At 51.6% G+C, this 40,962-nt stretch carries 44 protein-coding genes, 2 pseudogenes and 1 other annotated feature; of the genes and pseudogenes, 33 read left to right on the plus strand and 13 right to left on the minus strand.

The window, feature by feature from the left end; genetic code table 11:
• Window positions 1–188 precede the first annotated feature (188 nt).
• From OGY09_RS24955 to OGY09_RS25060, 22 genes are all read left to right on the plus strand, one after another.
• Window positions 189–1,451: an IS1380-like element ISEcp1 family transposase gene (locus OGY09_RS24955; protein ID WP_000608644.1), complete on the plus strand. Its 1,263-nt coding sequence runs from the start codon at window positions 189–191 to the stop codon at window positions 1,449–1,451.
• 659 nt (window positions 1,452–2,110) lie between these two features.
• On the plus strand, window positions 2,111–2,392 hold the full coding sequence (gene pduA, locus OGY09_RS24960) for a propanediol utilization microcompartment protein PduA (RefSeq protein ID WP_003030255.1): 282 nt from the start codon (window positions 2,111–2,113) through the stop codon (window positions 2,390–2,392).
• The gene (gene pduB, locus OGY09_RS24965; protein WP_003834129.1) at window positions 2,392–3,204 is read left to right on the plus strand and encodes a propanediol utilization microcompartment protein PduB; all 813 of its coding nucleotides are present in this window, start codon (window positions 2,392–2,394) and stop codon (window positions 3,202–3,204) included. Before pduA ends, pduB begins: the two co-directional genes overlap by 1 nt.
• Window positions 3,205–3,222: 18 nt before the next feature.
• Window positions 3,223–4,887, plus strand: coding sequence for a propanediol dehydratase large subunit PduC (gene pduC, locus OGY09_RS24970; RefSeq protein WP_003030249.1), 1,665 nt, complete (start codon window positions 3,223–3,225; stop codon window positions 4,885–4,887).
• A 10-nt stretch (window positions 4,888–4,897) separates the two neighbouring features.
• Entirely contained in the window at window positions 4,898–5,572 is a 675-nt protein-coding gene (gene pduD / locus OGY09_RS24975; protein ID WP_003834131.1) for a propanediol dehydratase medium subunit PduD, read from the plus strand.
• Between the two features lie 14 nt (window positions 5,573–5,586).
• Window positions 5,587–6,105 (plus strand): propanediol dehydratase small subunit PduE, encoded by a 519-nt coding sequence (pduE, locus tag OGY09_RS24980; protein WP_003030243.1) that lies wholly within the window; start codon window positions 5,587–5,589, stop codon window positions 6,103–6,105.
• Window positions 6,106–6,120: 15 nt separating this feature from the next.
• The gene (locus OGY09_RS24985; protein WP_267441995.1) at window positions 6,121–7,953 is read left to right on the plus strand and encodes a diol dehydratase reactivase subunit alpha; all 1,833 of its coding nucleotides are present in this window, start codon (window positions 6,121–6,123) and stop codon (window positions 7,951–7,953) included.
• Entirely contained in the window at window positions 7,943–8,293 is a 351-nt protein-coding gene (locus OGY09_RS24990; RefSeq protein ID WP_003834139.1) for a glycerol dehydratase reactivase beta/small subunit family protein, read from the plus strand. The genes OGY09_RS24985 and OGY09_RS24990 overlap by 11 nt, the downstream gene beginning before the upstream one ends.
• Before the next feature lie 19 nt (window positions 8,294–8,312).
• Entirely contained in the window at window positions 8,313–8,588 is a 276-nt protein-coding gene (gene pduJ / locus OGY09_RS24995; protein WP_001057752.1) for a propanediol utilization microcompartment protein PduJ, read from the plus strand.
• 24 nt (window positions 8,589–8,612) lie between these two features.
• On the plus strand, window positions 8,613–9,077 hold the full coding sequence (locus tag OGY09_RS25000) for a BMC domain-containing protein (RefSeq protein WP_048235096.1): 465 nt from the start codon (window positions 8,613–8,615) through the stop codon (window positions 9,075–9,077).
• Entirely contained in the window at window positions 9,077–9,709 is a 633-nt protein-coding gene (locus tag OGY09_RS25005) for a phosphate propanoyltransferase (protein WP_008785145.1), read from the plus strand. Before OGY09_RS25000 ends, OGY09_RS25005 begins: the two co-directional genes overlap by 1 nt.
• Window positions 9,706–10,197: a microcompartment protein PduM gene (gene pduM / locus OGY09_RS25010; RefSeq protein ID WP_267439873.1), complete on the plus strand. Its 492-nt coding sequence runs from the start codon at window positions 9,706–9,708 to the stop codon at window positions 10,195–10,197. The genes OGY09_RS25005 and pduM overlap by 4 nt, the downstream gene beginning before the upstream one ends.
• A 3-nt stretch (window positions 10,198–10,200) precedes the next feature.
• The gene (locus OGY09_RS25015; RefSeq protein ID WP_003030211.1) at window positions 10,201–10,476 is read left to right on the plus strand and encodes a EutN/CcmL family microcompartment protein; all 276 of its coding nucleotides are present in this window, start codon (window positions 10,201–10,203) and stop codon (window positions 10,474–10,476) included.
• 8 nt (window positions 10,477–10,484) lie between these two features.
• Window positions 10,485–11,492: a two-domain cob(I)yrinic acid a,c-diamide adenosyltransferase PduO gene (pduO, locus tag OGY09_RS25020; RefSeq protein ID WP_267441997.1), complete on the plus strand. Its 1,008-nt coding sequence runs from the start codon at window positions 10,485–10,487 to the stop codon at window positions 11,490–11,492.
• The gene (gene pduP, locus OGY09_RS25025) at window positions 11,489–12,874 is read left to right on the plus strand and encodes a CoA-acylating propionaldehyde dehydrogenase PduP (protein WP_218659144.1); all 1,386 of its coding nucleotides are present in this window, start codon (window positions 11,489–11,491) and stop codon (window positions 12,872–12,874) included. The genes pduO and pduP overlap by 4 nt, the downstream gene beginning before the upstream one ends.
• A gap of 10 nt (window positions 12,875–12,884) precedes the next feature.
• Window positions 12,885–13,997 (plus strand): 1-propanol dehydrogenase PduQ, encoded by a 1,113-nt coding sequence (locus tag OGY09_RS25030; protein WP_267458297.1) that lies wholly within the window; start codon window positions 12,885–12,887, stop codon window positions 13,995–13,997.
• Window positions 13,994–15,349: a cobalamin reductase PduS gene (gene pduS, locus OGY09_RS25035; RefSeq protein WP_153752730.1), complete on the plus strand. Its 1,356-nt coding sequence runs from the start codon at window positions 13,994–13,996 to the stop codon at window positions 15,347–15,349. The genes OGY09_RS25030 and pduS overlap by 4 nt, the downstream gene beginning before the upstream one ends.
• Before the next feature lie 2 nt (window positions 15,350–15,351).
• The gene (pduT, locus tag OGY09_RS25040) at window positions 15,352–15,906 is read left to right on the plus strand and encodes a propanediol utilization microcompartment protein PduT (protein ID WP_003030201.1); all 555 of its coding nucleotides are present in this window, start codon (window positions 15,352–15,354) and stop codon (window positions 15,904–15,906) included.
• Complete coding sequence (pduU, locus tag OGY09_RS25045) at window positions 15,906–16,256, plus strand: propanediol utilization microcompartment protein PduU (protein WP_008785151.1); 351 nt, start codon at window positions 15,906–15,908, stop codon at window positions 16,254–16,256. Before pduT ends, pduU begins: the two co-directional genes overlap by 1 nt.
• Window positions 16,257–16,260: 4 nt before the next feature.
• Entirely contained in the window at window positions 16,261–16,713 is a 453-nt protein-coding gene (pduV, locus tag OGY09_RS25050) for a propanediol utilization protein PduV (RefSeq protein ID WP_008785152.1), read from the plus strand.
• Window positions 16,698–17,912, plus strand: a complete 1,215-nt coding sequence (locus tag OGY09_RS25055) for an acetate/propionate family kinase (RefSeq protein WP_008785153.1) — start codon at window positions 16,698–16,700, stop codon at window positions 17,910–17,912. The genes pduV and OGY09_RS25055 overlap by 16 nt, the downstream gene beginning before the upstream one ends.
• A 92-nt stretch (window positions 17,913–18,004) precedes the next feature.
• Window positions 18,005–18,871: an L-threonine kinase gene (locus OGY09_RS25060; protein WP_275399210.1), complete on the plus strand. Its 867-nt coding sequence runs from the start codon at window positions 18,005–18,007 to the stop codon at window positions 18,869–18,871.
• A gap of 40 nt (window positions 18,872–18,911) precedes the next feature.
• On the opposite strand, the gene OGY09_RS25065 is transcribed toward OGY09_RS25060, so the two are convergent.
• The 7 genes from OGY09_RS25065 to phsA form a co-directional block, all read right to left on the minus strand.
• Window positions 18,912–19,247, minus strand: coding sequence for a DUF496 family protein (locus OGY09_RS25065; RefSeq protein ID WP_003834176.1), 336 nt, complete (start codon window positions 19,245–19,247; stop codon window positions 18,912–18,914).
• Between the two features lie 238 nt (window positions 19,248–19,485).
• Window positions 19,486–20,544, minus strand: a complete 1,059-nt coding sequence (locus OGY09_RS25070) for an FUSC family protein (protein WP_008785155.1) — start codon at window positions 20,542–20,544, stop codon at window positions 19,486–19,488.
• A gap of 107 nt (window positions 20,545–20,651) precedes the next feature.
• Window positions 20,652–21,119 carry a DNA gyrase inhibitor SbmC gene (gene sbmC, locus OGY09_RS25075; protein WP_008785156.1) on the minus strand — a complete coding sequence of 156 codons (468 nt, stop codon included), beginning with the start codon at window positions 21,117–21,119 and terminating at the stop codon, window positions 20,652–20,654.
• Window positions 21,120–21,242: 123 nt separating this feature from the next.
• A complete protein-coding gene (gene dacD / locus OGY09_RS25080) occupies window positions 21,243–22,415 on the minus strand; it encodes a serine-type D-Ala-D-Ala carboxypeptidase DacD (RefSeq protein ID WP_048235085.1) in 1,173 nt (390 codons plus the stop codon).
• A 139-nt stretch (window positions 22,416–22,554) separates the two neighbouring features.
• Window positions 22,555–23,322, minus strand: a complete 768-nt coding sequence (gene phsC, locus OGY09_RS25085) for a thiosulfate reductase cytochrome B subunit (protein WP_125112533.1) — start codon at window positions 23,320–23,322, stop codon at window positions 22,555–22,557.
• A complete protein-coding gene (gene phsB / locus OGY09_RS25090; protein WP_275399211.1) occupies window positions 23,319–23,897 on the minus strand; it encodes a thiosulfate reductase electron transport protein PhsB in 579 nt (192 codons plus the stop codon). Before phsB ends, phsC begins: the two co-directional genes overlap by 4 nt.
• 14 nt (window positions 23,898–23,911) lie before the next feature.
• Window positions 23,912–26,185: a thiosulfate reductase PhsA gene (gene phsA / locus OGY09_RS25095; protein ID WP_008785159.1), complete on the minus strand. Its 2,274-nt coding sequence runs from the start codon at window positions 26,183–26,185 to the stop codon at window positions 23,912–23,914.
• A 399-nt stretch (window positions 26,186–26,584) separates the two neighbouring features.
• On the opposite strand from phsA, the gene sbcB reads away from it, so the two are divergent.
• Window positions 26,585–28,009, plus strand: coding sequence for an exodeoxyribonuclease I (gene sbcB / locus OGY09_RS25100; protein WP_275399212.1), 1,425 nt, complete (start codon window positions 26,585–26,587; stop codon window positions 28,007–28,009).
• A 58-nt stretch (window positions 28,010–28,067) separates the two neighbouring features.
• Here sbcB and plaP read toward each other — a convergent pair whose 3' ends face one another.
• The 4 genes and pseudogenes from plaP to OGY09_RS25115 form a co-directional block, all read right to left on the minus strand.
• On the minus strand, window positions 28,068–29,429 hold the full coding sequence (plaP, locus tag OGY09_RS25105; protein WP_003834188.1) for a putrescine/proton symporter PlaP: 1,362 nt from the start codon (window positions 29,427–29,429) through the stop codon (window positions 28,068–28,070).
• Window positions 29,419–29,481 (minus strand): membrane protein YoeI, encoded by a 63-nt coding sequence (gene yoeI, locus OGY09_RS25325; RefSeq protein ID WP_099045591.1) that lies wholly within the window; start codon window positions 29,479–29,481, stop codon window positions 29,419–29,421. Before yoeI ends, plaP begins: the two co-directional genes overlap by 11 nt.
• A 162-nt stretch (window positions 29,482–29,643) precedes the next feature.
• Window positions 29,644–30,628: pseudogene (locus tag OGY09_RS25110) on the minus strand (LysR family transcriptional regulator).
• Between the two features lie 41 nt (window positions 30,629–30,669).
• A complete protein-coding gene (locus tag OGY09_RS25115; protein ID WP_008785162.1) occupies window positions 30,670–31,494 on the minus strand; it encodes an SDR family oxidoreductase in 825 nt (274 codons plus the stop codon).
• Window positions 31,495–31,668: 174 nt separating this feature from the next.
• Here OGY09_RS25115 and hisL point away from each other — a divergent pair, with 174 nt between their 5' ends.
• From hisL to hisIE, 9 genes are all read left to right on the plus strand, one after another.
• A complete protein-coding gene (gene hisL / locus OGY09_RS25120; RefSeq protein ID WP_100250077.1) occupies window positions 31,669–31,716 on the plus strand; it encodes a his operon leader peptide in 48 nt (15 codons plus the stop codon).
• Window positions 31,692–31,814, plus strand: a sequence feature (His leader region). It overlaps the preceding gene by 25 nt.
• Window positions 31,815–31,859: 45 nt before the next feature.
• Window positions 31,860–32,759, plus strand: a complete 900-nt coding sequence (gene hisG, locus OGY09_RS25125; protein ID WP_003834191.1) for an ATP phosphoribosyltransferase — start codon at window positions 31,860–31,862, stop codon at window positions 32,757–32,759.
• 127 nt (window positions 32,760–32,886) lie between these two features.
• Window positions 32,887–34,191, plus strand: a complete 1,305-nt coding sequence (hisD, locus tag OGY09_RS25130) for a histidinol dehydrogenase (RefSeq protein ID WP_032943908.1) — start codon at window positions 32,887–32,889, stop codon at window positions 34,189–34,191.
• On the plus strand, window positions 34,188–35,267 hold the full coding sequence (gene hisC, locus OGY09_RS25135) for a histidinol-phosphate transaminase (RefSeq protein WP_032943909.1): 1,080 nt from the start codon (window positions 34,188–34,190) through the stop codon (window positions 35,265–35,267). Before hisD ends, hisC begins: the two co-directional genes overlap by 4 nt.
• On the plus strand, window positions 35,264–36,331 hold the full coding sequence (gene hisB / locus OGY09_RS25140; protein ID WP_032943910.1) for a bifunctional histidinol-phosphatase/imidazoleglycerol-phosphate dehydratase HisB: 1,068 nt from the start codon (window positions 35,264–35,266) through the stop codon (window positions 36,329–36,331). The genes hisC and hisB overlap by 4 nt, the downstream gene beginning before the upstream one ends.
• A complete protein-coding gene (gene hisH / locus OGY09_RS25145; RefSeq protein WP_048215981.1) occupies window positions 36,331–36,921 on the plus strand; it encodes an imidazole glycerol phosphate synthase subunit HisH in 591 nt (196 codons plus the stop codon). Before hisB ends, hisH begins: the two co-directional genes overlap by 1 nt.
• Complete coding sequence (hisA, locus tag OGY09_RS25150) at window positions 36,921–37,658, plus strand: 1-(5-phosphoribosyl)-5-[(5-phosphoribosylamino)methylideneamino]imidazole-4-carboxamide isomerase (protein WP_048235079.1); 738 nt, start codon at window positions 36,921–36,923, stop codon at window positions 37,656–37,658. The genes hisH and hisA overlap by 1 nt, the downstream gene beginning before the upstream one ends.
• Window positions 37,640–38,416, plus strand: coding sequence for an imidazole glycerol phosphate synthase subunit HisF (gene hisF / locus OGY09_RS25155; protein WP_060683598.1), 777 nt, complete (start codon window positions 37,640–37,642; stop codon window positions 38,414–38,416). The genes hisA and hisF overlap by 19 nt, the downstream gene beginning before the upstream one ends.
• Window positions 38,410–39,021 (plus strand): bifunctional phosphoribosyl-AMP cyclohydrolase/phosphoribosyl-ATP diphosphatase HisIE, encoded by a 612-nt coding sequence (hisIE, locus tag OGY09_RS25160; RefSeq protein WP_000956425.1) that lies wholly within the window; start codon window positions 38,410–38,412, stop codon window positions 39,019–39,021. The genes hisF and hisIE overlap by 7 nt, the downstream gene beginning before the upstream one ends.
• Before the next feature lie 55 nt (window positions 39,022–39,076).
• Here the strand turns inward: hisIE and wzzB are convergent, their stop codons facing one another.
• A complete protein-coding gene (gene wzzB / locus OGY09_RS25165) occupies window positions 39,077–40,060 on the minus strand; it encodes an LPS O-antigen chain length determinant protein WzzB (protein ID WP_032943914.1) in 984 nt (327 codons plus the stop codon).
• 159 nt (window positions 40,061–40,219) lie between these two features.
• Here wzzB and OGY09_RS25170 point away from each other — a divergent pair.
• Window positions 40,220–40,515 (plus strand): annotated as a pseudogene (locus tag OGY09_RS25170) (protein CapI); the annotation flags it as partial.
• Window positions 40,516–40,575: 60 nt separating this feature from the next.
• Here OGY09_RS25170 and OGY09_RS25175 read toward each other — a convergent pair.
• Window positions 40,576–40,962, minus strand: a 387-nt coding sequence (locus OGY09_RS25175) for a UDP binding domain-containing protein (protein ID WP_286591113.1), incomplete at its 5' end; no start/stop codon positions are given.

The raw sequence follows: 40,962 nt of genomic DNA on the forward strand, positions 1-40,962 counted from the left end.
TACCTAGATTCTACGTCAGTACTTCAAAAAGCATAATCAAAGCCTTGATAAATATGCATTCCTTCGAAATTCAGCTTTCACCCATTGGGTGAAAGAAAAGTGCTCAAAAATATGTTAAATTATCAGCTTTTATGACTCGATATATGGTAAAATAATAGTAAGAAAAGTAGTAAAAAGGGGTTCTAATTATGATTAATAAAATTGATTTCAAAGCTAAGAATCTAACATCAAATGCAGGTCTTTTTCTGCTCCTTGAGAATGCAAAAAGCAATGGGATTTTTGATTTTATTGAAAATGACCTCGTATTTGATAATGACTCAACAAATAAAATCAAGATGAATCATATAAAGACCATGCTCTGCGGTCACTTCATTGGCATTGATAAGTTAGAACGTCTAAAGCTACTTCAAAATGATCCCCTCGTCAACGAGTTTGATATTTCCGTAAAAGAACCTGAAACAGTGTCACGGTTTCTAGGAAACTTCAACTTCAAGACAACCCAAATGTTTAGAGACATTAATTTTAAAGTCTTTAAAAAACTGCTCACTAAAAGTAAATTGACATCCATTACGATTGATATTGATAGTAGTGTAATTAACGTAGAAGGTCATCAAGAAGGTGCGTCAAAAGGATATAATCCTAAGAAACTGGGAAACCGATGCTACAATATCCAATTTGCATTTTGCGACGAATTAAAAGCATATGTTACCGGATTTGTAAGAAGTGGCAATACTTACACTGCAAACGGTGCTGCGGAAATGATCAAAGAAATTGTTGCTAACATCAAATCAGACGATTTAGAAATTTTATTTCGAATGGATAGTGGCTACTTTGATGAAAAAATTATCGAAACGATAGAATCTCTTGGATGCAAATATTTAATTAAAGCCAAAAGTTATTCTACACTCACCTCACAAGCAACGAATTCATCAATTGTATTCGTTAAAGGAGAAGAAGGTAGAGAAACTACAGAACTGTATACAAAATTAGTTAAATGGGAAAAAGACAGAAGATTTGTCGTATCTCGCGTACTGAAACCAGAAAAAGAAAGAGCACAATTATCACTTTTAGAAGGTTCCGAATACGACTACTTTTTCTTTGTAACAAATACTACCTTGCTTTCTGAAAAAGTAGTTATATACTATGAAAAGCGTGGTAATGCTGAAAACTATATCAAAGAAGCCAAATACGACATGGCGGTGGGTCATCTCTTGCTAAAGTCATTTTGGGCGAATGAAGCCGTGTTTCAAATGATGATGCTTTCATATAACCTATTTTTGTTGTTCAAGTTTGATTCCTTGGACTCTTCAGAATACAGACAGCAAATAAAGACCTTTCGTTTGAAGTATGTATTTCTTGCAGCAAAAATAATCAAAACCGCAAGATATGTAATCATGAAGTTGTCGGAAAACTATCCGTACAAGGGAGTGTATGAAAAATGTCTGGTATAATAAGAATATCATCAATAAAATTGAGTGTTGCTCTGTGGATAACTTGCAGAGTTTATTAAGTATCATTGCAGCAAAGATGAAATCAATGATTTATCAAAAATGATTGAAAGGTGGTTGTAAATAATGTTACAATGTGTGAGAAGCAGTCTAAATTCTTCGTGAAATAGTGATTTTTGAAGCTAATAAAAAACACACGTGGAATTTAGGTACTATAAAAATCTGTATCGGCAAATTGTTGGCAATCTGCAAGCGACATGCCCTTAAAAATCGTGTTGTGATAGCAAATTCTTGCTATCACCTTTATTAAAGCAGGCGATAAAACGAGGATTTACCCTATTAAAAGTACATTTTCAAAATAATAAAATATTGCGAACAGCATAATTCCATTTTCAAACGATCATCACAATTTCATTTTTCTCGCATAGCAAATGATATTTAAACTGTCACTCGGAAAAGTGTAAATATGGAATTAACATAACCAAATAGTCACATTACCCAAACTAAAAATAACCAACAAAAACAAATTGTTATGATGACACATGGCAATTTTATCTCACCATAACCCCACTATTTTTTCACTCTTACTTTCAACTCAGCCATTCTTTTTCCTCGCTTCTTTTTATAGTCATGAAAATCGGGACAACCCAGGCGAGGTCTTTATGCAACAAGAAGCGTTAGGAATGGTAGAAACCAAAGGCTTAACTGCAGCCATAGAGGCCGCAGATGCAATGGTGAAGTCAGCCAATGTAATGCTGGTCGGCTACGAAAAAATTGGTTCGGGACTGGTAACAGTCATTGTCCGTGGCGATGTCGGCGCAGTTAAAGCAGCAACAGATGCAGGTGCCGCCGCAGCCCGTAATGTGGGAGAAGTGAAAGCCGTACACGTCATCCCACGCCCGCATACCGATGTAGAAAAAATCTTACCGAAGGGAATTAGCTAATGAGCAGCAATGAGCTGGTTGAACAGATCATGGCGCAGGTGATTGCTCGCGTGGCAACGCCGGAACAGCAGGCTATCCCTGAAAATAATCCTCCAACACGAGAAACGGCTATGGCAGAGAAAAGCTGCAGTTTAACGGAGTTTGTCGGTACCGCGATTGGCGACACCGTCGGTCTGGTAATCGCCAACGTAGACAGCGCCCTACTGGACGCAATGAAACTTGAAAAACGGTATCGCTCCATTGGCATCCTTGGCGCCCGTACTGGCGCAGGTCCGCACATCATGGCCGCCGATGAAGCGGTAAAAGCCACCAATACTGAAGTCGTCAGTATTGAGTTACCACGTGATACCAAAGGCGGCGCAGGTCATGGTTCGCTGATTATTCTTGGCGGCAACGATGTTTCCGACGTGAAACGCGGCATTGAAGTCGCACTGAAAGAACTGGACCGCACCTTTGGCGATGTTTATGCCAACGAAGCCGGTCACATCGAAATGCAGTACACCGCACGCGCCAGCTACGCGCTGGAAAAAGCCTTTGGCGCACCGATTGGCCGTGCCTGTGGCGTTATCGTCGGCGCGCCAGCATCCGTTGGTGTCCTGATGGCCGATACGGCCCTGAAATCCGCCAACGTGGAAGTTGTGGCCTACAGCTCCCCTGCCCATGGCACCAGCTTCAGTAACGAAGCCATTCTGGTTATTTCGGGTGACTCTGGCGCTGTTCGTCAGGCCGTTATCTCCGCCCGTGAAATCGGTAAAACCGTACTCGGGACCCTCGGCTCAGAGCCGAAAAACGATCGTCCGTCCTACATCTGATATCAGTGAGGCTGATTCATGAGATCGAAAAGATTTGAAGCACTGGCGAAGCGCCCTGTGAATCAGGATGGTTTCGTTAAGGAGTGGATCGAAGAAGGCTTCATTGCGATGGAAAGCCCGAACGACCCCAAACCGTCGATTAAAATCGTCAACGGTACAGTCACTGAACTGGACGGTAAATCCGCCAGTGAATTTGACTTAATCGACCATTTCATTGCCCGCTATGGCATTAACCTGGCGCGCGCTGAAGAGGTCATGGCGATGGACTCGGTCAAACTGGCCAATATGCTTTGCGACCCTAACGTGAAGCGCAAAGACATTGTGCCGCTGACCACCGCAATGACGCCGGCAAAAATTGTCGAAGTGGTGTCCCATATGAACGTCGTTGAGATGATGATGGCGATGCAGAAAATGCGTGCTCGTCGTACACCCTCTCAACAAGCGCACGTCACTAACGTCAAAGATAACCCGGTGCAGATTGCCGCTGATGCCGCTGAAGGCGCATGGCGCGGGTTTGACGAACAGGAAACAACCGTTGCCGTTGCACGTTATGCGCCATTTAACGCCATTGCGCTGTTAGTCGGCTCACAGGTTGGACGCCCGGGCGTATTAACCCAGTGCTCGCTGGAAGAAGCTACCGAACTTAAACTCGGCATGCTAGGCCACACCTGCTACGCGGAAACCATCTCCGTCTATGGTACTGAACCCGTCTTTACCGACGGCGATGACACGCCATGGTCGAAAGGCTTCCTCGCCTCGTCCTATGCTTCCCGTGGTCTGAAAATGCGCTTTACCTCCGGCTCTGGCTCAGAAGTTCAAATGGGTTACGCCGAAGGCAAATCAATGCTTTATCTGGAAGCCCGCTGCATTTACATCACCAAAGCTGCGGGTGTACAGGGCCTGCAAAACGGTTCAGTAAGCTGCATCGGTGTCCCTTCCGCCGTGCCGTCAGGCATTCGTGCAGTGTTGGCTGAAAACCTGATCTGTTCCTCTCTGGATCTGGAATGCGCCTCCAGCAACGACCAAACCTTTACCCACTCGGATATGCGTCGTACTGCGCGTCTGCTGATGCAGTTCCTGCCGGGTACTGACTTCATTTCTTCTGGTTATTCCGCGGTGCCGAACTACGACAACATGTTTGCGGGTTCGAACGAGGATGCTGAAGATTTTGACGACTACAACGTTCTCCAGCGTGACCTGAAAGTAGACGGTGGTCTGCGCCCGGTTCGCGAAGAAGATGTTATCGCCATTCGTAACAAAGCGGCACGTGCGCTGCAGGCCGTCTTTGCCGGGATGGGATTACCACCAATCACTGATGAAGAAGTGGAAGCTGCGACCTACGCCCACGGTTCGAAAGATATGCCGGAACGTAACATCGTTGAAGACATCAAGTTTGCACAAGAGATCATCAATAAAAACCGTAACGGTCTGGAAGTGGTGAAAGCCCTTGCTCAGGGCGGATTTACCGATGTCGCTCAGGACATGCTCAACATCCAGAAAGCCAAGTTAACCGGGGATTATCTGCATACCTCCGCCATTATCGTTGGCGACGGACAGGTGCTATCCGCTGTCAATGATGTTAACGACTACGCCGGTCCGGCAACAGGTTATCGCCTGCAGGGCGAACGCTGGGAAGAAATCAAAAACATCCCTGGCGCACTTGATCCCAACGAGCTTGGCTAAGGGGTGAAAAATGGAAATTAATGAAAAACTACTGCGCCAGATAATTGAAGATGTGTTGTCTGAAATGCAGACCAGCGACAAACCCGTCTCTTTCCGCGCATCTACAGCGGCAAGCGCACCTCAGGCTGCGGCGACACAGGGAGACAGCTTTCTGACCGAGATTGGTGAAGCCAAACAAGGCCAGCAACAGGACGAAGTAATTATTGCCGTAGGGCCGGCGTTCGGGCTCTCGCAAACCGTCAATATCGTAGGTATCCCGCATAAGAATATCTTGCGCGAAGTGATTGCCGGTATTGAAGAAGAAGGCATTAAAGCGCGCGTTATCCGCTGCTTTAAATCCTCCGATGTGGCGTTTGTCGCCGTTGAGGGGAACCGTCTGAGCGGTTCCGGGATCTCTATCGGCATCCAGTCAAAAGGTACCACGGTTATCCACCAGCAGGGGTTACCGCCGCTTTCAAACCTGGAGCTGTTCCCTCAGGCACCGCTTCTGACGCTAGAAACCTATCGTCAGATCGGTAAAAACGCCGCGCGTTATGCCAAGCGTGAATCTCCGCAACCGGTCCCTACTCTGAATGACCAGATGGCCCGTCCTAAGTACCAGGCGAAATCAGCCATTCTGCACATTAAAGAGACCAAATACGTTGTGACAGGCAAAAACCCGCAGGAACTGCGCGTGGCGCTTTGATAAAGGATACCTCCATGAATACCGACGCAATTGAATCGATGGTTCGGGATGTGTTGAGCCGGATGAACAGCCTGCAAGGCGAGTCTGCGACTCCGCCCGCGGCGAGTTCATCAGCACATACCGCGAAAGTCACGGATTACCCTCTCGCGAATAAACATCCTGAGTGGGTAAAAACTGCGACCAACAAAACGCTGGACGACTTCACGCTTGAAAATGTTCTGAGCAACAAAGTGACCGCGCAGGACATGCGCATCACCCCTGAAACACTGCGCCTGCAGGCGGAAATCGCCAAAGATGCCGGACGTGACAGGCTGGCGATGAACTTCGAGCGCGCAGCCGAGCTAACCGCTGTTCCTGACGATCGCATTCTTGAGATCTACAACGCGCTGCGCCCGTACCGCTCAACAAAAGATGAGCTGATGGCTATCGCCGACGATCTCGAAAATCGTTATCAGGCAAAAATCTGTGCAGCTTTCGTTCGTGAAGCGGCAGCGCTGTACGTTGAGCGTAAAAAACTCAAAGGCGACGACTAACTCAGGGACAGGATCATGCGATATATAGCTGGCATTGACATAGGCAACTCATCAACGGAAGTCGCTCTGGCTACTCTGGATGAGTCTGGCGTGCTGAGCATCACCGGCAGCTCGCTGGCAGAAACCACCGGAATTAAGGGCACATTACGTAATGTGTTTGGCATTCAGGAGGCCCTTACGTTGGCGGCAAAAAACGCCGGTATCAATGTCAGCGATATTTCGCTCATCCGTATTAACGAAGCCACCCCGGTCATTGGCGACGTGGCGATGGAAACAATAACCGAAACCATCATCACTGAATCCACCATGATCGGCCATAACCCTAAAACACCGGGCGGCGTCGGGTTAGGCGTGGGCGTCACTATTACGCCGGAAGACCTTCTCAGTCGCCCGGCGGATACGCCCTATATTCTGGTGGTGTCATCGGCATTTGATTTCGCCGATGTCGCTACGATGATTAATGCCTCCGTCCGAGCTGGATACCAGTTAACTGGCGTTATTTTGCAGCAGGACGATGGCGTGTTGGTCAGCAATCGTCTGACTCACCCCCTGCCCATCGTCGATGAAGTCCTTCATATCGACCGCATCCCGTTGGGGATGCTGGCTGCCATTGAGGTCGCTGTACCAGGAAAGGTCATTGAAACCCTTTCTAACCCCTACGGCATTGCAACTGTCTTTGGCCTCAATGCCGATGAGACTAAAAACATTGTTCCGATGGCACGGGCGCTGATCGGCAACCGTTCAGCCGTGGTGGTGAAAACGCCGTCAGGTGATGTGAAAGCGCGAGCGATTCCTGCCGGAAATCTGGAGCTACAGTCTCAGGGTCGTACCGTACGGGTCGACGTTGCCGCGGGCGCCGAAGCGATTATGAAAGCGGTTGGTGAATGCCCAAAACTGGATAACGTGACCGGAGAAGCTGGCACCAATATTGGCGGCATGCTGGAGCATGTGCGCCAGACGATGGCTGAATTAACCAACAAACCCAGTCATGAAATTTTTATTCAGGATCTGCTGGCGGTCGATACCTCGGTTCCCGTCAGCGTGACGGGTGGACTTGCCGGTGAGTTCTCGCTGGAACAGGCTGTCGGCATAGCCTCTATGGTGAAATCAGACCGCCTGCAAATGGCGATGATTGCCCATGAGATCACGCAAAAGCTCAACATTGATGTCCAGGTTGGCGGGGCCGAAGCCGAAGCTGCCATTCTGGGAGCCTTAACAACTCCGGGCACAACACGACCACTGGCTATTCTGGATCTCGGCGCGGGTTCAACCGACGCTTCTATCATCAATCCTAAGGGCGAAATTATTGCCACGCACCTGGCAGGCGCAGGCGATATGGTCACGATGATCATTGCCCGTGAACTGGGCCTGGATGACCGTTATCTCGCTGAAGAGATTAAAAAGTATCCGTTGGCGAAAGTTGAGAGCTTGTTCCACCTTCGCCACGAAGACGGCAGCGTTCAGTTCTTCCCTACGCCTCTCCCACCAACGGTTTTTGCCCGCGTGTGTGTAGTAAAACCCGATGAACTGGTGCCACTGCCAGGCGAACTGGCACTGGAGAAAGTACGGGCCATCCGCCGCAGTGCGAAAGAACGCGTTTTCGTTACCAACGCGCTCAGAGCGCTACGTCAGGTCAGTCCGACCGGGAACATTCGGGATATTCCCTTTGTGGTGCTGGTTGGCGGCTCATCTCTGGATTTTGAAGTTCCACAGCTGGTCACCGATGCTCTGGCGCATTATCGACTGGTTGCCGGGCGCGGCAACATTCGTGGTACCGAAGGTCCGCGCAATGCGGTTGCGACAGGACTGATTCTCTCCTGGCATAAGGCATTCGCTCATGGAAAGTAATCTCACCACCCCAGCCATCGTTATCTTCACCAGTGCTGACTGTGCTGACGTCTGGAATGACGTACTGCTGGGTATTGAAGAAGAAGGGATCCCCTTTGTGATTCAGGAGAGTAGCTCAACTGACGTTATCCACAACGCATGGTTGGCCGCCTGCCAGTCTCCATTGCTGGTCGGTATTGGCTGTAGCCGCGAAAAACTGGTCGTGCACTACAAAAACTTACCCACATCAGCACCACTTTTTACGCTGACGTATCAACAAAATAGCCACGATCGCCGCAGCATTGGTAACAACGCTGCGCGGCTGGTTAAAGGCATTCCGTTCCGGGAATGCCACTCATAACCCACAGGAGAAAAGCAGTATGAATAACGCACTGGGACTGGTTGAAACAAAAGGGCTTGTCGGCGCTATTGAAGCCGCTGATGCCATGGTGAAATCCGCAAACGTGCAGCTGGTTGGTTACGAAAAAATCGGCTCTGGCCTTATCACCGTTATGGTTCGCGGTGATGTCGGCGCGGTGAAAGCAGCCGTAGATGCTGGAAGCGCAGCCGCAAGCGCCGTTGGTGAGGTGAAATCCTGCCACGTTATCCCGCGTCCGCACAGCGACGTTGAAGCCATTTTACCTAAATCCGCATAAGTCGTTGCAACCAAGGAGCACAGCGTGAAGCAATCACTGGGATTACTTGAAGTTAGTGGTCTGGCATTAGCCATCAGTTGCGCGGACGTCATGGCGAAAGCCGCCTCCATCACGCTGGTGGGCCTCGAAAAAACCAACGGCTCAGGCTGGACGGTGATCAAGATAATCGGGGATGTGGCCTCCGTCCAGGCGGCCATTTCCACCGGTGTCAGTTTCGCTGACCAGCGAGATGGACTGGTGGCTCACAAAGTCATTTCCAGACCCGGGGATGGGATCCTGTCGCATAGCGTTGTCCTGGAGCCTGAGCCAACGCCCGAACCCATACCAGCCGTAGCGCATGAAGAGATATTTGTAGACCATGATGTACCCGAAGCACCGCAAGATGCAGAGTTGATTAGCTGCAATTTGTGTCTTGATCCTGCCTGCCCTCGTCAAAAAGGCGAGCCGCGCACGCTTTGTCTTCACTCTGGCAAACGAGGTGAAGCGTAATGGATAAACAGCAACTGGAGACCACTGTCGCTAAGGTTCTGGATGAAATGCGCGAGCGCCCGATTCCGCTGGGGATCTCTAATCGTCATATTCATCTGTGCGCTGAAGATTACGGTCGCTTGTTTCCCAATCACCCCATTAGTGAGAAAAAAGGGCTGCTGCAGCCGGGACAATATGCAGCAGAGCAGACTGTCACGCTGGTGGGGCCAAAAGGTCAGTTAAAAAATGTGCGTTTACTCGGCCCGCTGCGCAGTACCAGCCAGGTCGAAATTTCTCGTACCGACGCCCGCACGTTGGGAATTGCTGCTCCGCTGCGGATGTCGGGCAATATTCAGGGCACACCCGGTGTTCGTCTCGTCAGCCCATTTGCTGAACTGGACTTAGCATCCGGGGTGATCGTCGCCCAACGGCATATCCATATGTCGCCGCTTGATGCTCTGATTCTGCGGGTTTCCCATGGTGATAAAGTCTCGGTCGCCATTAATGGCGATGAACGTCGACTGATTTTCGATAACGTCGCCGTACGCGTTTCGCCGGATATGCGCCTCGAAATGCATATCGATACAGACGAAGCCAATGCCGCAGGCGCTGATAATCCCCAGGCATTCGCCACACTGGTGACCTCACGATGAACAACGAACTGCTGCAACGCATTATCGAGGAGGTTGTTTCCCGATTAAAAAAACGCGCGGAAAGCACGCTCACTCTTAGCGTCGCGCAGTTACGGGAAATCGATTCACGGACAGTATGCTGCCAGTACTCGTCGCTCCATCTCCAGCAAGTGGATCTGCCATTACTGGAGCAAATTGCCGAAGGCTGCCCAGCCAACATGTCGGTGGGAAAGATTCACGACGCGCTGGCATGCGGAGTCCGCGTGAAAATTTCACTACAACACCGATTGTTACCCGCAATCCCCGTGAAAAAACTCGCACGTCTGCCGCTGGAGTTCGATGACGAACGGGGACGAACCATCTTTTTGCATCCTGAGAAGCTTCTCAGCTATGCCGACGTCGCCCAATTAAGGGATGGCGTACTGGTGTTGCGCCGTCGGTGTGTTGTGACGGCTCTGGCTCAGGAAGCAGTCAGTCTGCGAAATGTCCAACTAATTAAGCAGGAGTGAGCTATGCATCTGGCCCGGGTTACAGGCGTTGTGGTTTCCACGCAAAAATCCCCATCACTGGTGGGAAAAAAACTGTTGCTGGTACGTCGGGTAAGTGCTGACGGAGAGCTTCCTGCATCCCCTGTGAGTGGAGATGAAGTCGCTGTTGATTCTGTCGGCGCAGGGACCGGCGAACTGGTATTACTCAGCAGCGGATCCAGCGCCAGACACGTTTTTTCTGGCCCTAACGAGGCCATCGATCTGGCTATCGTCGGCATTGTCGACACGCTTTCTCGTTAGGAGGAATTATGGCGATTTATACCCGCACTGGTGATGCCGGAACAACAGCCCTCTTTACCGGACAGCGCGTGAGCAAAACGCATCCACGCGTGGAAGCCTACGGTACGCTGGACGAACTGAATGCGGCGCTAAGTCTGTGCATTTGTGCAGCGAAAAACCCGCAGCACCGGCAGTTACTTGAGAATATCCAGCTGCAGCTTTTTTGGTTCAGCGCCGAACTGGCAAGCGAAAGCGAAGAACCAACGCCAGAGCAGCGCTACATCAGCTCAGAAGAAATTGCGGCACTGGAAGCGGCCATCGATACCGCAATGGGAAGAGTACCGCCCCTGCGCAGCTTTATTCTACCTGGCCGCAGCGAAGCCGCCAGCCGACTGCACTTTGCCCGTACGCTGGCACGCCGTGCAGAGAGACGACTGGTCGAACTCTCCACCGAGATATCCGTCAGACACGTGCTGATGCGTTATATCAATCGCCTGTCCGACTGCTTATATGCAATTGCACGAGCAGAAGATCATGACGCCCATCAAAACGACATCATTCAGAAAGTGGCTGAGCGCTATCTCGCTGCCGTTCAAGCACCAGCCATAAAGGAGCCGACTATGTCTCTGTCTTTTCAGGAGCTCCACCAACTCACTCGCGCTGCGGTGACGAGAGCAGAAGAACTTCAGGTTCCGGTCGTCATTAGCATTGTTGATGCGAACGGGACCCAAACGGTGGTCTGGCGCATGCCTGACGCATTACTCGTGAGTAGCGAACTGGCACCCAAAAAAGCCTGGACTGCCGTGGCGATGAAAACCGCCACGCATGAGCTGACATCGGCAGTGCAACCCGGCGCCGCGCTTTACGGTCTGGAAAGCCATATGCAGGGAAAAGTCGTCACCTTCGGTGGCGGGTACGCATTATGGCGTGAGGGTTTACTCCTCGGGGGTCTTGGCATCAGCGGAGGAAGCGTTGAACAGGATATGGACATTGCAGAAACGGCCATTGCGGCGATTAACGTGAGAACACATCAATGAATACTTCAGAACTTGAAACCCTTATTCGTAACATTTTGAGTGAGCAACTCGCCCCGGCAAAAGCAGAAGTTCAGGGTAACGGTATTTTTCCGTCCGTTGGCGAAGCTATCGATGCAGCGCATCAGGCTTTTCTGCGTTACCAGCAATGTCCATTGAAAACCCGCAGCGCCATCATAAACGCCCTACGCGAAGAACTGACGCCTCATCTTGCTTCACTGGCTGCTGAGAGCGCTGCCGAAACGGGGATGGGTAACAAAGAGGATAAGTTCCTTAAAAATAAAGCCGCGCTGGACAACACTCCGGGTATCGAAGATCTCACCACCACGGCGTTAACCGGTGACGGCGGCATGGTGTTATTCGAGTATTCACCGTTTGGCGTGATTGGTTCTGTCGCCCCCAGTACAAACCCGACAGAGACCATTATTAACAACAGCATCAGCATGCTAGCGGCAGGGAATAGCGTTTACTTCAGTCCGCATCCGGGTGCTAAAAAGGTTTCACTCAAGCTGATTGCCATGATTGAAGATATTACTTTCCGTTGCTGCGGAATTCGTAATCTTGTCGTCACGGTCACAGAACCCACTTTTGAGGCTACCCAGCAGATGATGGCGCACCCTAAAATCGCAGTTCTGGCGATTACCGGTGGCCCTGGCATTGTTGCTATGGGCATGAAAAGCGGGAAAAAAGTCATCGGCGCAGGCGCAGGAAATCCACCCTGCATTGTTGATGAAACGGCCGACCTGGTTAAGGCGGCGGAAGATATCATCAATGGCGCATCCTTTGATTACAACCTCCCCTGCATTGCTGAGAAGAGCCTGATTGTTGTTGATGCCGTTGCCGAACGACTGGTTCAACAGATGCAGTCTTTTGGTGCGATGCTTCTCAATAGCGTAGAGGTAGACAAACTGCGTGCTGTCTGTCTACCAGAAGGCATAGCCAATAAAAAACTGGTGGGTAAAAGCCCGGCAACCTTACTGGAAGCAGCAGGAATACCGGTTCCGGCAAAAGCACCTCGACTACTGACAGGCATCGTCAAGGCTGACGACCCGTGGGTTACCAGCGAGCAATTGATGCCAATGCTCCCCGTCGTAACGGTGAGCGATTTTGACAGTGCATTAACGTTGGCCCTGAAAGTTGAAGAGGGATTGCATCACACCGCCATTATGCATTCGCAAAATGTGTCACGTTTGAACCTTGCCGCGCGCACGCTTCAGACCTCCATCTTTGTGAAAAATGGCCCCTCTTACGCCGGGATCGGCGTTGGTGGTGAAGGTTTTACAACCTTCACTATTGCGACGCCAACCGGTGAAGGAACAACATCTGCGCGCACTTTCGCACGCTCTCGTCGTTGCGTGCTGACAAACGGTTTTTCTATTCGCTAATGGGGCCGTTATGAATAGCTTTTCACTGCAAACTCGATTGTACAGCGGCCAGGGAAGTCTGGATGTGCTCAAGCGTTTCACGAATAAGCATATCTGGATTATCTGCGATGGTTTTCTCGCACGTTCTCCCCTGATTGAAAAGCTGCGCAACGCTCTGCCAGCGGATAACCGCATCAGTATTTTCAGCGATATCACCCCCGATCCCACCATCGGTACGGTAGTACAAGGGATTGCACAAATGCAGTCCCTGCGACCGGACGTCGTGATGGGTTTTGGTGGCGGCTCAGCACTGGACGCCGCAAAAGCCATCGTCTGGTTTAGCCGACAGTTCGGTATTGAAATTGAAACCTGTGTCGCAATTCCCACCACCAGCGGCACAGGCTCCGAGGTAACCAGTGCCTGCGTGATTAGCGATCCGGATAAAGGCATTAAATATCCATTATTCAATAATGCGCTTTACCCGGACATGGCCATCCTTGATCCAACGTTGGTCGTCAGCGTACCACCTGCCATCACCGCGAATACCGGCATGGACGTGTTAACGCATGCGCTGGAGGCTTACGTGTCCACGAAGGCCAGCGACTTCACAGACGCACTGGCTGAAAAAGCCGCTCAAATCGTCTTCCAGTACCTGCCTGTCGCCGTCAGCAAAGGCGACTGTCTGGCAACCAGGGGGAAAATGCACAATGCATCAACGCTCGCGGGAATGGCATTTAGTCAGGCTGGACTGGGGATCAATCATGCGATTGCCCATCAATTGGGTGGTCAGTTTCATCTGCCGCATGGACTTGCCAATGCGCTGCTGCTGACCCATGTCATTCATTTTAATGCCCGCGATCCGCGAGCTGCGAAGCGCTATGCCCGTTTTGCTAAAGCCTGCCACCTATGCCCGGATAACGCGAACGATACAGCGGCATTGAATGCGCTCATTCATCATATCGAGCTACTCAAAAAACAGTGTGCGTTGCCTTCTTTTGTTGACGCGCTTAAAGACGGAAAGCAAGCCTGGTCACAACGTATCCCATTGATAGTTCAGGCCGCGCTGGCTGACGTCACGCTGCAAACCAATCCTCGTGTTGCCGATGCCAGTGCCATGCAGGAACTGCTTGAGGAATTATTATGAAGACAGCCATGACGGCAGAGTCCACGCTTTATGATGCGCAGACCATTCGCGAACGCGTTCGCGCAGCGGGTGTTGTCGGAGCCGGAGGCGCAGGCTTTCCTGCTCACGTAAAATTACAGGCGCAGGTCGATACATTTCTGGTCAATGCGGCTGAATGTGAGCCAATGCTGAAAGTTGACCAGCAGTTGATGGCCGTCCAGGCTGAGCGACTTATCCGCGGCGTTCAATATGCCATGACGGCGACCGGAGCCAGTGCCGGGATTATTGCGCTCAAAGAGAAATACCAAAAGGCTATCAATGCATTAACGCCCCTTCTACCTGCCGGAATCCGCTTACATATTTTGCCTGATGTCTACCCGGCTGGTGACGAGGTTCTGACCATCTGGATGGCAACAGGTCGGAGAGTTCCGCCTGCCGCGCTGCCAGTCAGCGTCGGTGTAGTGGTCAATAACGTCCAGACCGTGCTCAACATCGCGAGAGCAGTTGAGCAGCAGTACCCCGTGACGCGTCGTACCCTGACTGTTAACGGCGCAGTCGCCAGTCCCATCACACTTACTGTCCCTATCGGAATGTCTTTACGTGACGTTCTGGCGCTGGCCGGTGGTGCAACCGTTGACGATCCCGGTTTTATTAACGGTGGTCCGATGATGGGCGGCCTGATTACTTCACTGGATACCCCCGTAAGCAAGACCACCGGGGGCCTGCTGGTTTTGCCTAAGTCTCATGCGTTAATTCAGCGGCGGATGCAGGATGAACGCACCGTGCTTTCTGTAGCAAAAACCGTTTGCGAGCAGTGCCGTTTGTGTACGGATTTGTGCCCAAGGCATTTGATCGGCCATGAATTATCCCCGCACCTGTTGGTTCGTGCGGTTAATTATCAGCAGGCGGCCACACCGCAGTTGCTGCTCACGGCCCTGACCTGTTCAGAATGCAACGTGTGTGAAAGCGTAGCCTGCCCGGTTGGGATTTCACCGATGCGCATCAACCGCATGCTCAAACGCGAGCTGCGGGCGCTCAACCATCGTTATGAAGGGCCGCTAAATCCTGAGGATGAAATGGCGAAGTACCGGTTGATCCCGGTTAAGCGCCTTATTACCAAACTGGGTCTTAGCGACTGGTATCACGATGCGCCACTGGCTGAGACTGATTATTCCACAGATAAAACGACGCTGTTGTTACGCCAGCATATTGGTGCCAGCGCCATCCCATGTGTAGAACAAGGCGAACGCGTTGTTCGCGGTCAATGCGTTGCCGATGTGCCGTCCGGTGCATTAGGCGCGCCTGTTCACGCCAGCATTGACGGTATTGTCAGCGAAATCACTGAGCAATCTATCACGGTAATTAGAGGTTAATCATGTCTCAGGCTATAGGGATTTTAGAACTCACCAGCATTGCCAAAGGAATGGAAGCGGGTGATGCCATGTTAAAAAGCGCGAATGTGAATTTACTGGTCAGCAAGACCATCTGCCCGGGAAAATTTCTACTCATGCTCGGTGGTGACGTAGGTGCCGTACAACAGGCGATTGCCACTGGAACATCTCTTGCTGGCGATATGCTCGTTGACAGTCTGGTACTCCCCAACATTCATGCCAGCGTACTCCCCGCAATCAGCGGCCTAAACAGCGTGGATAAGCGTCAGGCTGTTGGTATTGTCGAAACATGGAGCGTTGCTGCCTGCATCTGCGCCGCCGACCGGGCGGTTAAAGCCTCCAACGTCACGCTGGTACGTGTCCATATGGCATTTGGTATTGGCGGCAAGTGCTACATGGTCGTTGCTGGCGATGTATCCGATGTGAATAACGCAGTGACGGTTGCCAGTGAAAGTGCGGGTGAAAAAGGCCTGCTGGTTTACCGCTCGGTCATACCTCGCCCGCATGAAAGCATGTGGCGACAAATGGTGGAGGGATAATGGAAAGACAACCCACCACGGATCGAATGATTCAGGAATATGTACCAGGCAAACAGGTCACGCTGGCGCATCTTATTGCTAATCCAGGTAAAGATTTGTTCAAGAAGCTGGGATTACCAGATGCGGTTTCCGCAATCGGTATTCTGACCATTACCCCCAGCGAAGCCTCAATCATCGCCTGTGATATCGCCACGAAATCCGGGGCGGTAGAGATTGGTTTTCTCGACCGGTTTACCGGCGCGGTGGTACTGACGGGTGATGTTTCCGCCGTTGAGTACGCGCTGAAACAGGTAACCCGAACGCTCGGCGAAATGATGCGTTTTACCGCGTGTCCCATCACCCGGACGTAATCTCATGAAACGTATCATGCTAATTGGCCCCAGCCAGTGCGGTAAAACGTCGCTCACGCAGTGCATGCGGGGAGAGGCGCTTCACTATCAGAAGACCCAGGCCATAGTCTGGTCTCCTACGACAATAGACACACCGGGTGAATATCTTGAGAACCGCTGCCTGTACAGCGCGCTGCTGGCCAGCGCCTGTGAAGCAGACATTATTGCGCTGGTACTCAATGCTGACGCGCCGTGGTCACCATTTTCTCCCGGTTTTACCGGACCAATGAACCGACCCGTTATTGGCCTCGTTACCAAAGCCGATTTAGCCAATCCGCAGCGTATTTCTCTTGTGGAGAGTTGGTTAGTTCAGGCTGGTGCGCAAAAAGTATTTGTCACCAGCGCGCTGGAGAATACTGGGGTCGATGAGATGTTCATTTTTCTGAATGCAAAGGAACCTTCATGTCTCACAAAATAATGGCCATTAATGCAGGTAGTTCCTCGCTTAAATTTCAACTACTGGCGATGCCGCAGGGTGAAATGATCTGTCAGGGGTTGATTGAACGTATCGGTTTGTCTGATGCGCAGGTCACCCTAAAAACGCCAGCGCAGAAATGGCAGGAGACTTTGCCCGTAGCCGATCACCGTGAAGCCGTAACGTTGCTCCTGGAAAAACTGCTCAACCACCACATTATCAACAGTCTGGAAGAGATCGACGGCGTGGGTCATCGCGTCGCGCACGGCGGAGAATCTTTTAAAGATTCCGCGCTGGTAACTGATGAAACGCTGGCAGAAATCGAGCGACTCGCGGAACTGGCCCCTCTGCATAACCCGGTAAATGCGTTGGGGATCGCGGTATTCCGCCAGCTATTGCCCAAAACACCAGCCGTTGCGGTGTTCGACACCGCCTTTCATCAAACGCTTGATGAGCCTTCTTTCATCTATCCCCTGCCCTGGCGTTACTATGCAGAGTTGGGTATTCGTCGCTATGGTTTTCATGGTACCAGCCACAAATACGTTAGCTCACAGCTTGCTGAAAAACTGGGTGTACCACTCAGCGCCCTGCGCGTTGTTTGTTGTCATCTGGGCAACGGCAGCAGCATCTGCGCCATCAAAGGCGGACAATCGGTGAATACGTCAATGGGCTTTACGCCGCAGTCTGGCGTGATGATGGGCACGCGAAGTGGCGATATCGATCCGTCCATTTTACCGTGGATTGCCCTGCGAGAAGGCAAAACACCGCAGCAGCTCAACCAATTGCTCAACAATGAGTCCGGATTGCTCGGTGTTTCTGGCATCTCCCCTGACTACCGCGACGTTGAACATGCCGCAGATACGGGCAATCACCAGGCTGCGCTGGCGTTGACGCTTTTTGCTGAGCGCATTCGAGCCACCATTGGTAGCTATATTATGCAGATGGGCGGTCTGGATGCCCTGGTGTTTACCGGTGGTATTGGCGAAAACTCCGCACGGGCGCGCGCTGCGATTTGTCGTAACCTGAATTTCCTGGGGCTGGCCGTTGATGAGGAAAAAAATCAGCGTAATGCTACCTTCATTCAGACGGAAAATGCGATGGTCAAAGTGGCGGTGATTAATACCAATGAAGAGCTGATGATTGCGCAAGACGTTATGCGTTTAGCGATATCTGAAACTGTGACATTGGGCATTCCTGCATAATACTGCCGCACCGCAAATTGCGGCAAATCATGGTAATAGCGCGATCGCCATGACACTATGCGCCGAGGATTGCTGATCACATAGGTGAAGACGTGGCTGTTGCGCAATGTCCCGCATCGTGCGGAGAACTTATCCAGGGCTGGATTCTGGGCAGTGAGAAATTGGTCTCCTGCCCGGTTGAATGGTATAGCACCGTTGAGGTCACTTCAGGTTCACCGCTGACAGATGAACGTCCACTTTCGCGGGCGATGGTTGAGAGGTTATTGCTGCACTGGCAATACCCGGCACAAATGAGTCAGGATATTCGAATTGATGTCCAGTCAACCATTCCTGTCGCTAAAGGGATGGCCAGCAGCACAGCGGATATCGCCGCCACGGCAATCGCCACAGCGCAGTATCTGGGGCATCAGCTAGACGAATCTACTCTGGCGCAGCTTTGCGTTTCGCTGGAACCTACCGACAGCACCGTTTTCCGCCAGCTTACGCTGTTCGATCATAACGACGCCTCCACGCAAATTGCCTGTGAAGCCCAGCCTCAACTCGATCTGCTGGTTCTCGAAAGCCCGGAAACCTTGCTTACTGCTGATTATCACCGTACTCCACGTCAGTCAGGGTTACTGGCAGGCGCTCCAGCGCTGAAACGCGCATGGGAAAAGGTACAGGAAGCCTGTATCAGTCAAAATCCTTATCGGATGGGTGAAGCCGCCACGCTGAGCGCGATCGCCAGCCAGTTGCTGTTACCTAAACCAAATTTTGATTCACTTTTAGCGCTGGTAGAAGAATGTGATTTATACGGTGTCAACGTTGCGCACAGTGGCAGCGTAGTCGGTCTGATGCTCGACAGAAAGCGTCATGATGTGGACTACATTAAATGGATGCTGACGCAGAAAAAATTGACGGTACACTGGCCGGAACAGCATTTGTTGCGGATGGTAACTGGCGGGGTCGAACTGCAATAAGGGCCGCCGCTAAGCAGCGACCCGGACAAGCATAAAATCGTTACTCGGCTTTCGCTTCGCCGTTTTTCACTTCGCCCATCGCTTTCAGCTTTTTAGAGATGTCGCGGCGCTCTTTAGAGATCTCAGCGTTTTTGATGATGTAATCATCAACACGATCTTCATAATCGCTTTTCATGCTGGCGATAATGCCCTGAATCGCTTCCACGCTCATTCCAGGCTTGATGTAGTCGCTCAGGTTGTCCAGCAGCAGAACACGTTTCTGGTTGTCACGGATCTTTTTCTCAACGTCCTGGATTTCACGTTGCAGTTTGTTTTTACGACGGAACAGACGAACAAATTCCAGCACATCCTGGAAAGAAGGCTTGGTAGTTTCCATTTTTACACCCCTGATAATGTGAGATTCGGATTCGTTAAAACAACGGCTAAAGTGGGTCAACATTACTTTCATGCCCGCCATACTTCAAGTTGCATCTGCATCGACCATGCATGGTTGAAACCTGAATTATCGAGGGTAAAGCCATTGCAGTTACCAATGGTTTTAGCCTTTTTCAGTATCATACCTCTATTCGTTGCTGAATCGAAGCAGCAGTAGAACCAATCCCCTCATCTGCTCTTTATTTGCGCAGCGCGCGACAGATCAAATGAGAGAGCAACTCCAGCTGTCGCGCCATTTCCATATTTAGCCAAACGTAGCCGTGAATGGGCGTTTCAGCGACATTATCGCCCTTATGCTCAGCAATAAGCTGACGTAACTCCACCACGGTGTCATTGAGTTTTTCCGTATTGGCAAGCACCGGTTGTGGATTACCTTCATACAATGCATGGGTTATCGTCAGTAGCGCCTGTTGTGTCCTGAGCTGTGTTTCACGCAAAGTATGCGCATTCAACATAACAAAGTGGCTGGTACGGCTGGCCCAGAGCGCATTGATTTGCAGCTCAAGCATGCAGACCAGGTTACGATTAACCGTCTGAATAGCTTCAAAGATGGATTTTTGAATGCGGGTTTCTTTGCTGGCAGGAACGATGAGCCCACGCATTTTGACAACATCACTTAAAAGCTGTTGTAAATGCTTCTCCAGTCGCGGTTGCTCCAGCAGGTTGGGAGATAGCGCAGCCTGATACACCCGATTGTACCCCGTTACGCAATGCGCCAGCTGAATTCGCCAGTGTATAAATGCCCGCTGCGGCCAGATACCGGTAAACAGCATTGCCAGTAATGAACCCAGAATAACATCGCCGCCGCGCCATAACGCTGTGTTCATATCACCAGCGGGGGCGCCCACAACGACCGCAAGCGTTATACCAATCAGCAACGCCTGATACGGCTTTTTACCCAGTGCCAGCCAGCCGCAGAGAAACATCGCTACCGCGCACCATATCAGCATTAGCGGAAGTGAAAAGAGTTCCAGACGCAGGGCCACCAGCCCAAGTACCGAACCCAGAATTGTCCCGCCAATACGCTCAAACGCTCTGGGGACAACGTTCCCCCAAAAAGAAATTGGCCCCATGATTACCACCAGCGTAATCAGAGGCCATGTACCTTCAGGAATGTTCAACAGGCGAACCAACAGAAAAGTAAAAAGAAACGCCAGCGCAATGCGAACACCATGCACCACACGATAGTGACGATACAAACGAATTTCAAAAGGACTCAGTGACTTATCTGCACGCACTCATGCACTCCGTCAGGGAATTGCAAAGAACAGAATTGTACCTGTTTTTTGAGTGAAAACATCACCCTGATGACCAGGACATTCATCCTGATTTACACCAAAAACAGTTACTTCGACTGTACCGGCACGTACATTTCAATGTCCCAGTAGCCGTCCTCCATGCCATTGTTCATATAAACTTCAAAGCAAGGTTTAGCGGCTATCGCATACGTCGAATCCTGCAGCAGGCGCTCAAAGAACTGATACCACGGCGTCGCGAAGTCATGATTTTCAACGCGCGCAACGGCGATAGCATAGTCGCCCCCCGCCAGTTCGGTCTGGATCACCCCTTCGCTGTTTTCTGGGATCTCAAAACCTTCAGGCACAGACACCACGGTATCACAACGAAGTTTTTCCGCCGGAACAACGTCAGGATTGTCGTAATAAACAGCTATCCATTCCAGCGGTACGATCTGCTTACCGTCGACCCACATCATTAACTGCTCGAAACCCTGCTTTACCGTTTGTTCCCACGGTCCAACCATATGGAAACCGGCAATTATGCGTTTCTCAACCTGCTTTATCTCGTACTCCATATAACCTCCGTTATTACACTGTATTTATATACAGTGTAATTTATAGGTATGACGGCCACAAGGAATCAGTGATTATTATGTGAGCAGATTCGCACTCTTGCCAGTCAGGCACATCAGGAAAAACTACGCCTTGTGGTGGAAATAATCGCTCAAACGCGAGAAGACGCCGCCTTCGTTGACAGACTCCAGCGTAACCAGAGGCCAGTGCGCCACCAGTTTATCCCGATCGTAGAGTTCAATTTCCCCCACACGTTGATGGGCAGCAATGGGGGCAACCAGTTCTTTCTTATCAAGAACATATTTTGCCTTGATATTAGCGACTTCGGCTTTAGGCAGGGCCATCCAGAAATCCTGCTCTGTGCCAAGGCTAATTTTTTCTTTATCGCCGTACCAGATCCGTTCAATACCAACCTGCTTACCGCTACGTAATACCTGCACGGTATCGAAGTTCTGTTGTCCCCATTGCAGCAGTTTTCGCGCCTGGTCTTCACGCCCTTTCGCACTCTCCGCCCCCATCACAACTGCAATCAGGCGGCGCTGCCCATCAACGGCAGAAGCAATCAGGTTGAATCCAGCGCCGGAGGTATGTCCTGTCTTCAGACCATCGACGTTCATAGTTTTATCCCACAACAAACCGTTACGGTTTTGCTGCGTGATTCCGTTCCAGGTAAGGCTTTTTTCACTGTACATATGGTAGAAATCCGGCTCTCCATGGATGATAGCTCTCGACAGCACGGCCAGATCGTAAGCTGAGCTATGCTGACCTGGCGCATCCAGACCATGTACCGTTTCAAAATGCGTGTCCCGCAGGTTCAGCTTTTGCACATAGCTGTTCATCATCGCGACAAACTGCGGCTGCCCTCCGGCGATGTAATCCGCCAGCGCCACGCAGGCATCATTACCGGAATCAACAATTAGCCCGCGACTCAGGTCGCGCACAGAAACGCGATCACCTTCTTTCAGGAACATTAAGGATGAACCGACGAATACCGGATTATCTTTCGCCCAGGCATCGCGCCCTACGGTGACAATATCTGTTGGACTAATACGCTTGCTGTCGATTGCGCGATCAACAACATAGCCGGTCATCAGCTTGGTCAGGCTGGCAGGGTTGCGCTGCTGGTGTTCATTTCCGGCTGTCAGGATTTGGCCCGTGGTGTAATCCATTAATACCCACGCACCGGCATTAATTGCCGGAGGCTGTGGAGCGAAACTGGCGACGTCGGTCGCGTACGCGGGCGAAAAACTCATCGCAAATAGTGAAGCGGCAATAAACAAACGGCGTTTCAACAGCATGTCCTCAGGAAATGGAGAAATAGCCGTTCTTTTTACGGAAGTTCTGGCGAACAAACATGGATAAATTGCAAGAAAATGTGACATAAGGCACATTTTCTTGCTGTAAGGAAAGGTTTTCAGATATCAACCGCGGCGGGCATTACCCTTTGCGCGGTGCTGTCTCTGCGTGATGGCTGCGATGACGATGATAGCCATCTATCATGCTGCGGAAAATTTGCCCCGGCGTGTCACCCAGCGTGCACAGGTAAATATGCGCACAGATGAACAGTAAGCCGACAATCGCCAACACCATATGCAGCACCAGCATCACAGGCCCTGCCCCTATCACCTGCGGGTAGAGGCATAACAACCCGGTGATGATTAGCAGCGGAACCAGCGCATACATGATGGCCAGATAAGCCAGCTGTTGTAGCGGGTTAAATTTACTCTCTGCCGTTGCGGCAAACGGGTGTGGTTCACCCTTCATGATGCCATACAGATAAAAGCGCGTTTGCAACAAGCAGCGTGATATCAACCCGTTAAACTTCACCCGGTAATGACAACCGTTGCCGCTGGTTGCGTTGATTAGCACAAAACCAACCCAGAAGGCCAACAAGGCGAAACCGCACCAGGTATGTACCTGCACCATCAATGCCACCGGTCCGACAGAGAAGTGACCAAACAGGCCACTCAGCAAAAGCAGGATAAAAAGCAGCGCATTACCCCAGTGCCAGCGGCGGACTGCCAGAGAATAAAGGTAATCCCGATGTTCTTCTCCGGTTGCTGTTTTGGGTGCCAGCATCCGACGTAACAGCGCGTGCATAACCAGGCCCGCAATCATCAGCACAATAACAACGCCTGCATAAATGAGCCACAGCGGCCAGTAGTCCGGCGCATAGTTAAGCTCTGCTCCCCAGATAGAATTCATGCTTTACCCTCCTGATGGATCTCTTTACGCCGATAAACACTCACCGGACCGCTACGCGTATCCTGCTGGCGATAAACCTCTTTTTGATTTATCCAGTGCTGAATTTCCGGGTCGTCACGACGACCAAATTTCAGCGCATCCGTCGGACAAACGGAAACGCAGGCGGGCGATTGACCGCTCTCGAGTCGGGTATCTGCGCAGAAGTTACATTTGTCGGCAATTCCCGTTTGCGGATTGAGATAACGGACATGGAACGGACAAGCGGCAACGCAGTAGTCACAGCCAATACAGCGAGACTTATCCACTTGCACAATGCCATTTTCGTCGCGAAATGATGCACCGGTCGGACAAACGCTGACACACGGCGCATCTTCACAATGCTGACAGGAAACGCGAACAAACTGGAAGTGGGACAGCACCTCGGGTTCATGTTCGGGTGAACGGATCAGCACCTGTAGACGGCTAAATCCCTCTGGCACATCATTCAGAACTTTGCAGGCAACCGTACATGCCTGACAGCCGATACAGCGTTTCTCGTCATGCAGCATGACATAAGGGTTCGTAGATTGATTCATGATGTTCTCCTTTCTCATGCCCGACGAAGCGTAACGCCAGCGGTGTGGACCACCGTACCGGAAACCGGACTGGTAACATGCGGAAGCAAATTACCGCAATGGATACCGTGCGTTGTCGCTGCGGTTTTGGCTCCCGCCTTGGCGCCAAATCCCATATAAACAAACAGCGTATCGGGCCGAATTCCGGCGGTGACCAGCGCTTTGCCTTTTTCCTTGCCGGTCGCATTTTCCAGCCAGATGTCATCACCGCTTTTGATGCCTTTTTCACGGGCCGTTTGCGGGTGGATCCACACCGCGTTATCCCACATCAACTCGCTAAGCAGTGGCACGTATTGCGTCGCACCGTTGGTATGAACCGCCACTTTTCCCTGGATAAAATAGAGTTCACTGTCGCCTTTAAGCGCAAAATTGCGCGCGCGCGGAATACCGTATCCAGGCAGGAGCGTTTCCAGCTCTTCGGAATAGAGTTCGATTTTTCCTGACGGAGATTTAAAGCGCAGTTGCTCGCCATAGGTACCGTCGCTGTCAACCGCCACCGCGCCCGGATAGCGTTCCACAAACTGACGCACCGCTTCAGGTTCACGCAGCAGCAACGGAACACCCCACTCCCGATACCCTTTCTGACGCAATTCAGCAGATAGCGCATGATCGCCATTAAGCTGGTATAACTGACGCGTTTGCATATCCTGCCATGGGTAGAATTGGCCAAGGCCTAACTGCACGGCCAGCTCTTTCCAGATTTGCCAGCTCGGACGCGCATCACCAATAGGTTCTACTACCTGCTGACGCAGGGCATAGGCTGGATTCAGACCCGACATGTCTGAAACTTCTTCATCGCGCTCAAGGTAAGTACATTCAGGCAAAAGGTAGTCGGCATACGCCGCGCTTTCGCTTAGGTAGACATCACAACTGACCACAAGGTCGAGCTGTTCAACGGTTTTGACCAGATCTGGTCGACAGGTTACGGTTTGGAAAGGGTTGTGTCGGGACATAATCCATCCCTTCACCGGATAAGGCGTCTGATTTAACACAGCATCAATGATGCTTTGCACCACACCACCGCCCGCCGCGATGTACTTAAACTGCGGGGCTACCAGATCGATACGCTGCGCCGTTGGCTTGGGTAATTTGACATCGGGTTTTGCCAGCACCGGAGCGACCTTCTCTCCAGCCAGCTTATTGTAAGTTGCCGCCGCTTTTTTCTGATACAAACCGCCTTCACGCTCAATATTGCCAAGCAGCACATTGAGGGTAAAAATCATGCGCCGCATATCAATTTCTTCTTGCGAAAACGTCGCGCGATGGCCCGGACTGACGATAGCATGAGGCGCGCAGGCGGCCATTTCGCGGGTGACCCGAACAATGACATCAGCAGGCACATCCGCGAGCTGCTGCGCCCATTCCGGCGTGGTCTCTTGTACCGCTTCTGCCAGTTGCTCAAACCCCGTGGTGTAGCGCGCCACAAAGTCCGCGTCATACAGATTTTCATTGATCATGACGTGACACATGGCCATCAGCACCGGTAAATCGCCGCCCGGCTTGAGCGCATGCCATTCATCCGCCTTGCTGGAGAATACGGACAGACGGGGATCGAAGCTGACCATCTTCGCCCCCTTCTCCTGCGCGGTCATCAGCTCATGCGTATCAGCAACCTCGATCCCTTCATAGAGGTTATGGCCAAAAGAGACCATATAACGGGTATTGGCGATATCCATGGCTAAATCGCCACCCATCATAACTTTAGCGGCAATGGCTTTACCGGCAGGACACGTTGATGCATGAGTAAAGGTATTCGGTGACCCGAAAGCGGTCGCGAGGTGAAATAAATGACCAGACAGCGAGCCAGATTTAGACGAGAAGACGACTCCCTGGGGACCATATTGCGTTTTTATTGCCGTCATTTTTTCGGCGATTTCTTTATACGCCTGTTCCCAGCTAATAACCTGCCAGTCACCGCTCCCGCGAGGTCCTGTACGTTTCATGGGTTTAACAATGCGATGAGGGTCGTTGACCAGGCTAACGCCGCTGCCGCCGCGAGCGCAGACACGTGTCCCCTGTTGTGGCGCATTAGGGTTTCCCTGAATAAAAACCGTTTTATTATTAATCACCTGAGCCTGAATTGGGCAGCGAAAAGAACACATCTCGCACAAACTTGGCGTCAGGGATGTTTTCCCTTTGATACTCTCTGGAGAATTTCGCGCCAGTGCCCCAGGCGGGAAACTGCCTATCGCACAGGCTGAACAGCCTATACCCACTCCTCGCAAAAAATTACGCCGACTAATGCTCATATAACCTCCTGTTATTAGATATATCCAATAATTATATGGCGTTTAGATTATTTATTTTTTACATCAGTCACATTTCATTACAATGCATGACAGCGAATTGACATAAATAAAAAACCATTGTTTATAAAAGATTTTTAAAGTTTCCAGAACACAGTAAATAAAAAGGAAATAACAATAATGGTTATCAGTTAGATTATTTACAACCCCGCAACTTCAAGATGTTTTATTTCCGTAATTTATTTTAACAGTGCGGAATTTATTAATTAATTCCATTAATGTCCTGTTTATCTCAATTTTATTGCGTACACAATCCAGCTTCGATAATGCCATAGCTGATTATCTCGCTATTTTTTGGTATTCTTGAACCAGCGCTAAATTGATCCCGGACATAACTGAACAATGAATGACGGCAAGCAGCAACCTGGTTTTCTCTTCCACGATTACGAGACCTTTGGTACCCATCCGGCGCTGGACAGACCCGCGCAATTTGCGGCTATACGCACAGATAATGATTTCAACATCATCGGTGAACCAGAAGTCTTTTATTGCAAACCCGCGGACGATTATCTGCCGCAGCCTGAGGCGGTGTTGATTACGGGTATCACACCGCAGGAAGCACGTGAAAAGGGAGAAAATGAAGCCGCTTTTGCTGCACGCATCCACGCCCTGTTCACCGTGCCGAAAACCTGTATCCTGGGCTATAACAACGTGCGCTTCGATGATGAGGTGACGCGCAACATCCTGTATCGCAATTTCTACGATCCCTATGCCTGGAGCTGGCAGAACGATAATTCGCGCTGGGATCTGCTGGATGTGATGCGCGCCTGCTATGCCCTGCGCCCTGAAGGCATTAACTGGCCGGAAAACGACGACGGCTTACCCAGCTTCCGCCTGGAACATTTGACCAAAGCCAACGGTATTGAGCATACCAATGCTCACGATGCGATGGCGGACGTATACGCCACGATCGCAATGGCGCAATTAGTGAAGTCGCGCCAGCCGCGACTTTTTGATTATCTCTACACCCATCGTAATAAGCACAAGCTGGCCGCGCTGATTGATGTCCCGCAAATGAAGCCGCTGGTCCATGTCTCTGGTATGTTCGGCGCATGGCGCGGAAACACCAGTTGGGTAGCGCCGTTGGCGTGGCATCCGGAGAATCGTAACGCGGTTATTATGGTCGACTTAGCCGGTGATATTTCGCCGCTGCTCGAACTCGACAGTGACGCCCTGCGCGAGCGGCTTTACACGTCTAAAGCGGATCTGGGTGATAACCCGGCCGTACCGGTTAAACTGGTGCACATCAACAAATGCCCGGTACTGGCACAGGCGAATACCCTGCGTCCGGAAGATGCTGACCGTCTTGGTATTAACCGCCAGCACTGTCTGGATAATCTCAAAGTTCTGCGTGAAAATCCGCAGATACGCGACAAAGTGGTCGCGATCTTTGCCGATGCGGAACCCTTTACACCATCAGATAACGTAGATGCCCAACTTTATAACGGCTTTTTCAGCGATGCTGACCGTGCGGCGATGAAAATCGTTCTGGAAACCGAACCGCGCAATTTACCGGCGCTGGATATCTCTTTTGTCGATAAGCGCATTGAACAACTGTTGTTTAATTACCGTGCACGTAACTTCCCCGGAACGCTGGACGAAGCAGAACAGCAACGCTGGCTGGACCATCGTCGCCAGGTATTCACACCGGAGTTTTTGCAAAATTACGCCAATGAACTGCAGCTATTGAGCCAGCAATATGCGGATAACAAAGAAAAGTTGATGCTGCTGAAATCACTCTGGCAGTATGCCGAAGAGATTGTATAAATCCCACGTATAAAAAAACGGAGAACATGTCTCCGTTTTTTTTAGTTAAATGCCGTTATTACGCGACATCTTCGTCGTACTGCGGCACCGGATTGCGGAAGCTTTTGGTCACACAAGCCAGGTAAATCAGACCGATACCGGCCCATATCAGACCCAGAACCATTGAGCTCTCTTCCAGATTCACCCACAACGCACCAACGGTCAGCGCACCGCACATCGGCAGGAACAGATACTGGAAGTGGTCTTTCAGCGTCTTGTTACGCTTCTCACGGATCCAGAACTGGGAGATCACCGACAGGTTAACGAAGGTAAACGCCACCAGCGCACCAAAGTTAATCAGCGCCGTCGCCATCACCAGGTCGAAGTTGATTGCCAGCAGAGCAATCGCACCAACCAGAATGATGTTCATAGACGGAGTACGCCATTTCGGGTGTACATAACCGAAGAAACTTTTCGGGAACACGCCGTCACGCCCCATCACGTACATCAGACGCGCTACGCCAGCATGCGCCGCCATACCGGATGCCAATACGGTAATGGTAGAGAAAATCAGCGCGCCAACCTGGAAGAACTTACCGGCGACGTACAGCATGATTTCCGGCTGCGAAGCGTCTGGATCCTTGAAGCGCGAGATATCCGGGAAGTACAGCTGCAACAGATAGGTGGAGACGATAAAGATCAGGCCACCAATCAGCGCGGTCAGGAAAATCGCACGCGGGATCACACGCTCAGCGTCTTTGGTTTCTTCTGACAGGTTGCTGATACCGTCAAAACCGGTGAACGAGAAGCACAGGATGGTCGCGCCCGTGATCATCGGGATCACGTGTGCATCACCTGACCAGAACGGACGGCTGCTCGCCAGCGTACCGGCACCTTCCCCTTCGAACACGCCATAAACGACCATGCCGAGGATCACTGCAATCAGCACCACCTGCAACAACACGATTACGGTGTTGAAATTCGCAACGGATTTAAGGCTGCGCAGGTTGAAGGCGGTCATAAAGGCCACCAGCGCCACCACGAATATCCATGACGGTATCGACGGCACCAGGGCTTCAAAATAAATTTTTGCCAACAGAATGTTGATCATCGGAGCGAACAGGTAGTCCAGCAGTGATGACCAACCCACCATAAAGCCAACGGTCGGGCTAATGGATTTCTGGGCGTAAGTGTAGGCAGAGCCTGCAGACGGATAGCGACGCACCAGTTTACCGTAGCTCAGTGCGGTAAAGAGGATGGCGATCAGTGCAAAGGCGTAAGCTGTCGGGACGTGACCATCGGTCATTCCTGATACGATACCGAATGTATCGAACAGCGTCATCGGCTGCATATAGGCAAGGCCCATCATGACAACCGGAACCAGCGTAAGCGTTTTACGTAATTCCACGCGAGAGGTGTTTGGAGTAGCGTTATGCGACATGGTTATCCCCCATTACGGCGAAAACCGTCGCGTAAGCAAAAAATTGCCCCATTTTTTGTTAATCCTCAGCGACAACAACTGTCGATTTTTAAGTAAGTATCTATCCGGTACGAAGCCCGGCCTCTTTTATGAATGATTGGTTTGATGCAAAAAAATAACCGACGCGTATTAAAACGTCGGTTAATGTCATTTTTTGCAAGCGGCGTATTTTGCCCTAAATTGGGGAGAAATAACAAGAGATTGAAGCGACCACAAAAGAATATTTTTTCTTAACTGATTGATTTGTCAGCAGCCGTTTTAACATACACCCCCGCAATAGCACTATTTGCTAAAATTTCATCCCGCCACCAGGCACTGGCCAACCCGGCGGTCTGTTCATTCCAGCCTATCCACACGGGTTCAAAGACAATTTGCGCGACCACTTTTTTCTCGATCAGTGCGCCGCTCTCCAGAAATCGCTGCGCCAGGTAGCGCGGAATATAACCACATCCCAGACCGCTGATTTGCAGTTCCAGCTTGGTTTTGAAGTCAAAAACGGTAATAGCTTCCTGATCGTCAAGCACCTGGGAGCCTGAGACGTTGGCATGCTGCGCATTATCGCCCACTACAATGGCGCGAAAACGGCGAATGGTACGACGATTTAACGGTTCCTGTTCCTGCGCCAGCGGGTGATGCGGCGCAACCACAAACACCTGTTCCAAAACCCCGAGCCGTGCAAAGCCAAATTCGCTCGCTGCAGGAGGTTCATGCATGGCACCAACGATAATATCCGCCCGGCCTTGAGTGAGGGCATCCCAGGAGCCGCCCAGCACGCCATTGATAAACTTCAGGCGCGTCACGCTGTGGTGTTGATAGAAAGATTCGATGAGTGGGGCCAGCAGTGAAAAGGGAAACGTATCATCTACGCCAATAACCAGTTCATTCTCCCAGCCTTCGTGAAGTTTAATCGCCTGCTTTTCAAGTTCGCGGACGGTGTGCAGCACCTCCCGCCCCTTTTCCAGCAGCATCTGCCCGGTGCGGGTGAACTTAGCCCGGTGTCCGCTGCGATCGAGTAGCTGAATATTAAGATCGCTTTCCAGCTTATGGACGGTGTAGCTAAGCGCAGACGGCGTCTTAAACAATTTTGCCGACGCCGCCGCGAAACTGCCCTCTTTTTCTAATGCATCGAGGATGATAAGAACGTCCAGCAGTGGTTTCATACTCGCCCCCTGGCGGTATACAGCGGCACTCTGCTGGATTGTCACTCCATCGGCATCACCAGCGGGTCAGGATACTGGTACTCAAACCCAAGCTCATTACAAATACGGTTGCCATCAATGACTTTACCTTTACCGTTATCCGTACCGCCGCGAAATTCCGGCGGCTCCATCCCCAACTGGCGGGCCATCTGCGGATAGAACACGTTACGCGCTGGATGCATAGGCGCACATATATTATAGATGTGTCCCCCTTTAGGCGCTTGCAGCAGTAACGTGATGGCAGAAACCACATCGTCCAGATGCACCAGATTGACGCCATGATGTCCGTCAGGTGCCGTCTTGCCAGCGAAGAAGCGACCAGGATGTCTTCCCGGACCGACCAACCCGGCCAGACGCAAAATATCCACCGACGTGCCTGGCAAATTGTGCAACCAGTCTTCAAGTTCTTTCAGGACACGACCGCTCGCCGTGACCGGATTACGCGGCGTCCCCTCTTTCACTGTGCCTTGAACGTCACCATAGACTGACGTCGAACTGGTAAAAATAATTCGTGGGATCCGATACGCCAGCGCGCTGTCGACCAGCTCCTGCATTGCCTGCAAGTAAAATGCTTCCCCAGGACCGCTACGACGCGCAGGCAGCGTAATAACCAGCGCATCGGCGTCCATCAGTGCATCGAGATCGTCAGCCTCACAGACCAGTTCAGGTTCCAGGCGCAGCGAATAACTCTCGATACCGCTCATGCGGGCCGCTTCCACCCCATCCAATGTGGTTTTGCTGCCGGTAACCTGCCAGCCTCTCGCCGCCAGCGACATGGCTAACGGCATGCCTAACCAACCTAACCCGACAATTGCGACCTTTTTCATGCCTTCTCTCCTGACTTTTGGCCTATAACGCAAGGCTACGCCAGCCCACGGTGGCTGACAATTCATAGTATCAATATGAAATGAATTAATGATCAAAAAAAGCCCTTGCTTTCCGTAGCTAAAGTGGTTTAGGTTAAAAGACATCAAATGAATAAACATTCATCGAGAAAATTTATGACACGCGCTCAATTCAAACACCATCATCACCATCATCCTGACTAGTCTTTCAGGCGATGTGTGCTGGGAGACGTTTAAATCTTCCAGCGGTGCATGAGCGTATGAGAAAGCCCCCGGAAGATTTCTTCCGGGGGCTTTTTTTTGTGCGTGACCCAAACTGATTCAGACAGGATAACGAGGAATAAAGAATGTTAGACAACACCCGTTTACGCATAGCTATGCAGAAATCAGGCCGCTTAAGCGATGATTCACGCGAATTACTGGCCCGTTGCGGCATTAAAATTAATCTTCACACCCAGCGCCTGATTGCGATGGCGGAGAACATGCCGATCGATATTCTGCGCGTGCGTGATGACGATATCCCGGGTCTGGTGATGGACGGTGTCGTTGACCTCGGCATCATCGGGGAAAACGTTCTGGAAGAGGAACTGCTCAACCGCCGGGCACAGGGTGAAGACCCTCGCTATTTTACTCTGCGCCGTCTGGACTTCGGCGGCTGCCGTCTCTCGCTGGCTACCCCGGTTGATGAAGCCTGGGATGGCCCGGCAGCGCTGAACGGTAAACGTATCGCGACCTCTTACCCGCACCTGCTCAAACGTTATCTCGATCAGAAAGGAGTTTCGTTTAAATCTTGTCTGTTAAACGGCTCAGTAGAAGTCGCTCCCCGTGCGGGTCTGGCTGATGCGATTTGCGATCTGGTATCCACCGGCGCAACGCTTGAAGCCAACGGTCTGCGCGAAGTAGAAGTGATCTACCGCTCTAAAGCCTGTCTGATTCAGCGCGACGGCGAAATGGCCGAAGCCAAGCAACAACTGATCGACAAACTGCTAACCCGTATCCAGGGGGTTATTCAGGCCCGTGAATCCAAATACATCATGATGCACGCGCCGAGCGAGCGTCTGGACGAGGTCATCGCCCTGTTGCCCGGCGCTGAGCGCCCTACCATTCTGCCTCTGGCGGGCGACCAGCAGCGTGTTGCCATGCACATGGTCAGCAGCGAAACCCTGTTCTGGGAAACAATGGAAAAACTGAAAGCGCTCGGTGCCAGCTCAATTCTGGTGTTGCCGATTGAGAAGATGATGGAGTGATCTGATGCCTGATGGCGCTTCGCTTATCAGGCCTACAAGAATTGTCACAATCATTGATATTACGGGTCTTGTAGGCCGGATAAGGCAGCGCCGCCATCCGGCAACACCCGATGATGGAGTAACGACCATGAGCTTCAATACCCTGATTGACTGGAATAGCTGTAGCCCTGAGCAGCAGCGCGAACTGTTGATGCGCCCGGCAATTTCCGCCTCTGAAAGCATCAGCCGCACAGTGGCTGAGATCCTTGAGAACGTCAAAAATAACGGCGACCGGGCGCTGCGTGAATACAGCGCGAAGTTTGATAAAACCGAGGTTGGCGCGCTGCGCGTCACCGAGGAAGAAATCCAGCAAGCCAGCAGTCGCCTGAGCGACGAACTGAAACAAGCCATGCAGGCGGCGGTGCGTAATATTGATACTTTCCACAGCGCGCAAATTCTACCGCCGGTGGATATCGAAACCCAGCCGGGCGTACGCTGCCAGCAGGTTACCCGCCCTATCGCTTCCGTGGGCATGTATATTCCTGGAGGTTCGGCACCGCTGTTTTCCACCGTATTAATGCTGGCGACCCCGGCGCGCATCGCCGGTTGCAAAAAAGTGGTACTGTGCTCACCGCCGCCGATTGCCGATGAAATCCTCTACGCCGCGCAGCTGTGTGGCGTAAAAGAGGTGTTTAATGTAGGCGGCGCGCAGGCTATTGCCGCGCTGGCGCTGGGCACCGAATCTATTCCTAAGGTCGATAAAATCTTCGGGCCGGGCAATGCATATGTGACCGAAGCCAAACGCCAGGTCAGCCAGCGTCTTGACGGCGCGGCCATCGACATGCCTGCTGGCCCGTCCGAAGTGCTGGTTATCGCCGACAGCGGCGCGACGCCGGACTTTGTTGCCTCTGACCTGCTTTCTCAGGCAGAACACGGCCCCGACTCGCAGGTTATTCTCCTGACGCCAGACGCTACGCTTGCCGAAGGCGTTGCCAAAGCCGTTGAACGCCAGCTCGCTGAGCTTTCCCGCGCTGAGACCGCACGTCAGGCACTCTCCGCCAGCCGCTTAATCGTGGCGAAAGATCTGGCGCAGTGCGTTGAAATATCTAACGCCTACGGTCCGGAACACCTGATTATTCAGACCCGCAACGCGCGTGAACTGGTTGATGAGATCACCAGCGCCGGTTCGGTGTTCCTCGGCGACTGGTCGCCGGAATCCGCAGGCGACTATGCTTCTGGCACCAACCACGTTCTTCCGACCTACGGCTATACCGCGACCTGCTCAAGCCTTGGGCTGGCTGATTTCCAAAAACGGATGACCGTACAGGAATTAACCCCACAAGGTTTCTCTGCCCTGGCCTCAACCATTGAAACACTGGCCGCTGCTGAACGACTGACTGCCCACAAAAATGCCGTCACCCTGCGCGTTAACGCCCTGAAGGAGCAAGCATGAGCACTGACAACTTTCTCAGCGTCACTGATTTAGCCCGTAAGAATGTTCGCGAATTAACGCCCTATCAGTCTGCCCGTCGTCTCGGCGGTAACGGCGATGTCTGGCTCAACGCGAATGAATACCCCACCGCCGTTGAGTTCCAGCTCACTCAGCAAACGCTGAACCGCTACCCGGAGTGTCAGCCGAAAGCGGTGATTGAGAATTACGCGCAGTATGCTGGCGTCAAACCGGAGCAGGTGCTGGTCAGCCGCGGCGCAGATGAAGGGATCGAACTGCTGGTGCGCGCGTTTTGCGAACCCGGTAAAGATGCGATTCTGTACTGCCCGCCGACTTATGGCATGTACAGCGTCAGCGCCGAAACGATTGGCGTTGAGTGCCGCACCGTTCCAACACTCGACGACTGGCAACTGGATTTGCAAGGCATCGCGGACAAGCTTGATGGCGTGAAGGTAGTCTACGTATGCAGCCCTAATAACCCAACCGGCCAGCTGATTAACCCGCAGGATCTGCGTTCACTGCTCGACATGACGCAAGGTAAAGCTATTGTGGTCGCTGATGAGGCCTATATTGAGTTTTGCCCGCAGGCCACGCTGGCAGGCTGGCTGTCTGAGTATCCGCATCTGGTGATATTACGCACGTTGTCCAAAGCGTTTGCGCTCGCCGGTTTACGCTGCGGATTTACGCTGGCGAATGAAGAGGTTATCAATCTGCTGTTAAAAGTGATTGCCCCTTACCCACTCTCTACGCCGGTGGCAGATATCGCCGCCCAGGCGCTGACGCCGCAAGGGATTTCCGCCATGCGTAAACGCGTAGAGCAGATCCTGCAAGAACGTCAGTATCTGGTAGATAACCTGAAAACAATTCGCTGTGTAGAGCAGGTATTCGATTCTGAAACCAACTATGTTCTGGCGCGCTTCACCGCCTCCAGCAGCGTATTTAAATCTTTGTGGGATCAGGGCATTATCTTACGAGATCAGAATAAACAACCTTCGTTAAGCGGCTGCCTGCGAATTACTGTCGGAACCCGTGAAGAGAGCCAGCGCGTCATTGACGCCTTACGTGCGGAGCAAGTATGAGCCAGAAGTATCTTTTTATTGACCGTGATGGAACCCTGATTTCCGAACCGCCAAGTGACTTTCAGGTCGATCGCTTTGACAAACTCGCCTTCGAGCCGGAAGTTGTTCCCGTTTTGCTGAAACTGCAAAAAGCAGGTTTTAAGCTGGTTATGATCACTAACCAGGATGGACTCGGAACCCAGAGTTTCCCGCAGGCTGATTTTGACGGTCCGCATAACCTGATGATGCAAATTTTCACTTCTCAGGGCGTGACGTTTGATGAGGTATTGATCTGCCCGCACCTGCCAGCAGACGAGTGCGATTGCCGTAAGCCAAAAGTGAAGCTGGTTGAACAGTATCTGGTTGAACAGGCCATGGATATGGCGAACAGCTACGTCATTGGCGATCGGGTAACCGATATTCAGCTCGCTGAAAACATGGGCATTAGCGGATTGCGTTACCATCGCGATACCCTGAACTGGGCGATGATCGGCGAGCAGTTGACCAAACGTGACCGCTACGCACACGTTGAGCGTAATACTAAAGAAACGCAGATTGACGTCAAAGTCTGGCTGGACCGCGAAGGCCGCAGCAAAATCAATACCGGCGTTGGCTTCTTTGACCACATGCTGGATCAAATCGCCACCCACGGCGGTTTTCGCATGGAGATTGCCGTCAAGGGCGATCTGTATATAGACGATCACCACACCGTTGAAGATACCGGTCTGGCGCTGGGCGAAGCCTTAAAGCTGGCGTTAGGCGATAAACGCGGCATCAACCGTTTTGGTTTTGTGCTGCCGATGGATGAGTGTCTGGCACGTTGCGCGCTGGATATCTCCGGCCGTCCACACCTGGAGTACCGCGCGGAGTTTACCTACCAGCGCGTTGGCGATCTGAGCACGGAGATGATCGAACACTTCTTCCGTTCACTTTCTTACACTATGGGCGTCACCCTGCACCTGAAAACCAAAGGCAAAAATGACCACCACCGTGTGGAGAGCCTGTTTAAAGCCTTTGGCCGTACGCTGCGTCAGGCGATTCGTGTAGAAGGCGACACGCTGCCCTCCTCAAAAGGAGTGCTGTAATGAACGTGGTGATTCTGGACACCGGTTGCGCCAACCTGCACTCGGTAAAATCCGCCGTCGCACGCCACGGATACGATCCTGTTGTCAGCCGTGACCCGGACGTAGTGCTGCGCGCCGATAAACTGTTTCTGCCGGGCGTCGGCACCGCGCAGGCGGCTATGGACCAGTTGCACGAGCGCGAACTGATTGAACTGATTAAAGCCTGTACTCAACCGGTACTGGGGATCTGTTTAGGTATGCAACTGCTGGGCCGTCGCAGCGAAGAGAGCAACGGTGTCTCCCTGCTGGGCATTATTGAGCAAGACGTCCCGAAGATGACCGATTTCGGTCTGCCGCTGCCGCATATGGGCTGGAATCGCGTCTATCCGCAGGCGGGGAACCGTCTGTTCCAGGGCATTGGAGATGGCGCCTATTTCTACTTTGTACACAGCTACGCTATGCCGGTAAACCCGTGGACCATCGCCCAGTGCAATTACGGCGAACCGTTTACCGCGGCAGTACAAAAAGACAATTTCTTTGGCGTACAGTTTCACCCGGAACGTTCGGGCGCGGCTGGGGCACAGTTGCTGAAAAACTTTCTGGAGATGTAATGATTATTCCGGCATTAGATTTAATCGACGGCACGGTGGTGCGTCTTCATCAGGGCGATTACGCTAAGCAACGTGATTACGGCAACGATCCTCTCCCCCGTTTGCAGGATTATGCAGCCCAGGGTGCTGAAGTGCTGCACCTGGTAGATTTAACCGGCGCAAAAGACCCGGCGCAGCGCCAGATCCCGCTGATCAAAACGCTGGTCGCTGGCGTCAATGTTCCGGTACAGGTTGGCGGCGGCGTGCGTACGGAAGCAGACGTGGCGGCGCTTCTTGACGCAGGTGTGGCGCGCGTGGTGGTGGGTTCGACGGCGGTAAAATCTCCCGAGATAGTCAAGAGCTGGTTTGCCCATTTTGGTGCCGATGCGCTGGTACTGGCGCTGGACGTTCGTATTGACGAGCACGGGAATAAACAGGTTGCGGTCAGTGGCTGGCAGGAAGATTCAGGGGTTTCACTGGAAGAACTGGTTGAGACCTATTTACCCGTTGGCCTGAAGCACGTGCTGTGCACCGATATCTCCCGCGACGGTACGCTGGCAGGCTCAAACGTCGCGCTGTATGAAGAAGTGTGCGCCAAATACCCGCAGGTGGCATTTCAGTCATCTGGCGGCATTGGCGGAATCGAGGACGTAGCGGCCCTGCGCGGGACCGGAGTTCGCGGCGTGATCGTCGGACGCGCCCTGCTGGAAGGAAAGTTCACCGTTGAGGAGGCCATTCAATGCTGGCAAAACGCATAATTCCTTGTCTGGACGTCCGTGACGGGCAGGTGGTAAAAGGCGTCCAGTTCCGTAATCACGAGATTATTGGTGACATCGTCCCGCTGGCAAAACGCTATGCCGATGAAGGCGCAGATGAACTGGTGTTCTATGATATCACCGCGTCCAGCGATGGCCGCGTAGTGGATAAAAGCTGGGTATCACGCGTGGCGGAAGTGATCGATATTCCGTTCTGCGTAGCTGGCGGCATTAAATCCGTCGACGATGCGGCGCGCATTCTCTCCTTCGGGGCGGACAAAATCTCCATCAACTCCCCGGCGCTGGCCGAACCGGAGCTTATCACCCGTCTGGCGGACCGCTTCGGCGTGCAGTGCATCGTGGTGGGCATTGATACCTGGTATGACGCCGACACCGGCAAATATCATGTAAATCAGTATACCGGAGATGAAAGCCGTACCCGCGTCACGCACTGGGAAACACTGGACTGGGTGCAGGAGGTCCAAAAACGAGGCGCGGGCGAAATCGTCCTGAACATGATGAACCAGGACGGCGTACGTAACGGTTATGACCTGGAGCAACTGAAAAAAGTGCGTGATGTTTGCCACGTCCCGCTGATTGCCTCCGGCGGTGCGGGCACCATGGAACACTTTCTCGAAGCTTTCCGGGATGCCGACGTTGACGGCGCGCTTGCCGCCTCCGTCTTTCACAAGCAAATTATCAATATTGGCGAATTAAAAGCGTACCTGGCAACACAGGGCGTGGAGATCAGGATATGTTAACGAAACAACAATGCCGCGAGCTGGACTGGGAAAAAACCGACGGACTGATGCCAGTCATCGTGCAGCATGCGGTTTCCGGTGAAGTATTGATGCTGGGGTATATGAACCCGGAGGCGCTGGATAAAACGCTCGAAAGCGGCAAAGTGACCTTTTTCTCACGGACCAAGCAGCGCCTGTGGACCAAAGGAGAGACCTCCGGTCACTTCCTGAATGTGGTGAGCATTGCGCCTGACTGCGACAACGACACCCTGCTGGTGCTGGTTAACCCGATTGGCCCAACCTGCCATAAAGGCACCTCAAGCTGCTTTGGTGACGCAAGCCACCAGTGGCTGTTCCTGTATCAGCTTGAGCAATTGCTTGCCGAACGTAAAACCGCTGACCCAGCCAGCTCCTACACCGCGAAACTGTATGCCAGCGGCACCAAACGCATCGCACAGAAAGTGGGCGAAGAAGGCGTAGAAACCGCGCTGGCTGCGACCGTTAACGACCGTTTTGAGCTGACAAATGAAGCTTCTGATCTGATGTATCACCTGCTGGTGCTGCTGCAAGACCAGGACCTCGACCTGACGACGGTGATTGAGAATTTACGTAAGCGTCATCAGTAAGTTGCTGATGTAAAAAAACCGGGCTGAGCCCGGTTTTTTGTTGTCAGGTTCAAACTTACTCAGCTTTGGCTTTGTAACCGCGCAGAGCATTTCGCCCCAGCACTACGCCTGCACCAATCATCCCACCGAGCAGAACCGCCAGCACGAGGGTAATCGCTTTTTTCGGGCTGTCACGACGAATCGGTAACGTTGGTTTCATCACATAGCGGTAGGCGTGTAACTCAGCCCCTTCAAGCTTAAGACTTTCAATATCCAACAGCTTTTGCTTGGTCTGGAAGTAGTTATCAGACAATATCAAAGGACGTGTAGATTCGTGCTCAATCATGGACTTCAGGGCATCACTACCCAACAGGAACATACTGTCCTGCGTCACATCCTGCGTCTGCTGAATTTGCGGCTTAGTCACCCCGGCCTGCTCTGCATAACGCAGCGCTTCCTGAATTTGCTTAATTCGTAGATCTTTTTGCTCCTGCGCGACCACTTCCTGAGTTTTCAGAGAGTCTTGCAACGTGGTGGTTTGCAACTTGATATTATCAACCAGGTCAAGCTCCAGCTCTTTAGCAACTTTTTCATCTGTTTGTTGAATGTATTCGGCGAGCTGACGCTGAGCGTCTTCAGGTGAGCTACCCACATAAGAAACCGCTAACGGCAGCGGTTGACCTTTCACAGACTGTTCAATTAACAGTTTCTGCGGTTCTTCCTGATTATCAAGCGTTTCAGCCAATGCAGAGAAAGAGGTACTGAAACGACCAACCACGTTTGTCTGCAGTTCAGTAACCTTGGGCGCACTGGCACCATACAAAACATTGAGGGCGTTGTTATATGTGGCGATCTGACCAACATCCGGTTGAGTAATAATGGCTGTTGAGGTCCATTTCTCCTTAGCAACTGCCAGATAGCCCACAGCAAGCACTATGGCAATAACAATTGCGGTAACGATTGTTACCTTCCCACGCCATAACTGTACCAGTAAATCAATCAGATCAATCTGTTCCGGATCGTGACTGCGCCCGGACATGTTGTTATCACTTACAGACATAGAAACCCTAGATAAGGAAAGACTTAAACTGGGATTAGTTTAGCTATAAATTGCGGCAATGCCATAGGATTAATGATAAAAAAATCAAATTGTTTCAGGGATTTTGATTGGTATTTCAAACACTACTGGAATACGATACGTTTTAAAAAGTGTACTGATGCAGACACGCAATGGACCGTAGAGACGCGCACGCCCACGGCCAGCATGCGCCCTATCACGTCGACAATATCGGCAATAGTTAACCGGTTGAGCTAATGGACTATATCCAGGCTCTGGAAGATGCACTGAGTATTGAAGCGAAGAAAAATATGCTACCGCTACCGCCAGGTGATGTGCTGGAAACCAGCGCGGACACTAAAGCACTGTATGAGGTAATTGGTTTTAAACCTGAAACCACGGTAAAAGATGGGGTGAAGAACTTTGTTGACTGGTACCGTGATTTCTACAAAGTTTGATTACTGGCCTGATTAAAATAAAAAAGGCCTTATATTAAGGCCTTTTTTATGGAGACGAGATTAATCACTACCAAACAAATCGCGGGTATAAACTTTATCGGCAACATCAGCTAATTCTGACACCATGCGGTTAGAAATAATAATATCTGCTTCATTTTTGAACACATTAAGATCACGCACTACCCGAGAGTGGAAAAATTCGTCCTCTTCCACGACGGGTTCGTAAATAATCACAGGCACGCCCTTTGCCTTAATGCGCTTCATGATGCCCTGAATGGATGATGCACGGAAATTATCGGAACCGCTTTTCATAATTAAACGGTATACGCCAACTACTTTAGGTTGACGGGCAAGAATAGAGTCTGCAATGAAGTCCTTACGCGTACGGTTAGCATCAACGATTGCGCCAATAATGTTATTCGGCACAGATGCATAATTCGCCAACAG

It is taken from the genome of Citrobacter sp. Cpo071, from assembly GCF_030332765.1.
In the GTDB taxonomy this organism is placed as follows: domain Bacteria; phylum Pseudomonadota; class Gammaproteobacteria; order Enterobacterales; family Enterobacteriaceae; genus Citrobacter; species Citrobacter portucalensis.

Coding starts and splice junctions, on each gene's coding strand:
- OGY09_RS24955 (WP_000608644.1), top strand. CDS start 189: ATGATTAATAAAATTGATTTCAAAGCTAAGAATCTAACATCAAATGCA.
- pduA (WP_003030255.1), top strand. CDS start 2,111: ATGCAACAAGAAGCGTTAGGAATGGTAGAAACCAAAGGCTTAACTGCA.
- pduB (WP_003834129.1), top strand. CDS start 2,392: ATGAGCAGCAATGAGCTGGTTGAACAGATCATGGCGCAGGTGATTGCT.
- pduC (WP_003030249.1), top strand. CDS start 3,223: ATGAGATCGAAAAGATTTGAAGCACTGGCGAAGCGCCCTGTGAATCAG.
- pduD (WP_003834131.1), top strand. CDS start 4,898: ATGGAAATTAATGAAAAACTACTGCGCCAGATAATTGAAGATGTGTTG.
- pduE (WP_003030243.1), top strand. CDS start 5,587: ATGAATACCGACGCAATTGAATCGATGGTTCGGGATGTGTTGAGCCGG.
- OGY09_RS24985 (WP_267441995.1), top strand. CDS start 6,121: ATGCGATATATAGCTGGCATTGACATAGGCAACTCATCAACGGAAGTC.
- OGY09_RS24990 (WP_003834139.1), top strand. CDS start 7,943: ATGGAAAGTAATCTCACCACCCCAGCCATCGTTATCTTCACCAGTGCT.
- pduJ (WP_001057752.1), top strand. CDS start 8,313: ATGAATAACGCACTGGGACTGGTTGAAACAAAAGGGCTTGTCGGCGCT.
- OGY09_RS25005 (WP_008785145.1), top strand. CDS start 9,077: ATGGATAAACAGCAACTGGAGACCACTGTCGCTAAGGTTCTGGATGAA.
- pduM (WP_267439873.1), top strand. CDS start 9,706: ATGAACAACGAACTGCTGCAACGCATTATCGAGGAGGTTGTTTCCCGA.
- OGY09_RS25015 (WP_003030211.1), top strand. CDS start 10,201: ATGCATCTGGCCCGGGTTACAGGCGTTGTGGTTTCCACGCAAAAATCC.
- pduO (WP_267441997.1), top strand. CDS start 10,485: ATGGCGATTTATACCCGCACTGGTGATGCCGGAACAACAGCCCTCTTT.
- pduP (WP_218659144.1), top strand. CDS start 11,489: ATGAATACTTCAGAACTTGAAACCCTTATTCGTAACATTTTGAGTGAG.
- OGY09_RS25030 (WP_267458297.1), top strand. CDS start 12,885: ATGAATAGCTTTTCACTGCAAACTCGATTGTACAGCGGCCAGGGAAGT.
- pduS (WP_153752730.1), top strand. CDS start 13,994: ATGAAGACAGCCATGACGGCAGAGTCCACGCTTTATGATGCGCAGACC.
- pduT (WP_003030201.1), top strand. CDS start 15,352: ATGTCTCAGGCTATAGGGATTTTAGAACTCACCAGCATTGCCAAAGGA.
- pduU (WP_008785151.1), top strand. CDS start 15,906: ATGGAAAGACAACCCACCACGGATCGAATGATTCAGGAATATGTACCA.
- pduV (WP_008785152.1), top strand. CDS start 16,261: ATGAAACGTATCATGCTAATTGGCCCCAGCCAGTGCGGTAAAACGTCG.
- OGY09_RS25055 (WP_008785153.1), top strand. CDS start 16,698: ATGTCTCACAAAATAATGGCCATTAATGCAGGTAGTTCCTCGCTTAAA.
- OGY09_RS25065 (WP_003834176.1), bottom strand. CDS start 19,247: ATGGAAACTACCAAGCCTTCTTTCCAGGATGTGCTGGAATTTGTTCGT.
- sbmC (WP_008785156.1), bottom strand. CDS start 21,119: ATGGAGTACGAGATAAAGCAGGTTGAGAAACGCATAATTGCCGGTTTC.
- dacD (WP_048235085.1), bottom strand. CDS start 22,415: ATGCTGTTGAAACGCCGTTTGTTTATTGCCGCTTCACTATTTGCGATG.
- phsC (WP_125112533.1), bottom strand. CDS start 23,322: ATGAATTCTATCTGGGGAGCAGAGCTTAACTATGCGCCGGACTACTGG.
- phsB (WP_275399211.1), bottom strand. CDS start 23,897: ATGAATCAATCTACGAACCCTTATGTCATGCTGCATGACGAGAAACGC.
- phsA (WP_008785159.1), bottom strand. CDS start 26,185: ATGAGCATTAGTCGGCGTAATTTTTTGCGAGGAGTGGGTATAGGCTGT.
- sbcB (WP_275399212.1), top strand. CDS start 26,585: ATGAATGACGGCAAGCAGCAACCTGGTTTTCTCTTCCACGATTACGAG.
- plaP (WP_003834188.1), bottom strand. CDS start 29,429: ATGTCGCATAACGCTACTCCAAACACCTCTCGCGTGGAATTACGTAAA.
- OGY09_RS25115 (WP_008785162.1), bottom strand. CDS start 31,494: ATGAAAAAGGTCGCAATTGTCGGGTTAGGTTGGTTAGGCATGCCGTTA.
- hisG (WP_003834191.1), top strand. CDS start 31,860: ATGTTAGACAACACCCGTTTACGCATAGCTATGCAGAAATCAGGCCGC.
- hisD (WP_032943908.1), top strand. CDS start 32,887: ATGAGCTTCAATACCCTGATTGACTGGAATAGCTGTAGCCCTGAGCAG.
- hisC (WP_032943909.1), top strand. CDS start 34,188: ATGAGCACTGACAACTTTCTCAGCGTCACTGATTTAGCCCGTAAGAAT.
- hisB (WP_032943910.1), top strand. CDS start 35,264: ATGAGCCAGAAGTATCTTTTTATTGACCGTGATGGAACCCTGATTTCC.
- hisH (WP_048215981.1), top strand. CDS start 36,331: ATGAACGTGGTGATTCTGGACACCGGTTGCGCCAACCTGCACTCGGTA.
- hisA (WP_048235079.1), top strand. CDS start 36,921: ATGATTATTCCGGCATTAGATTTAATCGACGGCACGGTGGTGCGTCTT.
- hisF (WP_060683598.1), top strand. CDS start 37,640: ATGCTGGCAAAACGCATAATTCCTTGTCTGGACGTCCGTGACGGGCAG.
- hisIE (WP_000956425.1), top strand. CDS start 38,410: ATGTTAACGAAACAACAATGCCGCGAGCTGGACTGGGAAAAAACCGAC.
- wzzB (WP_032943914.1), bottom strand. CDS start 40,060: ATGTCTGTAAGTGATAACAACATGTCCGGGCGCAGTCACGATCCGGAA.